Below are 57,554 nucleotides of genomic sequence, written 5' to 3'. Positions count from 1 at the left end.
TGCGGCCGGGTGGGGCACATTGCTGGGGGAAAATGTATTGTCCGTGGAACGATAAAGCCTGCCGTTGCGGTGAGTTTTGCATTAGCTGCATCTGGAGCACACCGCGCAGTGCTTATAACCATGCAAGGCAGATACGTCGTGTCGTCGATAACTGTAGCCAGCAAGGCTCGCCACCTTCCATCAGGCATTAATTTTCAAGGAGCAGAATATGTCAGAATTTAGCTTCACGTTGATTTTCACCCTGCCAGAAAATGGCCAGAATCCAGAGCAATGGGTCGAAGCTTTGGGGGCGCAAGGTTGCGATGACGCGCTGGTTGGCGTGGGTGTCACAGGGCGAATTGCACTGAATTTCATCCGCGAAGCATCGGCTGCGAAACTCGCCGTTGTTTCAGCTATTCAGGATGTAAAACGTATTATTCCAGGCACCACGTTGGTAGAAGTGATGCCAGATCTGGTTGGGCTAACCGATATTGCTGAGCTGCTTGGTTTTTCCCGGCAGTATATTCGCAAAGTGATGGTAAGCCGTGAGGCTTTTCCGCAACCAGTACACGACGGTAAAACCGCTATCTGGCATTTGGAACCGGTGCTGCGTTGGATGCGTGAAGCTGGTGTTTCAAAAGTACCTTTGCCACTGGTGGAACTATCTGCTGTAACCCGGCAATGCAACTTACAACGGGAGCTCGCCGACCTCGATAGAAATATGCAAAAGCAACTTGGCAAGTTGTGACGGCAGAACCTGAGAGGCTGTTCATGCCGTCGTTTGAGGCACAATCATAGATCTATCCAACTGGATACCAGCTTGTCATCCAGAAGCGCGACATTTCCCTGAGCTACATTACGGCCCCGGTGTAGCAAGCAGAAACGGTCCGCCACACGGCGAATGAACGACAAGCGCTGTTCTACCAGCAGTATTGTCAGGCCAAAATCACGACTCAGACGGCGGATAATATTGCCCAGCTCATTGATAAAACGTTGGCCGCTGCCAAAAGTGGGCTCATCAAGAATCAATAGTTTTGGTTCTGTCACCAGGGCTCTTGCCAATGCCAGTTGCTGCTGAAGATCGCTTGTTAGCTCGCCACCGCGCATGTGCCTTAAGCTGTAGAGTTCAGGGAACAGTTCATAGATCATGCCTGGAATGCTATGGGAACCCACACGGGCAGCCAGTAGCGCAATTTGCAGGTTTTCCTCAACGCTTAGTTGGGAGAATATTCGCCGGTCCTGCGCGACATAACTCATTCCCAATGCGGCTCGGCCTTCTATAGGTTGGGTGAGAAGATCCTGTGGTGGGTGACCTGCCTCGAGCCAGGTCATAGTGCCACTTTGTACGGGTAAGTAACCCGTAATGCAGTTTACCAGCGTTGTTTTTCCCATCCCTGGCGCGCCAAAAACACAGGTGCACTCCCCAGGCGCCAACTCAAGATCCAGATTCCACAGTATGTGGCTTTCACCATAAAACTGATTAACAGCACGGAGGCTCAACATCGACATACTCCTTCTGGCAGGGTTAACGACCCAGGCTGCTTCTGCAACACGAAGCAAGAGTTACAAACTTTGCAATTACCTTGCCATTAACCCGTTTACTGCCCAGAACAATGCAACTTTGAGAAAAGCCTCATGAAAATGGTTGAATAAACCTTCGGCTTCTACGACTCGAAAATCAGAATGCACTTTGTCGGTGCCTGGTCTTTGGTGTGTTTGGTGCAACTCCAGACGACTGCTCCATACAAATGCGCAATTCGTGAGCAGGATCATAAGAACTGGCTGGCTTCAGACCAGTCCAAAAAGGGTAAAAATAATGAAGAAAAATATTTTTGGGCCCCGGCACAGAGAATTTATGGTTTTTTGCGGTGTGCGCTGCAAAAGGGCTGAGAGCAGTTATCCACTATTCCTGTGGATAACCATGTGCATTAGAGTTAGAAAACTTGCGGTAAGCGAGAGCGGGCGCGGGTTGCGCATGAATTGGCGCGAAACCACACTTTCCTAAATAACATTTCTAAATCAACTAGTTGAATAAAATCAATCGTTGCAATAAAAGTGCCACGAATGTTCCTTACGCTTTTATGACACAGCTTGACAAATGTTAAAAGGTAAAAAAATCTGGGGATAACCATTTTGGTCAGCTGAAATATCTGTGAGTTGAGTATTTTACCGGCAAACCAGACGTTAAAGAGGGTAAGTATCATAAACTCGGCAGTGAGGAACTGGTTTTTCATCCAGTATTATTTTCTGGCAAAATTTTCTGTGCCGAGTAAAATTATCCTCCGGCCCGCTCGTTTCTTCATCAGGTAGCCTCTTCATGAGTAAAGCGTTCAAATTAAATTCAGCATTCAAACCTTCTGGCGACCAGCCGGAGGCTATTCGCCGCCTTGAAGAGGGGTTACAGGATGGGCTTGCTCATCAGACGTTGCTTGGTGTAACCGGCTCTGGCAAAACATTTACCGTGGCGAATGTGATTGCAGATTTGCAACGCCCCACTATGGTGCTGGCTCCTAATAAAACGCTGGCCGCGCAGTTGTATGGTGAGATGAAAGAGTTCTTTCCGGATAACGCGGTAGAGTTCTTCGTCTCTTATTATGACTACTACCAACCAGAAGCTTACGTCCCAAGTTCCGATACATTTATCGAGAAGGACTCTTCGGTTAACGAGCACATCGAGCAGATGCGTCTGTCTGCGACCAAAGCATTGCTCGAAAGACGAGATGTTATCGTGGTGGCGTCAGTCTCTGCGATTTACGGTCTGGGTGACCCGGACCTTTATCTGAAGATGATGCTGCATCTGACTAAAGGGATGATTATCGATCAGCGATCAATTCTGCGCCGCCTGACGGAGCTGCAATATACTCGTAACGATCAGGCATTCCAGCGCGGCACTTTCCGCGTGCGCGGTGAAGTGGTTGATATCTTCCCGGCTGAATCAGACGATCTCGCCTTACGCGTAGAACTCTTCGATGAAGAAGTAGAACGGCTGTCGCTGTTTGACCCGCTGACCGGTCAAATTGACCAAACTATTCAGCGCTTCACTGTCTATCCCAAATCGCACTACGTCACACCGCGTGAACGTATTCTGCAAGCCATGGAAGAGATCAAAGTTGAGCTGGCAGACCGCCGCAAGGTTCTGTTGGCAAACAATAAACTGCTTGAAGAACAGCGCCTGACGCAACGTACTCAGTTCGACCTAGAGATGATGAATGAACTTGGTTATTGCTCAGGGGTAGAAAACTACTCGCGATTCCTCTCTGGTCGCGGCCCTGGCGAGCCACCTCCTACGCTTTTCGATTACCTGCCAGCAGATGGCTTGCTAATTGTTGATGAATCTCACGTAACAATTCCGCAAATCGGCGGTATGTACAAAGGTGACCGTTCGCGCAAGGAAACACTTGTGGAGTATGGCTTCCGTTTGCCATCAGCACTTGATAACCGCCCGCTGAGATTTGAAGAGTTTGAAGCGCTGGCACCGCAAACCATTTATGTTTCGGCAACGCCGAGCAATTATGAGCTAGAAAAGTCTGGCGGCGATGTTGTTGATCAGGTTGTCAGGCCTACCGGCTTGTTGGACCCGGTTATCGAAGTTCGTCCGGTCGGTACTCAGGTTGACGATCTACTCTCTGAAATTCGCAAGCGCGTTGAAGTTAACGAACGCGTGTTGGTCACGACGCTGACTAAACGCATGGCCGAAGATTTGACGGAATACCTGGAAGAGCATGGTGAGCGGGTGCGTTACCTGCACTCAGATATCGATACCGTTGAGCGTATGGAAATCATCCGTGATTTACGACTTGGCGAGTTCGATGTGCTGGTGGGCATCAACTTGCTTCGTGAAGGGTTGGATATGCCTGAAGTGTCGCTGGTGGCGATTCTGGATGCCGATAAAGAGGGTTTCCTGCGTTCTGAGCGTTCACTGATTCAGACTATTGGCCGTGCGGCACGTAATATCAATGGTAAAGCGATTCTGTATGGCGACAAAATCACACCGTCAATGGCTAAGGCTATCGGTGAAACAGAACGTCGCCGTGAGAAGCAACAGCGCTATAACGAAGAAAACGGTATTACTCCGCAAGGGTTGAATAAAAAGGTTGTGGATATCCTTCAGCTTGGTGAAGGAATGGCGAAAACCAAAGGCCGGATGAAGAGTAAAGCGCGCAGCGTGATTGAAGATGATGAAATCATTCTAACGCCAAAAGCTTTGCAGCAAAAAATTCACCAGTTGGAAGGGAAGATGCTGGAGCATGCGCAAAATCTGGAATTTGAAGAGGCCGCTCAGATCCGTGACCAACTCCATCAGTTGCGGCAATTGTTTATCGCAGCGTCATAAAAAAACGCCTTCGTAAAGAAGGTGTTTTTTTATCCGAGTTGCTGAAGCGCTTTCTCCAGCGCCTGGCGAAGGAGGTGCCGGTCATGGCGGTAACGAATATCGCGAGCTTCCAGCGGTTCCTGAATCACCACACGGTCGGTAATTTCAGACACATCAACCTGCGGGCCAACCACCACCGCATCGATAATACGTTTCCCGACGCGCTGTTCCATGATGTCTAAAGTTTGCCCAAGCGACAAACTGGCTGCGGCGGTGCTCAACTCTTTACCCAAATTACCGATAAAAACCACTGGCGCAGGAGTGCGGCGCAGTGCTTGATCCATATCCTCAAGCAGCAGTATCGGCATCAGGCTGGTGTAAAAACTTCCTGGGCCAATCAGAATCAAATCCGCTTCGGCAATGGCCTGCACCGCTTCGCGAGTAGCGTGCGCCTTGGGATAAAGTGATAACTCCTGTGGCGGTGAGGAAAGCTGGTCAATATCCACCTCACCATAAATAAAATGGCCATCTGCGTCTGTTGCCATCAAATCCACAGGGTGTTCAGACATCGGGATGAGAAATGCATCCACTTTTAGCAGGTTACGAATTAAATTAATGGCTTCTAAAGGCCTCACGCTCAGGTGATCCAATGCCTTTAACATCAAGTTTCCGAGGTTATGCCCGGAAAGTTCACCATTACCGCCAAAACGGTACTCAAACATAGACGAAGCAACGCTTTGTTCAGTAATTAACTGATTTAAACAGTTGCGCATATCACCCCAGGCGATGCCTCCCTCAGAGCGCCTGATACGACCTGTGGAACCGCCGTTATCGGTTGTGGTTACAATGCCGGTTAAGCGTGAACCTAGAGAGGACAGGGATGACATAACCCTGCCCAGACCGTGCCCACCACCAAGGGCGACCACCCGGTCTAAATCCGCAAACGTACGATTGCGCATAACTATTCCTTATGACGAACTATCGAAATAAGGTAGCGCAAAAGAGTGCAGAATACGATTCAGCCTCGGAGGTTAATGATGTATATCAAAGCAAAAGTTCACTTTTCGCGTAGTCTGTGGCGAAATTGAACGATTAGCTCGTTATATATAGATTTATATAGCGAAAGCTGCTATGGCGAATAACTTCCCCACGCGCTACTATCGCTCTAAACACACTAAGCCTATGGACCTAAGTCGAAAGATACGGTGCTTTGGCCGTGACCTTGAGTCACCAGGGTGCAGAAAGAAATGACTGCATCTCCCGAATTTGGAAGGTGTACATGGCTACTCAGCTTACCGATGCATTCGCACGTAAGTTTTTTTACCTGCGTCTGTCTATTACCGATGTCTGCAACTTCCGTTGCAACTATTGCCTGCCTGATGGCTACAAGCCTCATGGCGTGGCAAACAAAAGTTTCCTCAACGTCGATGAAATTCGCCGTGTTACCCGCGCTTTTGCCGCCCTGGGTACTGAGAAAGTTCGCCTGACAGGTGGTGAACCCTCTTTGCGTAAAGACTTCACTGACATAATCGCCGCGGTGCGTGAAAACCCAGGTATTCACCAGATTGCCGTGACAACGAACGGCTATCGCCTTGCGCGTGATGTCCAGCAATGGCGCGATGCAGGGTTGACCGCTGTGAATGTCAGCGTCGATAGCCTCGATGCTCGCCAGTTCCATGCCATTACCGGGCAGGATAAATTCCGCCAGGTAATGGATGGTATTGATGCCGCTTTCAGCGCCGGTTTTGAACGCGTAAAAGTGAACACCGTGTTGATGCGCGATGTTAACCACCACGAACTCGACACCTTCCTTGCGTGGATCAAACCTCGTCCAATCCAGCTGCGTTTTATTGAGCTGATGGAAACCGGCGACGGCGGCGATTTGTTCCGCAAACACCACATTTCTGGCAAAACCATTCGCGACCAGCTTCTGGCTCGCGGCTGGATTCACCAGCTTCGCAGCCGCAGCGACGGCCCGGCACAGGTCTTTTGTCACCCGGATTACGCGGGTGAAATTGGTTTAATCATGCCGTATGAAAAAGACTTCTGTGCCACTTGCAACCGCCTGCGCGTGTCGTCGGTCGGCAATTTGCATCTGTGTTTGTTTGGTGAACAGGGTATTTCATTGCGGGATTTGCTGGCAGATGACGGGCAAATCGACGAGCTTGAGGCGCGCATTGCTGAAGCTTTAACGCACAAGAAACAGACCCATTTCCTGCATGACGGTGATACCGGCATCACTCAAAACCTGTCTTATATCGGCGGCTAAAATTCGCTGTATCCCAATGATTTGGGTATAAAAAGGAAGATAACAATGAGCCAGATAAGTAACGAATTTATCCCGGTACATATTGCCATTCTGACCGTCTCAAGCCGTCGTGGCGAAGAAGACGATACCTCCGGCCATTATCTGCGTGAGGCGGCAACAGATGCGGGCCACCAAGTGGTTGCCAAAGCTATTGTGAAAGAAAACCGTTACGCGATTCGTGCCCAGGTTTCCCAGTGGATTGCTGATGATGAAGTTCAGGTGGTGTTGATTAACGGTGGTACTGGTTTTACCGATGGTGACCAGGCTCCAGAAGCGTTACTACCGCTGTTTGATCGCGAAATCGAAGGTTTTGGTGAAGTATTCCGTATGCTCTCTTTTGAAGAGATCGGCACATCAACGCTGCAATCGCGCGCGCTGGCTGGCATCGCGAACCGTACGCTGATTTTTGCTATGCCAGGTTCAACCAAAGCATGTCATACCGCGTGGGAAAATATCATTCAGCCACAACTGGATGCCCGCGTGCGCCCTTGTAATTTCCACCCACATCTCAAGAAATAAACTATGTCGCAACTGACTCATATTAATGCGCAAGGCGAAGCGCACATGGTTGATGTTTCCGCCAAGGCAGAAACCGTGCGCGAGGCGCGTGCGGAAGCATTTATCACGATGGAAGCTACAACGCTTGCCATGATTATTGAAGGCAGCCATCACAAAGGTGATGTATTTGCCACGGCGCGTATTGCCGGAATTCAGGCTGCAAAGCGCACCTGGGATTTGATTCCGCTCTGCCACCCGCTAATGCTCAGTAAAGTCGAAGTAAATTTAGCCGCTGAGCCTGAACATAACCGCGTGCGCATTGAATCTGTATGCCGTTTGACGGGTAAAACCGGTGTTGAAATGGAAGCCCTGACCGCAGCATCGGTCGCGGCGTTAACCATCTACGATATGTGCAAAGCCGTGCAAAAAGATATGGTGATTGGCCCGGTGCGTTTGCTGGCAAAAAGTGGCGGCAAGTCTGGCGACTTTAAGGTAGAGAGCAATGATTAAGGTCCTGTTTTTTGCCCAAGTGCGTGAATTAGTCGATTGTGACCAACTGCAACTGGATGCCACTTTTAGCGATGTCGAAAAGTTACGCGAGAGCCTTGCAGCCAAAAGCGATCGTTGGGCGTTGGCTCTGGAGTCCGGGAAATTGCTGGCCGCCGTAAACCAGACGCTGGTGAGCTTCGACCATCCAATTACCGACGGTGATGAAGTCGCTTTCTTCCCACCAGTGACCGGAGGTTGAAATGGAAAACACCCGAATCCGCGTAAGCCATGAAAATTTCAACGTTGGTGATGAATATCAGTGGCTCTCGCAGTGTGATGAAGACGGTGCAGTTGTGACCTTTACCGGCAAAGTGCGTAACCACAATCTTGGTGATAGCGTGAGTGCGTTAACCCTCGAACACTATCCGGGCATGACGGAAAAAGCGCTGGCTGAAATTATCGAAGAAGCTCGTCTTCGCTGGCCACTGCAACGAGTAAGTGTGATTCACCGCATCGGTGAATTGTGGCCGGGTGATGAAATCGTTTTTGTCGGGGTCACCGGTGCACACCGTAGTTCGGCATTTGAGTCTGCGCAATTCATCATGGATTATCTGAAAACTCGAGCTCCGTTCTGGAAGCGTGAAGCCACTGCAGAAGGCGACCGTTGGGTCGAATCACGCGAAAGCGATAAGCAGGCGGCCAAACGCTGGTAACAGGCACCTTCGCGCAGTTGTGTTAATCTTAAGGTACAGGCTGGCAAGCCTGAAATTCGGTCAACGTAATTCACTTAAGGAAGCATCATGGATCGATTCCCACGTTCCAATGACACCATCGTGCAGCAGGCCCGTACCGGTTTGCAGGCATATATGGCACAAGTTTACGGCTGGATGACCTGCGGCCTGTTACTGACGGCATTTGTCGCCTGGTATGCTGCGAATACGCCAGCTGTAATGGAATTCGTCTTTTCCAGTAAAATCACTTTCTTCGGACTTATCATCGTGCAGTTGGGTTTAGTATTTGTGCTCTCTGGCATGGTGCATAAGCTCAGCGCGGGTATGGCAACCAGCTTGTTCATGCTCTATTCGGCATTAACGGGCCTGACGCTTTCCAGCATTTTTATCGTCTACACCTACTCGTCCATCGCCAGCACCTTCGTCGTCGCAGGCGGGATGTTCGGGGCCATGAGCCTGTACGGTTATACTACCAAGCGTGATCTCAGCGGTTTTGGCAATATGCTGTTTATGGCGCTGATCGGTATTGTGTTGGCTTCACTGGTGAACATGTGGCTGAAAAGCACGGCGCTGATGTGGGCTGTAACATATATCGGCGTGATTGTGTTTGTGGGTCTGACAGCCTATGACACCCAGAAGCTGAAAAACATCGGTGAGCAGATTGATACCCGTGATACGCAAACCATGCGCAAATATTCCATTCTTGGCGCATTGACCTTGTATCTCGACTTCATCAACTTGTTCTTGATGTTGTTGCGTATTTTCGGCAACCGCCGTTAATTTCGATTTATATAGGGTGGATTAGCGTAAGCGACATCCACCCTGATTGTTACGAACTCTCCTGAATATTCTTCTCGTTCTTCACTCGCATCTTCTTCGCCCGACTCTCAAGCCCTAAATAGCAAATAATCGCCAGCAGCAGTGGGGCGATAAAATAGAGCATTCGATAGGCAATCAGGGCGGCGATGATAGTACCGTTGCTAATATGCTCCCCTGCCAGTAGTGCGATAAACACCGCCTCTAGTACGCCGATCCCGGCAGGAATATGCACAATCACCCCGGCAATACTGCTGACCAAAAGCACGCCTAATACGAAGAAGTAATTCACATCCTGACCCAGCAACAGCCAGATAATCGCGCCCATAACCATCCAGTTGGCGCCAGAAATTGCCAATTGCAACAGAGCAAACTTAAACGATGGTAGCACCAGGCGCTGGCCTTTTATCGTCATATGGCGATGTTTAGCAAAGGCGCAGAACCACAGATACACCGCGATAATTGCCAGTAGAACGGCACCTAAAATCCGCAGTGTCGTCTCATCGATGTACCAGTGCTCCGGCAGTTGCACCACGCCGACGGTAAAAATCATACCTGCCAGCAGAATATAGCCGAGCCAGTTAGTGGAAATACTTAACGAAAAAATACGTGTGATAGTGGCACTGGGCAGGCCAAGCCGAGAATAGAGCCGATAGCGCATGCCAATGCCGCCAACCCAGGTACTTAGCGTTAAGTTAAAGGCATAACAGATAAACGACACTAACATCACCTGGCGCTTTGCCAGTTTGTGCCCGCAATATGATCGTGCCAATAAATCGTAACAGCCATAAATCAGGTAGCTCAAAATAACCAGGCCGACCGCGCTAAACAGTGCGAGGCGGTTGTAGTTGCGGATAACCTTCCACACCTCCTCCCAGTCCACCTTCGTTGCATACACCGTCAGCAACACGATCACAGCGATGAAAAACAGCCAGGTGAGTATCTTCTTTGCTTTGCGCCATTTTGGATGCGAGTGCGACATCAGTATTTCACCCCCGGATTATCTGTCTCAACCCGATCCTGCGTTTCCATATGCGGCTGCGCGGGCGGCATCACTTGCGCAAGTTTTGGTGTATGCGCAGGCAACCAGCCGACCATCGCGGGGAAGTGGCGTAAGAAGTGGAACGCCAGCACGCTCTTACCCAAATTCCACCAGGTGCGTTTTGGCAGCATCGACTCAACAACCGGGTGACAATCTTTGCCAATCAACCCGGTTAGATTGGCACGCAGAGTGTCATTGAATGTGCGGTCGTGAATAATCAAATTCGCTTCAAGATTTAGCGACAAACTCAGCGGGTCAAGATTGCTGGAGCCGACAGTTGCCCAATGGTCATCCATGATGGCGACTTTGCCGTGCAGTGGGCGGCGGTGATATTCATAGATTTTCACTCCGGAACGCACTAAGTAGTTGTACAGCAGGCGTGCACCGACTTTGACAATCGGCATATCAGGCTCGCCCTGCACAATCAATTTCACGGATACACCACGGCGAGATGCAGTACGCATTGCATGAAGCAGCCTGTAGCCAGGGAAGAAATAGGCATTGGCAATAATCACTTCTCGCCTCGCTTTACTGAGCATTTTCAGGTAATAACGTTCGATATCATCGCGGTGCTGATTGTTGTCACGCCAGACAAACAGCGCTTGCGCTTCACCGGGCGTCAGGTTTTCTTGCGCCGGATTACGGCGGCGTCGCCACCAATGGCGTTTATCGTCGTGGCCGGGCAGGTTAGAAATCACGTACTGGTAAATATCATCCACCACCGGACCTTCAACTTTGACCGAATAATCTTGCTTCGCCTCAGGGCCGTAATCACTCATCTGTTCCGCGGAATAGTTAATACCGCCGACAAATGCAACGATGCCATCCACCACCACGATTTTGCGGTGCATACGGCGGAACAAATTAGTACGCATGCCAAACACCAACGGGCGCGGATCGTAATAGCGGAACATCACTCCGGCGGTTGTCAGTTGGTTGACAAAATCATCGCTTAAATCTGGTGAACCATAGCCATCAAGCAAGACTTCGACACTCACACCGCGACGGGCAGCATTAAGCAAAACTTCATGTAATTGCTTTCCGACATCATCTTCAAACCAGATGAATGTCTCGAGAATCACTTTGCTGCGGGCATTTTCGATGGCTTTAAATACCGCCGGGAAAAACTGGTCACCGTTTTCGAGTAATGTAATTCGGTTCCCGTCACGCCAATTATTTTTCATATATGAATCTCCACGGCTAATGGCGCATGGTCGGAGAGATGCCGCCACTGCCGCAATGGCAGCGCTGTTGGTGCACTCGCGGACGCATTTTTTACATAAATTCTATCGAGGCGAAGCAGCGGAAAGCGGGCAGGGAAGGTGCGTGCCGGGCGGCCAGATGCGCGAGTAAATACTTCATCTAATCCGGTTTGCTTTAATTGCCGGTTAGCGCGTTGCTGCCAGTCGTTAAAGTCCCCAGCCACTATGACTGGTTCACCTTCAGGAAGCTCATTTACCAGTTGGCAGAGCAGATTGAGCTGAGCCTTACGATGAGCGTCATGCAAACCAAGATGCACACAAATGACATGCGCACGAATATTGGCTCCCGGTAGGTTTATCTGGCAGTGCAGCATGCCGCGTTTTTCGTGGCCTTCTACCGAGATATCGCGATTTTCAAAATGACTAATAGGAAAGCGAGACAAGACGGCATTGCCGTGATGACCTTCGGGATAAACCGCGTTGCGGCCGTAGGCAAAATCGCTCCACATTGTATCGGCCAGATATTCGTAGTGGCTGGTTTCCGGCCAGTTATCAACGCGCACGGAGTGGGCTTCATGAGCACCCATCACCTCCTGCAAACAGACAATGTCAGCAGAAACTGCACGTACTGCATCACGCAACTCAGGCAAAATGAAACGCCGGTTGAGTGCGGTAAAACCTTTGTGTGTATTAATTGTGAGCACTTTAAAGGATAAGTGCTGAGTCTTATTACTCATGCTTCTCCCGGCATTGTTAACATCCTGATGAAAATAAAGTGTAGTCTCTGTCACAAATAGGTGCCGGGTTACAGAATTTTCCGCATACTGCGGTACTCTGAATGACAAGAAATAGCGGCCAGGAGAGAAATAATGAAATGGCAACAACGCGTACAAGTGACAACAGGCCTAAGTTGCTGGCAGATAATGCTGCATCTTTCTGTGCTTTGTTTACTGCTCGTTGGCTGGAAAACTGCCTCCCTCATACCGGTCGGCATTGGCTTATGTTTGCTCTATGCAGCAACAGTAATTTTAATGTTCGCCCTGCAGCGTGTGCGTAGCGGGCGGTTACGTGACATTGGTGATTTTCTTGAAGAGCTGACTACCACCTGGTATTTCGGCAATGCGATGATTGTGCTGTGGCTGTTGTCACGCGTGGTCGAAAACAAATTCCTGCTGGCGGGCGCAGGCCTGGCAATGATTGCCGGGCCGATTATTTATTCACTGCTGGTTAAAGATATGCCCAAAGTTATTCGAGTTGCAGGAAGGCGGTAATGCAGTGAGTCCCCAGTCACTTACTTGAGTAAGTGACTGGGGTGAGCAAGGATACCAACGCACAGGCAACTTGAAGTACGTCGGGCATCAGGCGATTTTGCGCCGAAACATCCAATACGCCGCTGAACCCGTTGTGACCGCTATCACCAATAGTGGCCACACACTTCCCCACACAATGTCAAAATTCGCGTTCTTCAAATAAATCTGTTTAGTGATATCGGTGAAATGCCGTATCGGATTTACCCATGTCAGATTCTGCAACCACACTGGCATATTCTCGACGGGCGACACATAACCCGACAGTAAAATCGCCGGCATCATAAAGACAAATACCCCGATAAACGCCTGCTGCTGTGTTGAACACAGAGACGAGATAAGCAAACCAAACCCCACCAGCGACAAACCGTATATCAGCATCGTGAAGTAAAACAGCAGTAGCGAGCCGGAAAACGGAATGTGATAACCCCATATCCCAACACCCAGCACGATGGTTGCCTGGCCAAGCGCTACAATTTGCGCAGGCACCGCTTTGCCGACAAAAATTTGCCAGGTTGCGAGTGGGGAAACCAGAAGTTGATCAAGCGTGCCTTGTTCACGCTCACGCGCTACGGAAAGCGAGGTCACAATCATCACGCCGATGGTGGTTATCATTGCAATCAGCGACGGCACCACGAACCATTTGTAATCCAGATTTGGGTTGTACCAGTTGCGGACCACCAGTTCGCTGTTATTCGGTTTTGGCTGCCCGGATACCAGTTCCTGCTGGTAATTCTTGACGATCTGTTGCAGATAATTTGCCGCAATCTGTGCGCTATTGGAGTTACGCCCATCGAGAATAATTTGCAGTTTGGCTTGCTGCTGGCTGGCAATATCTCGTGAAAACTCGGCCGGGAAGCGAATCAAAAGCAGTGCCTTTTGGTTATCAATTGTCGGCTGGATCTCCTGCGGGCTTTTTAGCAGCAGGACATGACTAAACGCTTTAGCGCGCGCGAAGCGCTGAGTCAGTTCAACGGAGTGGCTGCCGTTATCTTCGTTATAAATGGCAATGGTCGCATTCGTGACTTCAAGCGTGGCGGCAAACGGAAACAGAACTACCTGCAACACCACAGGCAGAATTAAAATCGCGCGCGTTTGCGGTTCGCGCAGCAGGGATTGCAGTTCTTTGCGGATCAGTGTCCAGAGTCGATAAAACATGTCGTTCCCCATTAACAGGCTATTTTTTTGCCATTTTGGGTTTGGGCAGTGCTCGGAATCCTCACGTACTTCATGTACGCCCGGTTCCTCCGCGCTGCTCGCGCCCAAACTGACTGCAACAATTACGCCTTTAGCCAGTTGTGTCTAATCAAGACGACGTTTGGTTTTCAGTGCCGTCAGGCCGATAAACATCACCGCTGAGCCAATTAAAAACAGCACGTTGATGATTAACACGGTTGTGATATTCCCCGCCAGAAACAGGCTTTGCAGCGTACTGACGAAATAGCGCGCCGGAATGATATAGGTCACCGCGCGGATAATCGCGGGCATGCTGTCAATCTGGAAGATAAAACCCGACAGCATAATCGACGGCAGAAACGCGGCGTTTAGCGCCACCTGGGCTGCGTTAAATTGGTTGCGGGTGATAGTGGAAATCAGTAGCCCCATACCGAGTGTGCTGAGTAAAAACAGGCTGGTGATAAAGAACAAAATCAGCAGCGAACCGCGATAAGGCACGCCAAGAATAAACACCGACACCAACATGCACAGCAACATTGCCAGCATACCCAGCACGTAATAAGGCAGCAGTTTGCACAGCAGTAGTTCAGTGCGTGTCACCTGGGTGGAGAGTAGCGCTTCCATGGTGCCGCGTTCCCATTCGCGCGCGACGACCAGTGAGGTCAGGATCGCACCAATCACCGTCATGATGATGGTAATAGCTCCCGGAATAATAAAATGCTGGCTAATGGCCGCCGGGTTAAACCAATAACGTAGTTGCACGTCAATTAACGGCTCAAACTTTTCACCCCGGTCTTCTGCGCGCTGTTGTTGCCAGATTTGCCAAATCCCCTCCATGTAACCCTGCACGAAGTTGGCGGTATTGGGTTCGCTGCCATCGGTTATCACCTGCACCGGTGCGGTGGCCCCGGTTCGTGCCATATTTTGTGCAAAATCAGTAGGGATAACGACCAGCCCGCGAATTTTCCCCGCCTGCATCAGTTGAATCAGGTGCTGGCGGTTATCGCTGATGGTCGGGTCGATGTAGGGGGAGGCTGTAATGGTATGGGCGAAATCCAGAGCTTCCTCGCTTTGCTGCTCCAGCAGCACGCCAACGCGTAGACGGCTGGAGTCGAGGTTGATGCCATAGCCAAAGATAAACAGCAGCAACAGTGGGATCACCACCGCAATCAACCAACTGCTTGGGTCGCGCACGATCTGGCGTGTTTCTTTCACGCACAGAGCACGTACGCGCAGCCAGGAAACGGCTTGGTTATGTTCGCGCATTTTCGTGCTCCTTATCCCACTGATGGATAAGCGTAATAAATGCCTGCTCCATAGTCGGGTCAGTTTGCTCGTCGTCGGCGGCTTGTTCTTTCAGGTCATCCGGCGTGCCGCTGGCTATTAACTTACCGCGATAAACCAGCCCGATGCGGTCACAGTATTCGGCTTCATCCATAAAGTGCGTGGTCACCATAACGGTCACGCCTTTCTCCACCATGCTATTGATATGCAGCCAGAACTCACGGCGGGTGATCGGGTCAACGCCCGATGTTGGTTCATCAAGAAACAAAATATCTGGCTCGTGCATCAGCGAACAGGCCAGCGCCAGGCGCTGCTTAAAGCCCAGGGGGAGTGCATCTGTTGAGCTGTTCATGATTGGTTTTAGGCTGAAAGCTTCACTCATACGGTTAATTTTCTCCTCCTGAGCTTTGCCGCGCAGACCATAGACGCCGGAGAAAAATCGCAGGTTTTGTTCCACGGTAAGGTTGCCGTATAACGAAAATTTCTGCGCCATATAACCAAGATGCTGGCGAGCTTTTCCTGAGCTGGTTTTCAAGTCCATATCCAGCACCAGAGCTTTGCCGGAGGTGGGTACCAGCAGGCCGCACATCATTTTAAAAGTGGTGGATTTCCCGGCACCATTTGGCCCTAACAGACCAAAAATCTCCCCGCGCTGGACGGTAAAATCAACGTTATCGGTGGCTGCAAAATCACCGAATTTTTTGGTTAGTGATTCGGCTTTGATAACGGTTTCCCCTGGCTTCCCTTCTACAGTGTGCAGAATTTTCCCCAGTGGAGATTCCTGGGTTGCCGCGCCGCCTAGCAGGTCGATAAACGCATCTTCAAAGCGTGGTTCGGTTTGTGAAATATTTTCTGGCGACACATTCAGCGCCTGGGTGAGTTCTTCAACAGAGGCGTCTTTGGCGAGTATCAGGCGCACCGAACGGCCCTGAATCACACCGTCGCTGACCTGCGGCAATTTCAGCGCACGTTGCAGCAACTTGCGGTTGTTCTCATCACTATGAGTTACCAGCAGTGAGCGCCCAGCCATTTGCTGCGTCAGTTCTTTAGGGGCACCGTGATACAACAGTTCGCCTTCGTTCATCAGTAGCACGTCGCGGCATTGTTCGGCTTCGTCGAGGTACGAGGTACTCCAAAGAATCAGCATGCCGTCGCCTGCCAGTTCATGCACCATTTGCCACAATTCACGGCGCGAAATCGGATCGACGCCAACGCCGGGTTCATCAAGCAATAGCACTTTTGGCTGGCCGACAAGTGTGCAGGCGAGACCGAGTTTCTGCTTCATCCCACCGGAGAGTTTCCCGGCAAGGCGGGTGGTAAACGGGCCGAGCGCGGTAAATTCCAGCAGCCGCTTAAAAGTTTTTTCGCGTTCCTCCCCGGTTACACCACGTAAATCGGCGTACAGCGTCAGGTTTTCCATCACGGTTAAATCTTCATACAGGCCAAACTTTTGCGGCATGTATCCCAGAACCGCATGTAACGCGCGGTCATCTTCGATGGGATCAAGCCCGATGACGCTGGCATTCCCTTCGCTTGGTTTTAACAGCCCCGCAAGCATGCGCATCAGCGTGGTTTTCCCCGCGCCATCCGGACCGACCAACCCTGTCACTGAACCGGTATGAATCTCACACTCAAGACGTGCCACAGCCGGTTTTTCCTGGCCGGGGAACTGCTTCATTAGCCCTTGCAGGCGAATGATACCGTCCTGGCTACTCATGCGCTTTCTCGTCATTGAATTTCACGGTGACCGGCATTCCCTGGCGCAGCGCGTCGTCGGCATCGGTGACGATAATTCGCAGGCGATAAACCAGGTCGGTGCGTAAGTCAGGTGTTTCGACCGTTTTCGGGGTGAACTCTGCGGTTGGGGAGACAAAGCCAATCTTGCCGTGATACGGCTTATCCGGACGACCATCGGTGTAAACCAGCAGTTCTGTGCCTGGTTTTGCCTGATTCAGACTCACCTCGTTGACGTAAGCCCGTACCCAAACCGGGCGGGTGAGGGAGAGGGTAAACACGGTACTTCCGGCGTTCAACATGGTGCCAGGTTCAACCGCGCGGGTCAGCAGCGTGCCGTCAGACGGCGCGATCAGCGTGGTGTCTTGTAAATCCAGTTGCGCCTGAGCAAGCTGAGCTTTCGCCTGTTGCAAGCTGGCTTGTGCCTGGGCAATTTCCTGTGGGCGGTTACCGGTACGATACTGGCTTAACTTATCGCGCGCGGCTTTCAGCGTCGCTTTCGCCTGGTCGCTCGATGAGCGGGCATTTTCCAGTTCGTTGGCAGAAATCACGCGGCGTGCCCACAAACCTTGCTGGCGCTGATAAAAGTTCTGCGCGTAATCAAAAGCGGCCTGGGCCTGGTTTACCTGCGCCGCGGCCTGCGCGATTTCTTCGTCACGGTAACCGGCGATGATCAAATCAAATTTTGCCTGCGCTGCTGAGGCATTTGCCTGTGCCTGAAGAAGCGCATTTTGATACGGCCCTTGATCCAACTCGCCCAGCGTTTCCCCCGCTTTGATTGCATCACCTTCGTCAACCTGTAACGCCGCAAGACGCCCGCCGACGCGGAAGCTCAAATTAACGGTGCGAATATCCACGTTTCCATACAATGTCAGGCCCTGGTCTTGCTGGCTTTTGTACCAGTACCAACCGCCAAGTCCCGCCGCGATAAGCGCCACCAGCGCCACGATAATTATCGGCTTTTTACTTTTCATTGCTGGCATTTCCTCGTTCCATTGATAACCCCTGCAAAATGAAATCGATATGGCTGCGTACCACATCGCTGATTTGTTTCACATTCTCTTTATCAAACGTCGGCCACCCGGCGCGCAAAAGAATGGTTTCTCGCCCGAGTCGAAAAGCCAGTATTTGTCCAAGCAGCGCATGGGTATGGAGAATTGTTTCGGTATCATCCGGATGGCGTCCGGTATATCGCCCGACCAGGCATGTCAGATGCGTATGCATCGGCGCAATCACTTGATCGTGAATCAGTTGGTAAGCGGGAGTTGGCGAGAGCTGTTCGCGGGAAATAAACTTGCTGAGGTTCAGCGTTTCATCGGCGGTCAGCAGGACTATCATGTGTTCACAAGCGGTATGAATGAGCTCGCGAATTTGTGATTTATCGGGTTGTGGTTGGGTCAGAATCGCCTCGGCTCGTTCGACATGAGGCTTGAAATTTTGCGTGATAAAGTCGGCTATCCATTGCGCGGATGCCATATACAACTCTTCTTTTGAACCAAAATAGTAGGTGATGGCAGCAATGTTTTGCCCGGCAAGGGCGGCAATATCACGAGTGGTGGCATGTAGACCATACTCACCAAACTGGGCGATAGCGGAAGCAATCAGCGTATTTTTTGCCTGTTCACCGCGGGAAGTTGCAGGCGTCGGTGTTGCATTCATACCGACCTCTTAAAAAAGTTAATCAATCGATTGATTAAGAGTAGGCGCCTGAAACCCAGGTGTCCAGTTCCCAACAATTATCTTGTGATTGCGTCGAAAAATAGAATTTGTGCGCAGAGTCACAAAACCTGTTACACTGCGCGGCTTACGGCACCGTGGTTTGTGCCCCTCTCTCGCGCCAGAATGACTGGCGTCATATGAACCCCTGGAAACTACACCGCACCTCGCGGTCAGGGCGATTCTGGAGTACCTATGTCTTTTGATTCTCTCGGCCTGAACGCCGATATTCTGCGTGCAGTGGAAGAGCAGGGCTATCGTGAGCCTACCCCTATTCAACGCCAGGCGATCCCGGTCGTCTTAGCAGGTCGTGACCTGATGGCTAGTGCCCAAACCGGTACTGGCAAAACAGCAGGCTTTACCTTGCCGCTCTTGCAGCGCCTGGTAGACAAACAACCGCATGCCAAAGGTCGTCGCCCGGTTCGTGCGCTCATCCTGACACCAACTCGTGAGCTTGCCGCTCAGATTGGCGAAAATGTGCGTGATTACAGCAAGTATTTAGATATCCGTTCGCTGGTGGTTTTCGGCGGCGTGAGCATTAACCCGCAGATGATGAAACTGCGCAGCGGTGTAGATGTACTGGTGGCGACACCTGGTCGTCTGTTAGATCTGGAACACCAGAACGCTGTGAAACTCGATCAGGTAGAAATCCTGGTGCTGGATGAAGCTGACCGTATGCTGGATATGGGCTTTATCCACGATATCCGTCGTGTGCTGGCAAAATTGCCTGCGCGTCGCCAGAACCTGCTGTTCTCTGCGACCTTCTCCGACGACATTAAAGGTCTGGCTGAGAAGTTGCTGCACAACCCGGAAGAAGTTTCCGTGGCGCGCCGCAACACCGCTTCCGAACAAGTGACTCAACACGTTCATTTCGTAGATAAGAAACGTAAAAGAGAACTGCTGTCACAGATGATTGGTGAAGGTAACTGGCAGCAAGTGCTGGTATTTACTCGTACCAAGCATGGCGCCAACCACCTGGCAGAACAGTTGGGTAAAGACGGCATCACTGCTGCGGCTATCCACGGTAACAAGAGCCAGGGCGCGCGTACTCGTGCATTGGCTGACTTCAAAAACGGTGGCATTCGTGTGCTGGTGGCAACTGACATTGCTGCGCGTGGTCTTGATATCGAAGAACTGCCACATGTTGTGAACTACGAACTGCCAAACGTGCCGGAAGATTACGTGCACCGTATTGGCCGTACTGGCCGTGCAGCAGCAACTGGCGAAGCGTTGTCTTTAGTTTGTGTTGATGAACACAAACTGTTGCGCGACATCGAACGTGTGCTCAAGCGTGAAGTTCCGCGTATGGCGATTCCTGGTTATGAAGTCGACCCGTCGATTCCTGCCGAACCTATCGTGAACGGTCGCCAGCAGCAGCGTGGCGGCGGTCGTGGCAACGTCGGTGGTCAGGGCCAGGGTCAACGTCGTGGTGGCAATGGCGGTGCATCATCCGATCGCAGCAGCGCTCCGCGTCGTCCATCACGCCCACAGGGTGATGGTGCCGCTAAACCAGCTGGTAGCAATGCCCGTCGCCGCCCAGCTCGTAAGCCTGCATCAGCATAATTAATTAGGCTTTGCCAACTCAAACAGAGGCGCTAACATAGCGCCTCTTTTTTTACCGGAAAAACGCTATGCGTGTACTGCTCGCGCCGATGGAAGGGGTTCTCGACTCACTGGTTCGTGAACTGCTGACAGAGGTCAATGACTACGACTTGTGTATCACCGAGTTCTTGCGCGTGGTCGACCAGCTTTTGCCGGCAAAATCCTTCCATAAACTTTGCCCTGAACTTCATCAGGCGAGTCGTACATCTTCCGGTACGTTAGTTCGTATTCAACTCCTGGGGCAACATCCGCAATGGCTGGCTGAAAACGCTGCGCGTGCGGTGGAGCTGGGTTCCTGGGGCGTTGATCTTAACTGCGGTTGTCCATCCAAACTGGTGAATGGCAGTGGCGGCGGCGCTACACTGCTCAAAGACCCCGACCTGATTTACCGTGGTGCAAAAGCGATGCGTGAAGCCGTGCCTGCGCACTTACCCGTCACCGTTAAAATTCGACTCGGTTGGGACAGCGATGCACGGCAGTTTGAAATTGCTGATGCGGTGCAGCAGGCGGGTGCCACCGAACTTGTCGTTCATGGGCGCACCAAAGAAGATGGCTACAAAGCCGAACGTATTAACTGGGCGGCGATTGGTGAAATCCGCAGGCGGTTATCGATCCCGGTGATTGCCAATGGCGAAATCTGGGACTGGCAAAGTGCACAAGATTGCATGGCGGCAACGGGCTGTGATGCCGTGATGATTGGCCGCGGTGCGCTGAATATTCCCAATTTAAGCCGAGTGATCAAATACAACGAGCCACGTATGCCATGGCCGGAAGTAGTAAAACTTCTGCAAAAATATAGCCAGCTGGAAAAACAGGGCGATACCGGTATGTATCACGTTGCGCGTATCAAACAGTGGCTGGGTTACTTGCGTAAAGAATATGTTGAAGCAACGGACTTGTTTACTGAGATTCGTACACTCAAGCATTCTGCGGACATCGCCCGGGTGATTTGTAACCCGGCACGCTAAGCCGCGATCTTCGTCACGATTTTCAATTCATTCATTTGAGTGATATTTCGAAGCTGATAGAGTGTCGTTGTTGGATTGTTACTGCTGCGGCAGGCAAAACCTGATTTTCTGGCTCCTGCCGGATGTCAGGTTTTTTTGTTTCTGGGGTACTGATGAAAATCGCCAAAATACTCAATAACAATGTCGTGGTGATTCTTGACGAACACGGACGTGAACAAGTGGTTATGGGGCGGGGCCTGGGTTTTCAGAAGCATATTGGCGACACTCTGGAAAACGACAAGATCGAGAAAGTGTTTGCCCTGAAAAGCGATGAACTGGTAGCGCGTTTAGGAGAGCTGTTAAGCCAAATCCCGCTGGAAGTAATGACGACCTGCGATCGTATTATCGAGTTTTCGCGCCAGAAATTGGGCAAGTTACAAGATAGCCTCTATATCACGCTGACCGACCACTGCCATTTTGCCATTGAGCGGCATAAGAAAGGGGTGACAATCCGTAACGTGCTGCTTTGGGAAATTAAGCGCCTTTACCCCAAAGAGTTTCTGCTGGGTCAGGAAGCCGTAGAGCTGATTGGAAAACGGCTTAATGTGCAGCTCGCTGAAGATGAGGCCGGGTTTATCGCGCTGCATCTGGTCACTGCGCAGCTAAACGGCGAAATGCCGGAAGTGATGCATATTACGCGGGTCATGCAGGAGATTTTGCAAATCGTAAAGTATCAGCTACGGTTTGAGTATGACGAAGATAGTTTGAGTTATCAGCGCTTTGTGACGCATCTTAAGTTTTTCGCCCAGCGGATGCTAAGTCGCAACGTGGTGGCAGATGATGACTTAACGCTCCATGCGGCGGTGAAAGATAATTATCCCCACGCCTGGCGCTGCGCTGAAAAAATTAGCCGTCATCTGGTGACTGAATATCAGCGCGAATTGACGACGGAAGAAATTATGTTTCTCGCAATTCACATTGAGCGAGTGCGTAAAGAGAGTCTTAAAGCTTCATAAAGGCGCGTCGTAGACGTGCGATAAAAACGGATTGTTACTGCTGCGGCAGGCAAAACCTGAGTACTGGCTTCCCTTGACGGGAGGCTGGTCTCAGGTTTTTTTTTACTCAAGACACACGTGCCGAAAGGTGAAAGGAAAGCATTATGGGATATCAAGAGGTTGCCAGAGACATTCTGACCCATGTTGGTGGGCGCGAGAATATAGCAAGCCTGGTGCATTGCGCTACACGGCTGCGTTTTAAGTTAAAAGACCAGAAAAAAGCCGCTGCTGAGGCCCTTAAAAAAAATCCTGGTGTGATTATGGTGGTGGAAAGCGGCGGTCAGTTCCAGGTGGTGATTGGTAACCACGTCCATGATGTTTACAACGCTGTATGTGCTGAAGCGGGGATTACAGAAGATACGGCCCAACAAGAACAGGTATCGGGCGAAAAAGTGAGTCTGCTCAGCCGGTTGATTGATATTGTCTCGGCAGTTTTCACCCCATTTATTGGCGTGATGGCGGCCTCCGGTATTCTCAAAGGCTTACTGGCTATGGCGGTTGTGTTCGGCTGGTTGGCGACCGATAGCGGTACTTACAAGCTGTGGTTTGCGGCAAGTGACGCACTGTTTTATTTCTTCCCGCTGGTCCTCGGTTATACCGCAGGCAAGAAATTTGGCGGAAATCCATTTATTACCATGGCCATTGGTGGCGCGTTAACCCACCCGGTGGTGATGCAGGCATTAGATGCGGGCGCTGCCACTGAATATTTTCTCGGCATACCTATTACTTTCATTAACTACAGCTCATCGGTTATCCCCATTATTTTTGCAGCATGGGTAAGTTGTTGGGTGGAAAAACAGGGCAACAAACTGCTGCCTTCTGCGGTGCGTAATTTCTTTACCCCACTGTTTTGCCTCGCGATTACCGTACCATTGACTTTCCTGTTGATTGGCCCGGCGGCAACCTGGCTTAGCCAGATGCTGGCGCATGGATATCAGGCTATTTACGCCTTTGCTCCCTGGCTTGCTGGTGCCGTGATGGGGGCTATCTGGCAGGTGTGCGTTATCTTTGGCCTGCACTGGGGCATGGTGCCGCTGATGATTAACAATTTATCGGTATTTGGGCACGACACACTGTTGCCGCTGCTGCTGCCGGCGATTATGGGGCAGGTTGGCGCCTGTCTCGGTGTCTTCCTGCGAACCCGTGATACCCGCCTGAAAATGCTGGCGGGTTCAGCGGTGAGTGCCGGGATATTTGGTATCACTGAACCCGCAGTTTATGGCGTCACACTGCCGAATCGTCGTCCGTTTATTTTCGGCTGTGCAGCAGGGGCTTTTGGTGGTGCCATCGTTGGACTCAGCCACAGTAACGTCTACTCATTTGGCTTTGCCAATATCTTCACCATCGCGCAAATGATTCCGCCAGGCGGGATTGATGCCAGCGTGTGGGGTGCGGTTATTGGGATGTTTGTGGCTTTGGTGCTGGCTTGCGGGCTGACCTATGTTGCGGGATTACCGCGCAGCGAAACCACACAGAAGGTGGCGACGAGCACGAGTGAGAACGACATTCTTGCACCAATGAGCGGCACCGTTCTGGCGATGGACCAGGTCCCTGATTCCACCTTCGCCAGTGGTTTACTCGGTGAGGGGGCGGCAATCATCCCACTCACTGGCAAAGTTATCGCACCTTTCTATGGCGAGGTAGCCTCGTTATTCCAGACACGCCATGCCATTGGTTTACTTAGCAATAGCGGTATTGAAGTTCTCATTCACATTGGTATTGATACGGTAAAACTGAACGGCCAGCACTTCACTACCCATGTGAAAGTGGGGGACAAAATTAAGCCAGGCGACCTGCTCATTGAATTCGACAGGCAGGCCATCCTGGATGCCGGATACGATCTGGCGACGCCAGTGATTATCAGTAATAGCGATGAATACACAGCAGTGACACGTTTGACCAATAACCATTCGATTGATTCGGGCATGCCGTTCCTGACGGTTCAACATTAAGGAGAAGTAGATGAAAGCATTTCCTGAGAAATTTTTGTGGGGCGGCGCGATTGCCGCCAATCAGGTAGAAGGCGCGTGGCAGGAAGACGGGAAGGGGATTTCAACGTCCGACGTTCAGCCGCATGGCGTATTTGGTGATGTTGCCGAACGTAAACCTGGGGATTTTGGCATTAAAGACATCGCCATTGATTTCTACCACCGCTATCCAGAGGATATCGCGCTGTTTGCGGAAATGGGCTTTAGCTGCCTGCGAGTCTCCATTGCCTGGACGCGTATTTTCCCACAAGGGGACGAAACTCAGCCAAATGAAGCGGGCCTTGCCTATTACGACCGTTTGTTTGATGAATTGGCGCAACATAACATTACGCCAATGGTGACGCTGTCCCACTACGAAATGCCGTGGGGACTGGTGAAAAATTATGGCGGTTGGGGCAACCGTGAAGTCATCACCTTCTTTGAACGTTACGCCCGCACCGTGTTCACGCGCTATAAAAACAAAGTGAAGCTGTGGCTGACGTTTAACGAAATCAACATGTCGCTGCATGCGCCAATGACTGGCGTTGGGCTAAATGAGAGCAGCAGTAAGGCTGATATTTATCAGGCGATTCACCATCAACTGGTCGCCAGTGCGTTGGCCGTAAAAGCCTGCCACGAAATCATTCCAGATGCGCGTATCGGTAACATGCTACTTGGTGGCCTGGTTTATCCGCTGAGCTGCAAGCCAGAAGATGTGCTCGAAACCATGCAGGAAAACCGCAACTGGTTGTTCTTTGGTGATGTGCAGTGCCGGGGTGAATATCCAGGCTATATGCTGCGTTACTTCCGCGACAACGGCATTAAGCTTGAGATCTCAGATAGCGACCGCGAAGCGCTGAAAACCACAATCGACTTTATTTCGTTTAGCTATTACATGACGGGTTGCGTCACTTCTGATGAAGCTCTCAATGAGAAGGCGCGTGGCAATATCCTCAATATGGTGCCCAACCCGCACCTGCCGAGTTCTGAGTGGGGTTGGCAAATTGACCCAGTTGGCCTGCGTATCTTGCTCAACAAGCTGTGGGATCGTTATCAGAAACCCCTGTTTATTGTTGAAAACGGCCTTGGTGCTAAAGACAAGCTCGAAGCCGATGGCACGGTACATGATGACTACCGCATCAGCTACCTCAACGACCACCTGGTGCAGGTGCGCGAAGCGATTGAAGATGGTGTTGAAGTGCTGGGCTACACCTGCTGGGGGCCAATTGATCTGGTGAGTGCATCGAAAGCAGAGTTATCTAAGCGCTACGGCTTTATCTATGTCGATCGCGATGACAAGGGCAACGGCACCCTTGAGCGCCGCCGTAAGAAAAGCTTCAATTGGTATAAAGAAGTGATTGCCAGTAATGGGGCGAGTCTGAAGTCGGTCGAATAAACTTGCGCCATCCGACATTTGGCGGATGGCGCTTTATTTTAAATAAACTTAACCCACCAACCGCTTAATAAACCCACGAACCCACATCAGCGCCGCGTCACTGTTATGGCGCTGATGCCATAGCAATGACACATCAAACGGGACCATCTCCAGCGGAACAGGGCTGCTACGTAATCCCCATGTTTTCTGCCAACTTTCACAAAGCCCCTGCGGCACGGTCGCAAGGACGGGCATCATGCTTAACAAACCCGGCAATGCGGAGAAGTGTGGCGTGGTGTAGCTAATCTCACGTTTTAGACCCTGCCTGGCTAACAATGTGTCGATGTGGCTGCTGGAGGCTTCACGGTAGCTCACCAGGACATGTTGCTGCGCGGCATATGTTTCAGCACTTAGTGGCGCCTCGAGCTGTAGCTGAGTGGGATTCCAGAGAGTGACAAACTCCATTGCACTCAACTGTTCACGCTCCATCCAGCGCGCGGACTGATTCGCCACGCTGATGATCATATCCAGCTCGCCACCTTCCAGACGTTGTGAATCAGTGAAAGGATCGCTTGCCACCACATTAAGGCGTACACCGGGAGCCTCTTCACGCAATGCAGGAAGAAGTTGCGGCATTAACCACATCTCTACCCAGTCTGTCATGCCGATGGTGACTGTTGCTTTTGCATTTGCAGGATTGAACTGTGCCTGCTGGAACAGTGCGCTTTGCAATTGTTCAAGCAGCGGCATCAGTTCGCTATGCAGTTCAGTCGCCCGTGCGGTAGGTTGCATACGGTGCCCGCTACGAATAAATAGTGGGTCGTCGAACATCTCACGTAGGCGAGCAAGCGAGCCGCTCACCGCAGGCTGCCCCAGATGTAGCTTGTCAGCCGCCAAAGAGACGCTTTGTTCGCGAAATAACACCGCAAAGGCAATCAGCAGATTGAGGTCAATTTTGCGAAAATCACTTTCTTTGATAGTCATTATTTCTCCAATCAATTGGAGTGATAATAATGCTTCGTCACCAGGGTTCGCAAGTGCAGGGGGATTTAAATCGAAGGAGGGTAAAAACAAAGGGGTGCCACCAGAGTGGCACCCGCAGATATCAGAAAATCATTTTAAACACGCCAGTCACGACCAGTAAGCCAATAATAAAGATAATCAAAACTGCCCATAGAATAATTTTCATCAATGCTTCCTATTTTATGACTCGTGTTTAAAGAGTATAGGCAAGGATAAGCACAAACGCGGGGAGTTGCCTCCCCGAAAGCGGAAACTAAGATAAATTGAAGGTTGTTAGATTAGGGGTTTACGTGCGGCGAGCAGGAAAATCATCGGGCGCTCTTTTTCTTCATCAAGTGCCGGGTTTTGCGCGATCTGCTCAGCACCAGGGCCCCATTCATCAAGTTTCTCGATGACAAATCCGCTGGTGATAAGGGCGTTTATCCAGCTTGAAAGCTTGCGATGCTGCTTTTTAACACCGTCGGCAAACCAGTTACTTATGCGCTCGCCTTCTTGCTGATAGTGATTCACCGGCCAGGATTTCTGCCCGTTCTGGTCAGACAGCCAGCCCTGCTGTAGCGGTGCGGTATAAATCGGATGTTCTGCAGAGAACACCAGCATGCCGCCAGGTACCAGCGTCTGATAAAGCGTGGCAAAAAGCGCGGGAATATTTTCCAGATAATGCAGTGCCAGTGAGCTGTAGAACAGATCAACGCTTTGCGCTTCAAGTTGCAACTGCTCGAGATCTTCACGGCGATATTCAATACCTGCGCCGGTTGTCATCTCTTGCGCCTTTTCCAGCATTTTCACTGATACATCGAGCCCGAGTACATTCGCTGCTCCCTGGTCACGGGCGTAGCGGCAAAACCAGCCATAGCCGCAGCCTAAATCCACGACTGTTTTTCCCTTGAGCGGAGGAAGCAGCTTTTGCATGCTTGACCATTCCGGTGCGCCATCCAGCCCTTTAATTGAGCGGTCGAGCGTGGCGTATCCTTCAAAAAATGCGGGGTTATCATAGATATTTTGTGTCATTGCAACTCCTGTTCGCAAAACCATAATTGGCAGGTTGCCTGCACGTAGAAACCAGCATGAACAACCTGATAGTGAGACGCTGAACTATCCAAAGTATACCTATAGAAAAGTCACCAACCTGGATGTGATTTCATTCTTGATGTGAATATAACCAGAAAAGCAAAGCTGCCGCGCTAATTCCCGCACCTAACGCGCATACTGCCCCCCAACCCCAAAGTGAGTAGAACTGGGTTGAGGCAATGGCTCCCAGTGCGCTGCCCAACGAATAAAAGCACATATAGGCCCCGACCAGGCTGCTGTGTGCATTAGGTCTTGCAGAAAATATAAGGCTCTGGTTTGTCACGTGGACTGCTTGTACGGCGAAATCCAGAACGATGACGCCGATAATTAGCAGTACAAGGGATGTTTCGGCGAATGCGATGGGTAACCAGGAAAGGAGTAATAGGGCTAGTGATAAGCCTGTAGTACGTTGCCCCATGCCCCGATCGGCCCACTTCCCGGCTTTTAACGCAGCTAATGCCCCCGCAATACCTGCCAGACCAAACATCCCTATCTGTGTATGTGAGAGCGATTGCGCGCTTAACGGTAAGACCATGGATGTCCACAATACGCTGAAAGCGGCAAAAATAAGCAGGGCAAATATCCCTCTGGCTCTTAACGTTGGTTCGGATATAAATAGCATGAGTACTGACTTCAAAAGTACCCAATAAGAACTCTTCATCAGGGGCTGTGGGGAGGAGGGGATTGCTTTGTAAAGTACGCCAGCCATCATTAGCATGAGGCAGGCAGAGCTGAGATACACGCCACGCCACCCCGCAAGATCAGCGATAACACCTGATGTAAAACGAGCCAGGAGAATGCCCAGTACCACGCCACTTGTCACAGTACCGATGGCTTTTCCTCTCTGGTGCGCCGCCGCCAGCGAAGCCGTATAGGCCACCATTATCTGAACGACCACTGCCATAATCCCGACAAAAACCATCGCTCCAAGAAATGTTGCCCAGTTCTGAGAGAAACCAGCAATAAACAATGCTGTCGCTAAAAGCATGAGTTGGGTAATAACGAGATATTTACGATTAACGATATCGCCAAGGGGAACGATAAAAAGCAGGCCTGCCCCATATCCAACCTGAGTCATTGTCACAACCATACCGATCGCAGCTGACTGTACGTTGAGGCTTTTTGCCATAGATTCGAGAAGAGGCTGCGCGAAATAAACATTCGCGACGGCAAGTGCAGACGTCAATGAAAAGAGAAGGGTGAGACCTGGTGTTAACAAAGGGGCAGCCTGTGTCTGGTTTTGATTGTTATCTTCTGTTTGTGTAACAACATAGGTGGCTGCTCTTACTTCTTTAACGACTGGTTTCATATTCATCATTAATTTCCAGTGGTATTGTGGTTGCTTTTAGCAACCAGATTAATCGTTTTTATCAGTGGTGGTTTTTTTTTGCAACCAGTTTATTTTGCGATTATGCTCTCGATAGATAAGTACGCAGATTAAAAGGAAGCTCAGATGGCTAAACAGGAATCACTCACAGGTAGCGAATGCCCTGTCGCAAGGACTTTAGAGGCGATTGGCGAGCGATGGTGTTTGATGATAATTCGTGAAGCATTTGACGATGTTCGCCGTTTCAGCGAGTTTCAGAAAAACCTGGGACTGGCCAAAAATATTCTGGCTGCGCGGTTGAAGCATTTGGTCGAACTTGGGGTGCTAGAGATATGTCCAGCCTCAGACGGGAGTGCTTACAAAGAATATGTACTCACAGAGTGCGGCCGTTCCGTCTTTCCTATCGTTATTGCTATGCGCCAGTGGGGTGAGCGTTACATGTTCAAAAATGGAGAGACGCACTCTGTGTTGCTGGATAACGAGCTTGAACAAACCATTTTGCCTCTAGAAGTGCGTTCAACTCAGGGTAAAAAACTCGAGCCTGGAGACTGCCACAGACGCCTTATGGTCAAAGCAGAGGACAGTGCCTGAATGGAATGTAGTAATCATGGTTATATTTAGCATGGTAATAATAATTATCATGAATTAATTTCAAGTTGTAACCCTTATTTACCCCATGTGTATTGCCACTGTGACCTAAACTTTTTAGTCCCGGAATGCGTAACTTGAGCCCTTTCTATTACTCTGTGGCTAATTATGACTTCCTCACGTTTCCCTCTCGCGGCAGCTGGTGTCGCGTTCATGATCGTTTTGTCTGGCTGTGCGCCAATGCACAATGACGATGCGCCTCTGGCTCAAAAAACACCTCCACAGCAGCTTGACACCAAACTTCCGCCTGAGCTGGCTCACGGCTGGCCGGGTAGTGATTGGTGGCGGGGTTACCACGATAGTCAAATAGACAGGCTTGTAGAACGCGCACTCAAAGACTCACCGGATCTCGCCGTTGTGCAACAACGCATTAAGCTTGCCCAGGCTCAGACGCAAATGCAGGAGGCAAGCGACGGGCCGCAGATGGATTTCTCGGCCAATATTGAGCGCCAGAAAATGTCCCAGGAGGGGATTATGGGGCCGTTTGCCCTGACAGACCCGGCAGCGGGCACTACTGGCCCGTACTACACCAACGGTACTTTTGGACTGACCGCCAGTTGGGATCTGGATTTATGGGGTAAGAACCGCTCGGAAGTTGAAGCTAAAGTGGGTGTCATGAGGGCGAAACAGGCCGAAATGGCCCAGGCGAAACAGGTTATTTCGACAAATGTGGTGCGTTTATATTGGGATATGCAGACTCTGCTGGCACTAAAAGATGTGAAACAGCAAACACTGGCGGCTCAGAAAAGTATCGTTGATGTTGAGCTTAAGCTGTACGACGAGGGGATAAATTCATCGGTTGATGGCGTGGAAAACAATATCGATTTCGTGAAAACCCAGCAGCAAATCGATGATATCGACGGGCGTATCAATATGGCTAAAGCGCAACTCGCCGCCATTACTGGCGACGCTCATGCAGCCGAAAATATTAAACCTGCACCGCTGCCTGAAGTGAAAAGCCGTATGCCAGACCAAATAGGTTACGAACTGCTGGCTCGCCGTCCCGATCTCCAGGAAGCACACTGGTATATCGAATCTTCATTGAGCAGTGTTGAGGCTGCCAAAGCAGCATTTTATCCAGACGTTAACCTGGGCGCCTTCCTGCAAAACGATGCGTTGCATTTAAGTGATTTGTTCCGTGGTTCCGCTCAGCAAATGGGTGTGATCGGGGGCTTCACGCTGCCTATCTTTGATAGTGGTCGACTCAATGCCAACCTCGATATCGTGCGAGCAGAAAGTAATTTGTCAGTTGCCAGCTATAACAAAGCCGTGGTTGGAGCGGTAAATGATGTGACGAAAGCGGCCAGCCAGCTAAATGCGGTTGCCGCGGAAAATGAGCATCAACTCACTATTTTGAAAGGTACGCAAAAACTGAAAACTCTCGCCAGGGCGCGTTATAAAGCGGGTCTTATTTCGAGTGCCAGAATGAGTGCCGCAACACTGCCAGATTTGTCAGAACAGGCAAAAGCTATTGAGCTCCACGGTCAGTGGCTGAACGCTGATGTGCAGTTAGTCTCTGCATTAGGCGGTGGTTACCGAGCGGGAACTGCGTAGCGGACACATCTTTTTCGCCACCTTCTATAATTACCTACAGGTCAAAAAGTAGTCTGGAGGTGGTGATGTCTGAGGCTAATAAAGTCGTTATCGTCACGGCGTCGGATTCAGGAATTGGCAAGAAATGTGCCCTGCTTCTCGCGCAGCAGGGCTATGACGTGGGTATCACCTGGCACTCCGATGAACAGGGCGCGCAAGAAACGGCAGACCAGGTAAGAGGTTTTGGGCGACGAGCCGAAACTGTGCAGCTTGATTTAGCCAATCTCCCGGACGGAGCGGCAGGCATTGATGAACTGATTAGCCGTTTCGGGCGTGTTGATGCGCTGGTGAATAATGCGGGGGCAATGAGCAAAAATCCTTTCCTTGATGTCACACTCGAAGAGTGGCGTAAACTTTTTACTGTCGATGTGGACGGCGCATTTCTCTGCTCACAAAAAGTGGCTCGCGCGATGGTTTCGCAAGGTGAGGGCGGGCGAATCGTGAATATCACGTCTGTTCACGAGCACACGCCGCTTCCTGAAGCATGTGCTTATACTGCGGCAAAACACGCATTGGGTGGATTAACTAAATCAATGGCCATGGAGCTTGTGCACCATAAAATCCTGGTCAATGCCGTCGCTCCTGGGGCTGTCGCCACGCCGATGAACGACATGAAAGAAGGTGACGGTGCGGGGAGCAAAATCCCTGAAATCCCACTAGGGAGAGCGGGCGATACCGAGGAAATAGCCAGCCTGGTCGCGTGGCTTTGTTCAGAAAGCGCCAGCTATACCACCGGGCAATCGTTTATCGTCGACGGTGGTTTTATGTTTGCCAACCCACATTTCAAACCGAAAGATTAGTCTTGCTCCCGGCTCTCGCGGTGTTTAAACCACAATCGCACCAGCCACACTAAGGCGACCACGCCGAGCAACCAAATCCAGTGCTTGATATGTTGGTCCAGGTTGTGCAGCCACGGGCCAACAACCTCACCGCCCACATAACCTAGCGTGGTGAAAAGCGTTGCCCAAATTAATGCGCCAATGATGTTAAGAGGCAGGAATATTTTCGGGGGCAGGCGGCTGGCTCCGATTAAAATCGGCCCAATCACGCGAAAACCGTACATAAAGCGCGAACCTATCACAAACCAGTAAGGGTGGCGGTTTATCAGCTTCTTAGCCTTAGTGATCTTCCTTTGATGCTTTTTAAAACGCTCCGAAATTGAACCACCAAAACGCCTGCCAACCAGATACAGCAGTTGATCGCCAATCATGCCCCCAAGCGCCACAGACAGCACCACCAGCGGGAATTTGAGCAGCCCCTGGTGTGCCACCACGCCGCCCAGCAGCGTAATTGTTTCCCCTTCCGCCATGCTACCCACAACCAGTGCGGCGTAGCCGTAATGCTCAATCAGATTATTAATATCCACGATGTATGATGTAACTCCTTGTTCTTCTACAACATCAGTATAGCGGTTGTTACGACGCTTCTGGGGGTTGTCTTCCTTACTGCTGCTCAGGTCGGAAATTCACCGGCTTTTGTTTAAGCCAACGCTCGCCTAAAGAAAGCATCAGTATCAATACAAACCCTGTTCCGCTGAATAAATACAGTGAAAACACCACGCCAAAGTACTGAGCACCGTAACCCGCGCCTATGGAAACCAATGCGGTTACCATTATCTGTAACCGATAACTTTTTGCCATTGCAGCTGAGATATGAAGCTCATCAAACTTCTTCAGGATGGTATAAATCGCCAGTGAAAACACCACGTTTGAGAATAAGTGAGCCATAAAAATAAACGCCAGCGCCAGATATTTTGACGGTGAAAAAGGGACTAACCCGTAGCAGGTAATAAAGGCGAAAAGACAACTGACCATCAACAGATTGCTGTTGCTGTTTTTCTCAAATTTCTCAGGATTTAAGGTTAAAGGCCCTGCTAACTGCCCGAGACTGCGGGCGAAAAGTAGTGCAAGTGCCATGTTTTGCGCCTCAGACCCTGAAAATGTTGGGGGAACCAGTGCGGGTAGAAGTGCCATGGCAGGGGCTGCAGTTAACGCCAGCAGTGGCAAAAGTAAAATTCCACGCCGCTGTGCGCCTGACAATGTTCGCCAACTAATGCGTGCTTGCGAGGGTGAAACTTGAATGAAGTTTTTCGTGAAACGTGACCGCGAAAATCTCAGCAAAATGAGTGCGATGACAAAGCTTGAAGCATCGAGAACCAGTAATGACATTACGCTGATATGCCCCAACAGCAGCAGACCCAGACAAACGCCAAAAATCACATAACAGGCGAAAATGATGGTTTCGAGCGTAGTGGCAACCGGCAGTTCTTTCTCGCTCAGTCCCGTTTTGAAAATCTTACTCATTGCCGGGAATGTCATACCGATAGTGAAGGCTGAAGCAGTCTGGGCAATGAGAAATAGCGGAATAGAACCCGTCATCACGGCGCTAAATGGTGCAAGAAGACCCAACATCCCTAAACATTCTCCCACTATCAGAATCTGGTAGGGGTTTGTTCTCTGGCAGTAACGCTCGCCTATTTTGCTGCCAATTAAACCTGGAACGGTTGAAAGAACGTAGGCGAGGGCGAGTGAGGTTGTAGGCGCTGACAGGCGAATGAGTTCACTGAAAATGACAATGTAAGTTATGCCATTTCCAATAGATGAAACAACGAAAGAGAGCCCAAGAAGTCGCAGCCACGGCTTTTCAGCCAGGGCCTGGCATAGTGCTTTTAGCATGATGGTTTCCGTAATAATCCAATAAGTACACATTTCTCAACAGTGTTGAGAAATAACAAAGTCATCGTGTCGATACAGGCTTATTGGCTACGGAATTACATTGGGGAGTTGTCCTGATAAAGCACTATTGGGCGGTGTTAATTAAATATGACGCTTTTGCCGTTTCGTCAACGTGGCGGCATAAATTCTGCTATTTGCGGCATGCAGATAATTTCGGGTGATTAAAAAACAATCAAGCCGCTGTGCATTATACTTTGAATGTGCTCAATCGGTTTTTTTGGCATGTCAGGAGGCGTTATGAGTCATGTCTGGGGGCTTTTTTCCCATCCTAATCGTGAAATGCAGGACATAAAACGCGAGAACGAAACGGTAACACATCACTACACTCACCATGTATTAATCATGGCGGCCATTCCGGTTATCTGTGCTTTTATTGGCACAACCCAAATTGGCTGGAATTTTGGTGATGGCACCTTCGTTCAATTGTCGATGTTTACCGGATTCTATTTAGGCGTACTGTTTTATGCACTGATGTTGGCTGGTGTCGCCGTCATGGGGCGGGTCATCTGGTGGATGGCGCGTAACTACCCGCATCGCCCGTCGCTTGCTCGTTGCATGGTGTTTGCCGGTTACGTAGCAACTCCGCTGTTTATCAGTGGCTTAGTCGCATTGTATCCATTGGTGTGGTTATGCGTGCTGGTTGGGGCCACAGCCCTTATTTATACCGGATACCTGTTGTACGTAGGTGTACCTGAGTTCCTTGGTATTAACAAAGAAGAGGGGATGAGCTTTTCCAGCTCAACACTCGCAATTGGCGTGCTGGTCCTTGAGGTATTGTTAGCCCTGAGCGTTATTCTTTGGGGTTATGGTTACCGTCTATTTTGATACTTATTTACGAATCAATAGTGGCAGTTTTCAGGGGCGTCAGCGTATTATGCTGGCGCCTCATCTATTCATACGAATAGTGAATAGATTTGATGGGCCATTACATATATCTAATGGCTTTCCTGTTGCAGGAAGGTGGTAAAAAAGCGAAGCCCAATGAGCTTGGTCAACTAAGTGATTTTGGTGAGTGAAACTAGCCAACACACCTGCAATTTGAAAGACGAAGGGTATACCTGAATACTTACAGAAGTGTCACCATGTCGACAAAAATCCGTCTATCGTTGCTCAGCCTTGCGCTGATGATTGCCGTACCATTCGCTTCCCAGGCCGCGAATAAAACCACCGTACAACAGGTCAGTACCGGGCAAGAGATCGCCTCTGGCAGTGCCATGATCGTCGATCTGCAAACCAATAAAGTTCTCTATTCCAGCCATCCTGATCTGGTACGCCCGATTGCCTCAATTACCAAATTGATGACAGCAATGGTGGTGCTTGATGCGAAGTTACCGATGGATGAAGTACTGAGTGTCGATATTAGCCAAACGCCGGAAATGAAAGGAATTTATTCCCGCGTGCGCCTGAATAGTAAAATTGACCGTAAAGACATGATGCTATTAGCATTAATGTCTTCAGAAAACCGTGCGGCAGCGAGCCTTGCGCACCATTATCCTGGTGGCTATAACGCATTTATTCGCGCCATGAATGCTAAAGCGAAATCCCTCGGTATGACTCATACACGTTATGTTGAGCCGACAGGGCTTTCGATTCACAACGTTTCTACGGCACGTGACTTGTCTAAGCTGCTGATTGCCTCCAAGCAATATCCGATGCTCGGCCAGTTGAGCACCACCAAAGAAGATATGGCTACTTTCAGTAATCCGCCGTACACGCTGCCATTCCGTAATACCAACCATTTGGTTTACAACAATAAATGGAATATCCAGCTGACTAAAACCGGCTTTACTAACAATGCGGGACATTGTTTAGTGATGCGCACCATGATTAACAATCGCCCGGTGGCGCTGGTGGTACTGGATGCGTTCGGGAAATATACCCATTTTGCGGATGCAAACCGTCTGCGTTCTTTCCTGGAAACCGGCAAGGTGACCCCAGTTCCAGGCTCGGCATTAGCGTATAAAAAGCAAAAAGCTGCGCAGATGGCGAGTAATAGTACTCAGGGCAACGCGCTCGACGACTAATATTATTGAACAATCCCCTAAATTCGAGTTGCAGACTGGAGTTTGAAGGGGATTACGGCAGCGTCCAATCGCCTTCATTGAGCGGACGCTGCATAATTATCGTATCCCGCCACCCGCCAAGCTTAAACCCCACACTACGTAATTGACCGACCACTTCGAAACCGAGTTGACTGTGCAAGCGACATGAACCGGTATTGTTCTCGCCATCGCCAATGACCGCTACCATTTGCCTCCATGGCCCGTTTTCACAACGCTCTATAAGATGGCTTAACAGTTCGCGCCCAATACCTTGTCCGGTCATGCTGGCGTCGATATACACCGAATCCTCGATTGTGAAACGATACGCCGGGCGAGGGCGATAAACGGTTGCGTAGCAATAACCCACCACAATTCCGCTATACAGTGCGACCAGCCAGGGGAGTTCCTGCTTGCGTATGGCTTGTAAACGTTCTGCCATTTGGCTGAGCGTGGGAGGTGATTCCTCAAAAGATCCCCTGCCGTGCAGGACGTGCCATTCATAAATGGCAGTGATTGAGGGAATATCATCGCTTGTGGCATCACGAACCTGTATCCGAGCGGACGGCATTGTTTCAAGGACTGACATTTCTCGCTCCTGTACGTAAAAAATCAAAGTGGCGTGAGGTCACACCACTTGTTGCATTTTAATTTAGTACGAAAAATAAGCGAAAAATAGCCCGGGTTCTGGCAGTTGACAGTTCTACTTAATGGGGATCGTGGTGATGCGTATGGCTACAAGCCTGCTCTTCCCACCATTTGTGCTTCGTAGTTTTTCCAATCCCTGGGTTCATGCTATTAGTCGGGTCATTCGCCTTATAAAATTGTTTTAAGCTTTCTGGTGCTTCATACAAATGTCCGACATTATGTTCTGCCGGATATTGCGCCCCACGAGTACGCAATAATTCAAGCATTTGCTCTTTCAACGCATGGACATCAACCCCTTTCTTAACAATGTAATCCTGATGGAAAACATGGCACATAAAGTGGCCGTAATAGAGGCTGTGGCTGATTTGGCTGCTGATTTCTGGTGGTAATTGCTCGAACCACTGCTGGTCATTACGACGCAGGGCAATATCGAGCGCCAGAATATCCTCCACTTCGTTGGCATGTACGGCGTGATAACGCACTGCCGCACCGGCCGCTGCAAAACGGTGTAAAAAGGCTTTCGCCCCTTCGGTTGGTGTACAAACGAAAAAGCCACCTTCTGCCAGCTGGAAATAGCTCTCAAGCCAGTTACGGGCCTCACTAATCCCTTCGCCAGACATTTTCAACAGCAGATGGTGTTCGTATTTACCACGCCATTCTTTCATACGTGGTGGTAAGTGGCCTGGGCTCCAGCCGCTCAGGCGTTGTAATACGCGATCGGTGAAGTGGGGTTTTACAAACGGGACTTTTTCAATCCACGCATCGGTACGGCCTTTCAGGGTAAAGAACAGCGGCATTTTATCGGTGCCGAGTTTGTCGATCATCATGAAGGTGTCTTTGCCATACACTTCGGCAATATCGTAAATATCGCGGTGCATGTATTCGCCCGCCACCGGCAGGTTTTCAAAATTCGCCAGGATATGGCGGCGGATTTCGGTAAGCACTTCCGGTTTATTGGTGCCGATGTAGAACACTTCGTTTTGTTTTTCTGCCACAAAAGTGTCGAGGCGCACGGCGAATACCGCAAGCTTTCCGGCGCAGCCAGAGGCTTCAAACAGGCGGCTTGGGTCGGCGTTAAAGCGCGATGGGGTATCAGCATCTACATCACGTACACGCTCAGCGTAATCCTTATCGGAGGCCTGACGCTGGTCATGGAGCACATTTTCAGGTTTCACGCGCTCGTCATCGAGCTTGCCAAGGATCTGTTCCGGCGTCACACCCAGATCGATACCCAGATGGTTCACCAACGTTAATTTTCCTTGCTCATCAATGCGGGCGTATAGCGCCATTTCGGTATATGCCGGGCCACGTTTGACCAGAGAACCACCGGAATTATTACAAATCCCACCAATCACCGATGCGCCAATGCACGATGAGCCAATCACCGAATGAGGCTCACGACCCAATGGTTTTAGGGCTTTTTCCAGTTGATACAGGGTGCTTCCAGGGAAGGCCAACACCTGTTTTCCGCCATCTAACAGCTGCAATTTATCCAGACGTAGGGTGCTGATAATGACAATTTCACGGTCGTAATCGTTGCCATTTGGCGTTGAGCCTTCCGTCAGACCGGTATTTGCGGCCTGCATCAGAATAATTTTGTCGGTGCTGACGCATGCGCTCAAAACACGCCATAACTCTAGTAACGTCCCGGGGAAAACGACCGCTAGCGCATCGCCCTGGCCGGAACGAAAACCTTTACGGTAACGCGCGGTTTTAGCCGCATCGGTTAAGACATGTTGGCTGCCAACCAGACGGTTTAGTTCAGTAATAAATGGGTTAGACATTGATCCACTCCTTGGGAAAATAGTGACGTCTTCAAGCATAGCTCGCAAATTGGTAATGAATCGTCTGAAACGCTCGGAAAATCAGCATTTAACACCGAGGCGACTCTTCTTACAGCAGTAACCTTGTGGCACACTGCACGTCTTATCACTTCGTGCGGCCCTATGTGGCGGCTTGAGCAAGAGAGTAATGTCGATGAAATGGCTCTGTTCTGTAAGTATTGCAGTTAGCCTTGCGCTGCAACCCGCGCTGGCTAACGAAATGTTTGGCCCTCACCCGTTAACACCGGAAGCGCGTGACGCATTCGTCACTGATTTGCTGAAGAAAATGACCACCGATGAGAAAATCGGCCAGTTGCGCTTAATCAGTGTTGGACCAGATAACCCGAAAGAAGCCATTCGCGAGATGATCAAGGATGGGCAAGTCGGGGCGATATTCAATACCGTGACTCGTCATGACATTCGTACTATGCAAGACCAGGTGATGGATCTTAGCCGCCTGAAAATTCCATTATTCTTTGCTTACGATGTGGTCCACGGTCAACGTACGGTGTTCCCAATCAGCCTCGGTTTAGCCTCTTCGTTCAATCTGGACGCCGTGAAAACGGTGGGCCGCGTGTCTGCTTATGAAGCAGCAGACGATGGCCTGAACATGACATGGGCACCTATGGTGGATGTGTCGCGCGATCCACGTTGGGGCCGCGTCTCCGAAGGTTTTGGTGAGGATACTTATTTAACGTCAATTATGGGTCGTACCATGGTTGAAGCGATGCAGGGTAAAAGCCCGGCAGACCGTTACTCAGTCATGACCAGCGTGAAGCATTTCGCGGCATATGGCGCAGTGGAAGGCGGCAAAGAGTACAACACCGTTGATATGAGCCCGCAGCGCTTGTTCAACGATTATATGCCGCCATACAAAGCCGCACTGGATGCTGGCAGCGGTGGTGTGATGGTGGCACTCAACTCCCTTAACGGCACTCCGGCATCTTCCGACTCGTGGCTGCTTAAAGATCTTCTACGTGATGAGTGGAAATTTAAAGGCATTACCATTTCAGACCACGGCGCCATTAAAGAGCTGATTAAACACGGTGTGGCGAGCGATCCGAAAGATGCGGTGCGCGTAGCATTGAACTCTGGCATCAACATGAGTATGAGCGATGAGTACTACAGCAAATATTTACCTGAGCTGGTGAAAAGTGGTGCGGTACCCATGGCTGAACTCGATGATGCCGCGCGCCATGTGCTCAACGTGAAATACGATATGGGCTTGTTTAATGACCCGTACAGCCACTTAGGGCCGAAAGAATCCGACCCGCAAGATACCAACGCTGAAAGCCGTCTGCACCGTAAAGAAGCTCGCGAAGTGGCACGTGAAAGCATGGTGTTGCTGAAAAACCGCCTCGATGTATTGCCACTGAAAAAATCTGGCACTATCGCCGTGGTTGGCCCGCTGGCTGATAGCAAACGTGACATGATGGGGAGTTGGTCAGCTGCTGGTGTAGCCGATCAAACCATCACCGTACTTCAGGGCATCAAAAGTGCTGTAGGTGACAAAGCCAAAATCGTGGTTGCCAAAGGTGCTAACGTCACTGATGAAAAAGGCATCGTTGATTTCCTCAACCAGTACGAGCCAGCCGTTACGGTTGATACCCGTTCTGCACAGGCGATGATCGATGAAGCGGTTAATACTGCGAAATCTGCTGATGTTGTTGTTGCTGTTGTTGGTGAAGCGCAGGGCATGGCGCACGAAGCCTCAAGCCGTACCGATCTGGTGCTGCCACAAAGTCAGCGTGATTTAATTGCTGCGTTGAAAGCGACCGGTAAACCGTTGGTGCTGGTGCTGATGAATGGCCGTCCACTGGCGCTGGTCAAAGAAGAGCAACAGGCTGATGCGCTGCTGGAAGCCTGGTATAGCGGCACTGAAGGCGGTAATGCGGTGGCCGACATCCTGTTTGGCGATTACAACCCGTCAGGCAAATTGCCGATGTCCTTCCCACGTTCTGTTGGGCAGATTCCAACGTACTACAGCCACCTGAACACTGGCCGCCCGTACAACCCGGAAAAACCAAACAAATATACATCTCGCTACTTTGATGAAGCCAACGGCCCACTGTATCCGTTCGGTTACGGTCTGAGTTACACCACCTTTACCGTGTCTGACGTGAAAATGTCTGCACCAACTATGAAAGCAGACGGCAAAGTTGAGGCTTCTGTTGAGGTGAAAAACAGCGGTGATCGCGAAGGTGAAACGGTGGTGCAGATGTATTTGCAGGATGTCACCGCATCGATGAGCCGCCCGGTCAAGGAGCTGAAAGGCTTTAAGAAAGTCTCACTCAAACCTGGTGAAGCGCAGACTGTGACTTTCCCGATTGACGTAGAAGCATTGAAATTCTGGAATGCACAGATGAAACATGTTGCCGAGCCTGGCAAGTTTAATGTGTTTATTGGCCTGGATTCCGCTCGCGTGAAGCAGGGTGAGTTTGAGCTGAAGTAATTCTCTGGTCACACCTCCCATAAAGAGCCGGTTTTCCGGCTCTTTTTTTATTCTGCCCACCTCGTTCCACCAACCTGCCAATTCTCGACTAAACTTTTGCGACTCCATGATTTTTAAGCAAAGAAAAACAGTGAGGAAGCACATGAACGTATCAGCGCGTTGGAGCATGGCGGGGTTAGTCTTGCTGGCCGCAGGAGCACAAGCTGCGGAACCGGTGAAAGTGGGTTCAAAAATTGATACCGAAGGCTCACTGCTCGGCAATATCATTTTGCAGGTACTGGACAGCCAAGGCGTCAAAACCGTGAATAAAGTGCAGCTAGGCACTACGCCGGTTGTCCGTGGGGCGATTACTGCGGGTGAGCTGGATATTTACCCGGAATATACCGGTAACGGGGCATTTTTCTTTAAAGATGAAAAAGATGCAGCCTGGAAAAACGCCCAGCAGGGTTATGAGAAAGTCAAAAAGCTCGATGCTGAAAAAAATCATCTGGTGTGGCTAACGCCTGCGCCGGCCAACAATACCTGGACCATCGCGGTGCGCAAAGATCTGGCCGAAAAAAACAAACTCACCTCGCTTGATGATCTCAGCGCTTATTTGAAAAAAGGCGGTGAATTCAAACTTGCGGCTTCCGCTGAATTTATCGAACGATCCGATGCGCTTCCGGCCTTTGAAAAAGCGTATGGTTTTAAACTCGAACAGCCACAGTTGCTGTCTCTAGCCGGTGGTGATACCGCTGTTACGATCAAAGCTGCTGCTCAGCAAACCTCAGGTGTGAATGCGGCAATGGCCTATGGCACAGACGGCCCGGTGGCAGCACTGGGTTTGCAAACGTTAAGCGACCCGAAAGGCGTGCAGCCGATTTATGCTCCAACGCCGGTGGTGCGTGAAAGTGTGCTCAAGGCTTATCCTCAAATGGGCGAGTGGTTAAAACCGGTGTTTGCCTCCCTTGATGAGAAAACCCTGCAGCAGCTTAATGCCAGCATTGCAGTTGAAGGTCTGGATGCTAAAAAAGTGGCTGCTGATTACCTGAAGCAAAAAGGCTTCGTGAAGTAGGTCGCTGATCTTCTGGTGGATGCCGCGTACGCTAATCCACACTAAAGGTTGAAGTAGGTCGGATAAGCGCAGGCGTCATCCGGCAAGACAACAATTACAGGATGTCTGTTTGCTCAAAATTCACAATCGCGTCCTGTTACTGCTGGTGGTTTTACTGGTGGTAGCAGGCGCAGTTTTGCCATTTATCAACTTTGCACCCAACCGCCTGGTTTCCGGGGAGTCTATCGCGCTTAGCCGGCTTCCTGAACATGTTGGTCTGATTCTCTCTCTTCCAGTACTTATTCTGGCGTGCCTGACTCTGGCACCTTCCCGGCGACTGTCATTGATACTGACGTTTATTACGGGCGAGCTGTTGTTTATCGCCATGTTGTGGATGATGGGGCACACCGCTTCACAATTCGCTGCGCAAGGGAGCACGCTTGCGCGAACGTCTCCTGGTAGCGGATTATGGCTATCTTTAACTCTGTGCCTGCTACTTTGTGCCGATACCATCAACCGCCTGACACCCAATGCGCTCTGGCGTTTACTGCTCAATATGCAGGTCTGGCTCATACCGATAGCTCTGCTGTGGAGCGGCTTTTTTTCCGACCTTTCACTGCTTAAAGAGTATGCCAACCGGCAGGATGTGTTTGATGACGCGTTGACTCGCCATCTTGCTTTGCTGCTGGGCACGTTGTTCCCAGCGCTGTTAATCGGTGTGCCGTTGGGCGTGTTTTGCTATTCCCGTCCGGCCTGGCAGTCTTCGGTGTTCTCGGTGCTCAATGTCATTCAAACTGTGCCCTCGGTGGCACTGTTCGGGCTATTAATTGCGCCTCTGGCGGGACTGGTGAAGTTAGTTCCGTGGCTCGGCTCGCTAGGAGTAAGCGGGATTGGTGTGGCTCCGGCACTCATCGCGCTGGTGTTATACGCTTTGCTGCCATTGGTGCGCGGTGTTGTCGCAGGTTTGCAGCACGTTCCACGCAATATTATTGAAAGTGCCGAGGGTATGGGGATGTCGCGCTGGCAGATTTTCTGGCAGGCCGAAGTGCCGCTTGCATTGCCAGTCTTGCTACGCAGTCTACGCGTAGTTTGCGTGCAAACCATTGGTATGACGGTGATTGCAGCTTTGATTGGTGCTGGTGGCTTTGGGGCGATTATCTTCCAGGGCTTACTCAGTAGTGCGTTGGATTTAGTCTTGCTCGGTGTGATCCCGGTTATTGCACTGGCAGTTATTCTCGACGCGCTTTTTAAACTGTTTATCTCATTACTTGAGGAAAAACAGCCATGATCGAATTTGAAAATGTCAGCAAGTTCTTCCAGGGTGAAGCCGCTGTAAGTGACTTGACGCTTAACATCAAGGAAGGCGAATTTACGGTACTGATTGGCACTTCCGGTTCCGGGAAATCCACCACGCTGAAAATGATTAACCGCCTGGTAGAACATGATACCGGGCGCATTCGCTTCGCCGGAGAAGAGATCCGCAATTTTGACCCTAAAGCGCTACGCCGCCGTATGGGGTACGCGATTCAATCTATTGGGTTGTTCCCTCACTGGAGCGTTGCGCAGAACATTGCCACCGTTCCGCAACTGCTCAAATGGCCGAAAGCACGTATCAGTTCGCGTATTGACGAATTGCTTGCTTTGCTCGGTCTGGAAGCTGAGCAATTTCGTGACCGTTACCCACATCAACTTTCAGGCGGACAACAACAACGTGTGGGAGTCGCGCGGGCGCTGGCGGCCGACCCGGAAGTGCTACTGATGGATGAACCGTTTGGGGCGTTAGACCCGGTAACACGCGGCGCGCTTCAGCAAGAGATTATTCGCATCCACCAACTGCTTGGACGCACCATTGTGCTGGTTACGCATGATATCGACGAAGCACTGACGCTTGCTGACCGCATTGTGTTAATGGATGGGGGAAAGGTGATTCAGCAAGGTACGCCGCTGGAGTTGTTAACTCACCCGGCGACAGATTTTGTACGCGACTTCTTTGGTCGCAGCGAGTCAGGTGTGCGCTTGTTATCGTTGCGCCAGGTTGCAGATCGCGTACGAACACAGGAACGTTTAGAGGGCGAACCGATCAGTGAAACGATCACTCTGCGTGAGGCACTATCGCTGTTTGTTGACCGCCAGTGCCAACAGTTGCCGGTAGTAAATCAGCAAGGCGAACCCTGTGGCGTACTGCATTTTAGTGATTTAGTGCGCGGTGAAGAGCTACGAGGTGAAAATGCGCCTGTTACGTGATCCGTTACTGTGGTTGATTGCTCTCTTTATCGCACTGCTGGTGGTGATGCCATACAGTAGCTCATTGTTCAGTTGGCTGTTTCCAGAGCTGGAAAGGCCGCTTTATCAACAAGATAGTTTTATTGCGCTGGCGTTAAAGCACTTCATGCTGGTTGGGGTTTCAAGCGTAGTGGCGATTGTTATTGGTATGGGGCTTGGCATTGCAGTGACGCGGCCTGCGGGGCTGGAGTTTCGATCGCTGGTTGAAACCATCGCCGCCGCCGGGCAAACATTTCCGCCCGTAGCGGTATTGGCGATAGCCGTGCCGGTGATGGGGTTTGGCCAGCAGCCTGCGATTATCGCCCTGGTGCTATACGGCTTGCTACCTATTTTACAAGGAACACTGGCTGGAATTGGTTCAGTGCCGGAAGCAACTAAAGAGATTGCGTTGGGCGCCGGGATGAGCCGCTGGCAGATGTTGAGAAAAGTTGAGTTGCCACTGGCAGCACCGGTGATTCTGGCAGGGATTCGCACTTCGGTGATTATTAATATCGGGACTGCGGCGATTGCATCAACCGTTGGTGCCAGCACTTTAGGCTCGCCGATAATCATTGGCTTGAGCGGTTTTAACACCGCCTATGTGATTCAGGGGGCTGTGCTGGTCGCGATGGCGGCAATTGTTATTGACCGCCTGTTTGAACGTCTTTTGCGCTACATCACGCGTTATGAAGGATGACGATATAACCCATCAGCATCACGCCGCCAATTCCGCCGATAGCCATTACCAGCATGCCGCCCACCAAGGCTATTTTACTTAGTTTCATCTTTATGTCCGCTCCATACGTTACGCAGGCGATTATAAGATGAAGCGGGCTTGTTAATGAACTATTAACTTTGCCTTATGCGTGTTCGGTCGACTGCCCGTTGCTCATCAGTGGGAAAATTTGCAGTCCTGCACAGCGCCAAAGCTCCAGTTGGTCGAGCTGATGGGTGGTCGGTGTGTCGCCACACCACACCAGCAATGTCTGATGAGCAAAAAGCTCAGGTCGCAGTTGATGGAGCGGATGGGCCAGAACATCAATACGCCAACCTTGCTGGATTGCCATCCATGCAGCCATCCACAAGCGCGTGGTATCCGGCGTGTCCCAACCCACCAGTAACGCATCTTTTCCGCTGCGTTTACGCGCCGAGGCGAGGCACAGCGCAATGTAGTTGATCAGCGCGCCGTCCAGTAGGCTAAGCAGGGTGTTCAATGTGACTTGATGGCATTGCAGGCGGCGGCGAAGGGGAGTGTAAAGCTGGTGAACGAGGGTTTCTGCGGGATAATCACGGCCAATGTCAGCCATCCAGGTACGTAATCGGTTCGGGCTGCCGCTTTGCAAATGGTGGAGCAGCAGTTCCTGGCGCTCACGCCAGCCGCTTTCCAGATCCTGAAGCTCGCAGCCCAATAAGGCTTTCACCTTGCCGACCTGAACACCGTTTTCAATCCAGCGTTTGATTTCACGGATACGTTCGATGTCATCATCGTCAAACAAGCGATGCCCGCCATCCGTGCGCTGAGGTTTTAATAACCCATAACGTCGTTGCCAGGCACGCAACGTCACGGGGTTAATATCGCAAAGCACAGCCACTTCACCGATGGTATAAAGCGCCATGTTATCCCCACAATCTGCTCGGGAAGCCCCCGTATAAATGTAGTCAGTGGCGATAATTTTGGTGAACTATTTATACCCTTCATACTTCAAGCTGCATCTTTGTTGGCTGCGTTCACTCGCCCGAATCACTTACTGATGTAAGCTCATCGGGACTCGTTTTCTTGCCGCCGCGATGCAACTCGAATTATTTTGGGTATATACCCTTCATACTTCAAACCGCATCTTTGCTGACTGCGTTCACTTGCCCGAATCACTTACTGATGTAAGCTCATCGGGACTCGTTTTCTTGCCGCCGCGATGCAACTCGAATTATTTTGGGTATATACCCTTCATACTTCAAACCGCATCTTTGCTGACTGCGTTCACTTGCCCGAATCACTTACTGATGTAAGCTCATCGGGACTCGTTTTCTTGCCGCCTTGATGCAACTCGAATTATTTTGGGCATATACCCTTCATACTTCAAGCCGCATCTTTGCTGACTGCGTTCACTCGCCCGAATCACTTACTGATGTAAGCTCATCGGGACTCGTTTTCTTGCCGCCGCGATGCAACTCGAATTATCTAAGCTATAGATCTGTCGTTAAGACATTGGATCAGAATTAGTCGTCGAAATACCAGTAGCCCTGATTAACCAGCTCAGTCAGTACGTTAACAAATTCCGGGTTCTCTAACGCGTCGCCCAGTTCTGTTTGACCAAGGGTGGTGTAACGGCACAATGCGTCCGCTGCTGCCGGAACAGGCGCTTCCATTGCTTCGCTATTGACGAAGAACTCACCGTCAACATTCAGCACGCGTAAACCGCTCAGACGTGTCAGGTTTTCGCCACCCATTAACGCATCAAGGATTTCATCTTGCTGATATGGCGGCTCTGCGGGGGCGACATCCAGTTCGTGGCGCGGTGTGGTAACAAAGCGGCCGAACCACTGCTTGAAATCTTCCGGCTGGCTGATGACTTCCATCATCATGTCACGCAGGCGATTAAGTTCGTAGCCTTCAACTTTGCCAGGATGTTTGCGAACGGTTAAGTCAGGATCGCTGTAGTGCTCGCCACCCAGATCGTTTTCCAACGCGTAATCAGCAAAACTACTGATCAAATCACGGCCATTTGGCCCACGGAAACCGACGGAGTAGTTGAGTGCAGTTTCGTGAGTGAAGCCATCATGTGGGAAGCCCGGTGGAATATACAGAATATCGCCACGTTCCAGGTCTTGATCAATGATTGGCTCGAACGGATCAACATGCAACAACGCAGGATGTGGGCAGAACTGGCGCATTGGCAGTTTGTCACCCACGCGCCAGCGACGGCTACCCATTCCCTGAATAATAAACACATCGTATTGATCGATATGGGGTCCAACACCGCCGCCAGGTACGGAGAAAGAGATCATCAGATCGTCTAAACGCCAGTCTGGCAATACGCGGAACGGGCGCACCAGTTCAGCAGAGGGTGCATGCCAGTGGTTAACGGCTTGCGCCAGCAATGACCAACCAGTATCACCGAGGTTGTCAAAATGCTCGAAAGGACCGTTGGCGGCCTGCCATTGACCATTAGTATGGCTGACCAGTCGGCTATCCACCTCTGCTTCCATGGCAAGACCGGCTAATTCATCCGGAGTAATCGGATCGACAAAATCAGGAAACGCATTTTTTAAGATGACCGGCTTTTTTTGCCAGTATTTTTCTAAGAATTCAGGCCAGTCTAAATTAAGTTGATAATCCATTTTTTGATACCAGTGGAGGATAAACGGGCTCGATTATAGAGAAGGTACGCCGCAGGCCGCCTTGTCATGAGTCAAGGCTTGCTCACAGTGGTTGCGAAAAAACAATACAGCCTGGCTTTAAAAAGTGGGACAATAGTGGCTGTTTATACAGTAAAAGTGGTTTTTATGGCCTTGTCCTCCGCTCAAAAAGAGCAAATCGCCGCCTGGTATAAGGCGCTACAGCAGCAGATCCCAGACTTTATTCCGCGCTCTCCGCAACGGCAAATGATTGCCGAAGTGGCGAAAACGCTCGCGGGTGAAGCGGGGCGTCATCTGGCGATTGAGGCTCCAACAGGCGTGGGAAAAACGCTTTCATACCTGATCCCCGGTATCGCTATTGCACGCGGCGAGCAAAAAACGCTGGTAGTCAGCACCGCGAACGTTGCTCTTCAGGATCAAATCTTCAGCAAAGATTTGCCGCTGTTGCGCAAAATTATTCCCGACCTGAGATTTACCGCAGCATTTGGTCGTGGGCGTTACGTTTGCCCGCGCAACCTTGCAGCCCTTGCGACGGACAATGCCTCTCAGGGCGATCTGCTGGCATTTCTCGAAGATGAAATGGCGCCAACCAGCAAAGATGAACAGCAGCGTTGCGTAAAACTGAAGACCGATCTAGATGCCTACAAATGGGATGGGTTACGTGACCACACTTCGCAAAATATTGATGATGATCTCTGGCGACGCCTGAGCACTGATAAAGCAAGCTGCCTGGGGCGTAATTGTCACTGGTATCGTGAATGTCCGTTCTTTGTGGCGCGACGTGAAATAGACGATGCTGAAGTGGTGGTCGCCAACCACGCTCTGGTCATGGCCGCGATGGAAAGTGACGCGGTTCTACCGGAAGCAAAAAACCTGTTGCTGATTTTAGATGAAGGCCACCATCTGCCGGATGTGGCTCGCGATGCGCTGGAAATGAGCGCCGAGGTCACCCCCGGTTACAGCCGCTTGCAGTTTGATCTGTTCACCAAACTGGTCGAAACCTGCATGGCTCAGTTCCGCCCGAAAAGCCCGCCACCACTGACGAATCCTGAACGCCTGACCAATCATTGCGATGAAATTCATGAACTGCTGAGTTCGTTTAGCAACATCGTTTCGTTGTGGTTACCCGGCGAGCATGAAGCTGAACATCGCTTTGAAATGGGCATTCTGCCCGAAGAAATCATGGTGATTTGCAAGCGACTGGCGAAGCTGATGGAAGGATTGCGCAGTCTGTCTGAGGCCTTGCTTAACGATCTCGGTGAAAAAACCGGAACACACGATATTGTACGTTTGCACCGCTCACTTTTGCACATGAACCGTGCGTTAGGCTATTTCGAAACGCAGAGCAAACTGTGGCGGCTTTCAGCAATGGAGCAGGCATCGGGAGCGCCTGTGTCGAAATGGGTGACGCGTGAAATCCGCGAAGGGCAGCCGCATCTGTATTTCCATTGTGTGGGAATTCGTGTGTGCGATCAGTTAGAAAAACTGGTCTGGCGCAACGTTCCGCATGTGATTGTGACTTCCGCAACGTTGCGCTCGCTGAATAAATTCGACCGTCTGCAAGAGATGAGTGGGTTGGATGAAGATGCGGGTGACAGATTTATTGCGCTGGACTCGCCATTTAACCATGTCGAGCAAGGGAAACTGGTGATTCCGCAGTTAACGGTTGAGCCGACCATGGAAAACGAAGCTCGACATCTGGCTGAAATGGCGGCATTTTTCCGTGCTGAACTGGCAAAAGGTGAGCATAAAGGCATGCTGGTGCTATTTGCCAGCAACCGTGCAATGCAGGTATTCCTGACGCATGTCACCGATTTGCGCCTGACATTACTGGTGCAAGGGGATATGCCACGTTACAGGCTGGTGGAGCTGCACCGTAAACGCGTTGAGCAGGGCGAAACCAGCGTGCTGGTTGGTTTACAATCTTTTGCTGAAGGGCTTGATTTAAAAGGTGATTTACTCAGTCAGGTACATATCCATAAAATCGCTTTCCCGCCTATCGACAGCCCTGTGGTGCTGACTGAGGGTGAATGGTTAAAAACCCTGAAACGCTATCCTTTTGAAGTGCAGAGCTTACCCAGTGCATCATTTAATCTTATTCAACAAGTTGGGCGTTTAATTCGTAGTCATGGCTGTTATGGTGAGGTCGTGATTTATGACCGCCGCCTGTTGACCAAAAATTATGGTCAACGTTTACTGGGTGCGTTACCGGTGTTTCCAATCAGCCAACCCGAGGCGCCAGCAGCTAAACTGATTGATACCACGCCGAAAAAGACGGTACGGCGCAAACGTGTGAGCAAGAAATAGAAAGGAGAATCTGAGTGGATTACCGTAAGATCATTAAAGAAGTCGGGCGCGGTAAGAACCATGCTCGCGATCTGGATTTTGACACCGCTCGTGGCTTATATGCCCACATGCTCAGAGGTGAAGTACCAGAACTGGAGTTGGGTGGGGTACTGATTGCATTGCGAATCAAAGGGGAAGGCGAGGCGGAAATGCTCGGTTTCTATGACGCGATGAAGCACCACATGATTTCTCTTACGCCTCCAGCCAACAAACCGATGCCAATTGTTATCCCCTCTTACAATGGTGCTCGCAAACAAGCGAACCTCACGCCATTGCTAGCTATCTTGCTTAATCGCCTTGGATTTCCGGTGGTCGTGCATGGGGTTAGTCACGATCCAACGCGTGTATTAACGGAAACCATTTTTACACTGATGGGCATTGAACCAACGTTACATGCGGGTCAGGCGCAAGCCAAACTGGAATCCCATCACCCGGTTTATATTCCTGTCAGTGCGCTTTGCCCTCCGATGGAAGATCAGCTCGCAATGCGCTGGCGTATGGGGGTTCGTAACAGCGCGCATACACTTGCCAAACTGGCGACCCCATTTGAAGAAGATGCCGCATTGCGTCTTGCCAGTGTTTCCCATCCTGAATATGTCCCGAAAGTCGCAAAATTCTTTGCCGATATTGGCGGCCGTGGCTTGCTGATGCATGGAACCGAAGGGGAAGTGTACGCGAACCCGCAACGTTGCCCGCAGATTACACATATCGACAGCTTCGGCTCGCGTGTAGTGAGTGAGCGCCAGACGGAAGTCAGCGACGAGGAAGTGGTTCTGCCTGTTGGAAAAGATCCGGAAGTGACCGCCCGCTGGATTGAGCGTTGCGTTGCAGGTGTTGAACCCGTACCGCAGTCATTAAAAACACAGATGGCATGTTGTCTTGTCGCAACAGGTGAAGCTTTGACATATGAGGAAGGTTTAGCCCGCGTTAATCAGGTCTTCTGATTAACGGCAATTTGACGGAAAAATGACAAAAAAAGCCCGCGATAAATGGTCGCGGGCAACAAGGGTTATAACAGAGTCAAACAGGGTGGAGCAGAGCTCCAAAATGAGGGTGTATCAGGTATTGCTCGGGCTACACAAAATAATTCAAGTTGCAATCAATGCGTCTGCAACTTGAAGTATGACGTGTAACTACTTGTAGATAACCGCAGTGCCGCTCATCTTGCCGTTAGTGTTAGCTGAAGTGATGGAATACGCACTTGCACCAGCTTCTTGTGCTTTTGCAGCCAGTTTGGCTTCCAGTCCATCCAGAGTTGTTGCACCAACCGCTGAAACCACACCCACTTTATTTAAGTTCTGAGCTTCAGATGGGTTGATGGATTGTGCAGCGAAAGCACCGAAAGAAAGAGTAGAAAGGGCGATGGCTGCTACAGCATATTTGATGGTTTTCATAATTAATTCTCGCAGGTTATTCTGTTTAAGGTGACGTTGTTCCGTCGATGTGATTATGGTCACACTTTTAAGCAGAATAATAAATCGAATAGAATTGACCACCTTATTCAAAATTTTTGAAGCTAATGTAACTCATTGAAATGAGTGATGATTAGCGTGCGAATTATCATCCGTATTTTTGTGACACAGATCCCGCTTCGCTTTTCGCATCTTTTGCTACTTTTTTTCATAAGATAGAACAGGTCTGGCCTGCAATCGCTTGCGCGTTCTTTTTACGAATGAAGAAATAAAAAACGGCCCGAAAGCCGTTTTTTATTTAGGGTTTACATTAATCCCAGAAGTTTAGGAATAAACAGGGAAATTTCCGGGATGTAGGTAATCATCATTAATGAGACGAATAGGGCTGCGTAGAAGGGTAACAGTGGTTTGATAAGGTTCTGAATTTTAACTCCAGTGATGGAGCAGCCAACAAACAGCGCACTACCCACCGGCGGCGTCAACAGGCCGACACAAAGGTTTGCCACCATCATGATACCGAAATGAACCGGGTCCATACCCAACTCCTGGGCAATCGGCAGGAAGATTGGTGTGAAAATCAATACCGCGGGAGTCATGTCCATAAAGATGCCGACAATCAGCAGGACGATGTTGATAAGCAGCAGAATAATCAGTGGATTATCTGAAATGCCCATTAACGTGTCGCTAATCATGTACGGAATATCGGCGTTGGTCATTGCCCAGGACATGCCAACGGAAAAGCCAATCAGTAACAGTACAATTGATGTCGTGACGACGGAATCAAGGATGAGTTTTGGTAAGTCGCGCCATTTCACTTCACGGTAAATAAGAACCGAAAGCACAAAGGTGTAAACCACAGCGATTGCCGATGCTTCTGTTGCAGTAAATACCCCGCCCAGAATCCCACCCATGACGATAATCACCAGCAATAAACTTGGCAGCGCATCAAGAAACGCTTTTGCCGCCATCGCGCAGGTAGGGCGTGCTGATACAGGGTAACCGCGTCGTTTGGAAATAATCCAGCAGACCAGCATGATCGACAGGCCCATTAATATGCCAGGCAAATAACCGGCCATAAACAGCGAAGCGACCGATACGCCACCTGCAGTGAGTGAAAAAACGATCAGAACGTTAGACGGTGGGATCAGTAGCCCGGTAATGCAGGATGACACGTTAACCGCAGTCGAGAATGCCGGATCGTAACCCTCTTTGTTTTGAATTGGCGAAAGCGTGCCGCCAACGGCAGCAGCTGCTGCAACAGCTGAACCGGAAATAGAACCAAACATCATGTTTGCCAGTACGTTAACGTGGCCCAATGAACCCGGAATACGACCAACCATAATCTGCGCCAGATTAATTAAGCGTATAGCTATTCCCCCGCTGTTCATCAGGGTTCCGGCAAAGATAAAGAATGGAATGGCCAGCAACGCGAAGTTATCCAGTCCGTTCGCCAGACGCTGGGAAACGGTGATGATAGCGACATCCCATGGGAACATGATTAGCATTGAGCTGACAGTGGCAATCCCAATTGCAAATGAGATAGGAACCCCGATAAACACCAGAACGAAGAAGGCGCCAAATAAGGTGAGGGCGATATACGTTTCCATTATTGACCCTCTTTGCTGATTAATGACTGAGCGTCAGTCAGGATAAAATAGAGTGAATAAAACATCATGATTGCTCCACTTAACGGCAGCACGATATAGACATATCCCATCGGGATTTGTAGTGCCGCAGAGAGCTGTGCAGTGGCTAATGTTTTTTCAATAAGCTTCAACCCTCCATTGACGATAACCATCCCTGAAAACAGAAGAATCAATGCATTGATGAGAATGCCAAGCAGTGGCTTTTTGTTGTCCGGCAACATCATGGCAAGGAAATCAATCGAAAGGTGACGTTGTGCACCTACCGTATATGATGCGCCCAATAGACCGACCCATATCATCAGAAAACGCGCCAGTTCATCTGTGAGTGTGCTGGGTTGGTTGAGTACATAGCGGCTGAAAACTTGCCACACCACGCACAGAACCAGAGCGATCATCACCAACACCGAAAAAGTGGCAATAGTCCGGTCTACCGCAAGCTTTATGGGCTTAAGTATCATGTTTACATACCTGAGAAAATTAACTGTTCCTGAGCGGGTGAAATTGCTTCACCCGCAGATACCTACTCTACAACGCCAAAATCATGGAGCAGCGTTTTCGAATTTAGCCAGCAAAGCTGCCTGTTTTGGATCTTTAGCGAAGTCGTCATAAAGCGGTTTTACTGCAGCACGGAATGGAGCTTTATCAACGCTCACGATAGTTGCACCCATTGCTTTTGCCTGGGCACGCGAATCGGCATCGACTTTTTCCCACAGTTTCTGCTGGTAGGCTTCGGAGTTTTTCGCGGCGCTAATCAAGATTTGTTGCTGCTCGGGCGAGAGTTTGGCCCAGGTTTTAGTCGAGATAACAAGGAAGTCAGGAATGGAGGTGTGTTCATCTTCAGAGAACACTTTGGCAATTTCAATATGACGAGTCTGAACCCATGACGGTACGTTATTTTCTGCGCCATCTACCACGCCTTGCTGCATGGCGGTATAGACTTCACCAAATGAAATAGGTGTTGGCGAGCCGCCCATCAGTTCAACCATTTTGAGTGTAGTGGGGCTTGCCTGGACACGAATTTTAAGCCCTTTTAAATCTTCAGGTTTGGTAATAGGTTTTTTTGCATAGAAACTACGAGTGCCTGCAACATAAGCGGAAATAGCAAAGAAACCTTTATCTTTTGTTGAATCCATAATTTCTTTACCTACTTCACCAAATACCACGCGATTAAAATGGGCCTGGTCTTTAAATAAGTAAGGTAAATTATAAATAGCGTAAGTATTGTCGAAAGATTCTAAATCACTGGCAGAACCTTTGGTCATATCCAGTGCGCCATTTTGCAAAAGTTCCAGGGTTTCTCTGGCACTTCCCATCTGGCTGCTCGGATAAATACGAATACGCATATTACCGTCGGAAAGTTGTTGTACCTCTTTGGCAAGTTCTTCAAAAGCCTGGTGTACCACATGGCTGCGTTCCAGGTTGTGAGCCAGTTTTAAGGTTATCTTATCTGCAGCATTTGCGCCTGTAGCACACAGTATGATGAGTGAAGCGCAAAGTAATTGGCGAGGTAGAGTGAAAAGGTTCATGGATTTTGCTCCCTGCAAAATGTTAAGAAACGAGTAGAGTCAAATATTGCTGTATAACAGCTTATGATATTTGTCCGATAACCATAATGTTCCTACCTCACATTTTTTATTTAACCGGGGCGGCTTTATTGTTTTTTGTGTCCTCGCTCACTTTATTTTTTTTATTTTAGAAGTGATTTCAATTTCACAAGCGAATTTACATGATTATTAGAGGTGGAAATGGAAGGAATAATCGATTGAATAGCTCGGAATTACTACGTTTATTAATTGTGGAAATAATTACAATTTATAAGAAATAATAAAATAACGGTCTCCAAAAAGGAAACCGTTATCATTGATACCCCGGGAGTCAACCTGTTGGGGCTATTTATAAATAGTTGCGCTACCAAACATCTTGTTTTGGCCGCTAGCTGAGTTAACAACAAAGCCTTTTGCCCCTTCTTCTTTCGCTTTTTCTCCAAGCTTGGTTTGTAGATCGTCAAGATTGCTTGCACCGGTGACAGTGACTGTTCCTGCGGGGCGGAGTTGACCGGTGTTTCCCGCAGACAATTCCTGGGCTGCCATGGTTGCGAATGGTAATGCCGCAAGGGTGACAACCGCAGAAAAATACAGAAATTTTTTCATAATCACATCCTCATCGCTTTTGGGGGCCGATTAAAAAACCATCAGCACTAAAAGTGTAGGTGTTATGTGATAAACAATAGCCGCAAAAAACTGATGGACTTGTGCTTATTTTTTGAACGACAAAACTTGACGAAATACTTACAGATCAGTGAGATACAGGCTTATGATTTTGCTGATTTTATCGTGCGTCAGGGCGAATCATATCGAAGCGGTAAGTCTCATCTATCGTGTAATAAGCTGATGGCCCGCCCGCTCGCAGTACCGGTTTTGCCAGCGCCGTCTGGTAAATGCCATCTTTTAGCAGTGATTCATCAATATGAACCGCGACCACTTCACCTAGCACCAGCCAGGTATCAATCGCCGTACCGTCGGCAGCCGTGAGCTGAATGCACTGCGACAAACGGCATTCAAAGTTGACCGGGCTTTCCGCAACGAGGCTTGCTTTGACTTTACGCCCTGTAACGGCGGTTAACCCTGCGCGGAGAAACTCATCCTCACCGTGAGGTATTGAGGCTGAAGTTTCATTCATCTGTTCAGCCAGTTCACGGGTGGTGAGATTCCAGACGAACTCTTTAGTCTCAACAATGTTGCGTACGCTGTCTTTCCAGCCGCTACTGGCGAAACCGATAATCGGTGGGCGATAATTAAAACAGTTAAAGAAACTGTAGGGTGCCAGATTGCGTACGCCCTGCTGGTTATATGAAGCAATCCAGCCGATAGGGCGTGGGCCGATAATGGCGTTAAGCGGATCATGTGGCAAACCGTGCCCATCGGCAGGTTCGTAGTAATAGCGTTTAGACATAGCGCACCTTATGTTGATTTATCTCAGGCGAAAATCACGCGGCGTATTTACCCCGCAGGGTTCACAGAGTATCTTACGCGCCCACACAAGGAGAAGCCGCAATGAAAACCCCTGACACCACTAAACCGGGTCTGCACCCTCGCAACCGCCATCGTAACCGTTATGATTTCCCTGCTCTGACGCAAAGCAGCCCGGAATTGAGCGCATTTTTACGACCTGGCCCGCATGGCGATACCACGGTTGATTTTGCCGATCCTATGGCGGTGAAAGCGCTGAATAGGGCGCTGCTTGCGCACTTCTATGGCGTAAAAGAGTGGAGTATTCCAGATGGTTTTCTTTGCCCACCGGTACCGGGCCGTGCTGATTACATTCACCATCTGGCCGATTTATTGGCTGAAGGTAACGGCGGTGTGGTGCCATCTCAGGCTTCGGTGTTGGATGTAGGCGTTGGTGCGAACTGTATTTATCCACTGATTGGCCAGCACGAATACGGCTGGCGCTTTACCGGCACCGATGTGGACCCTGAAGCAATGCGCAGCGCCACGGCGATTATCGATGCTAATCCAGGGCTCTCTCGTCTGATTCGGCTGCGTCGTCAGAAAACGCCAACCGCGATTCTGCCTGGTGTGATTCATAAAAATGAGATGTTTGATGCCACACTTTGCAACCCTCCGTTCCACGACTCTGCACAGGCTGCACGCAGCGGTAGTGAACGTAAACGCGTAAACCTCGGCCAGGATAAAAATGGTGCGTTGAACTTTGGTGGTCGTGAACAAGAGTTGTGGTGTGAAGGTGGCGAAGTTGCCTTTGTCACTCAGATGGTTAATGAAAGCAAAGAGTTTGGCCGTCAGGTGCAATGGTTTACCTCATTAGTTTCTCGTGGTGAGAATTTGCCTCTGATTTACCGCGCATTGCAGGAAGCTGGCGTTGAGAAAGTCGTGAAGAAAGAGATGGCCCAGGGTCAGAAGCAGAGCCGCTTCATCGCCTGGACCTTTATGAATGACGCACAACGCGCTCGTTGGGCCGCTACGCGTTACAAATAGTCAGATAGTGGGATTGGCAGGTGGCAGTGCCCCCGCTGCTGCCTGTGACTCCTGAAGCGCCTGAGTGGTATCGCTGCCGGGCTGCATAACCTGCACGGTTTGTACCGGCGGGCGAATCCCCGCCGCGTCAAAGTGTTTCTTCACCATCCCATCTAATGCAAATCGCACCGACCACTGTTTTAAAGGTTGGGTGGTGAATGATACGCGCACGGTAAAGGCCTGGTTGGTTAGGCCGACAATCCCGGCAAAGGACGGTTCACCAATCACTAGCCTACGAATGTCATCCTGTTCCATCAGTTCATCTACAGCCTCTCTCAGAATACGATTGGCCTTATCAACATCCTCCTGCCGATCCACGTCGTAATTGGCGACAAACGAACCAATGCCTCGTACAAAGTTGGCAAAGGTAGTGATCGATGACCACGGAATGATGTGATAAGCACCGGTATCCTGGCGCACACCTACTGAACGAATGGACATGCGTTCAACGGAACCGGTAATTGGCCCGATGGTGACTAAATCACCGGTATTCATCCCATTTTCAAACTGAATAAAGACGCCGGTAATAATATCTTTCACCAGGGTTTGCGCGCCGAAACTAATG

The 57,554-nt window shown here is 50.2% G+C and carries 56 protein-coding genes and 1 riboswitch (2 of these 57 running past the window's edge); of the genes, 28 read left to right on the top strand and 28 right to left on the bottom strand.

Going from position 1 to position 57,554, the window contains the following annotated elements; genetic code table 11:
• Together IX31_RS22270 and IX31_RS06895 are read left to right on the top strand one after the other, a co-directional pair.
• Positions 1-191 carry the 3' portion of a hypothetical protein gene (locus IX31_RS22270; protein ID WP_072009414.1) on the top strand. The gene continues 73 nt to the left of window position 1, outside the view, so the window shows 191 of its 264 coding nt (coding positions 74-264); the start codon falls outside the window, past its left edge; the stop codon is at positions 189-191.
• A 17-nt stretch (positions 192-208) separates the two neighbouring features.
• A complete protein-coding gene (locus tag IX31_RS06895) occupies positions 209-727 on the top strand; it encodes a helix-turn-helix transcriptional regulator (protein ID WP_034456558.1) in 519 nt (172 codons plus the stop codon).
• Between the two features lie 44 nt (positions 728-771).
• On the opposite strand, the gene IX31_RS06890 is transcribed toward IX31_RS06895, so the two are convergent.
• Positions 772-1,482 (bottom strand): ABC transporter ATP-binding protein, encoded by a 711-nt coding sequence (locus IX31_RS06890; RefSeq protein WP_034456556.1) that lies wholly within the window; start codon positions 1,480-1,482, stop codon positions 772-774.
• 814 nt (positions 1,483-2,296) lie between these two features.
• Here IX31_RS06890 and uvrB point away from each other — a divergent pair.
• The gene (gene uvrB / locus IX31_RS06875; protein WP_034456550.1) at positions 2,297-4,312 is read left to right on the top strand and encodes an excinuclease ABC subunit UvrB; all 2,016 of its coding nucleotides are present in this window, start codon (positions 2,297-2,299) and stop codon (positions 4,310-4,312) included.
• A 29-nt stretch (positions 4,313-4,341) separates the two neighbouring features.
• Here the strand turns inward: uvrB and yvcK are convergent, their stop codons facing one another.
• On the bottom strand, positions 4,342-5,250 hold the full coding sequence (yvcK, locus tag IX31_RS06870) for a uridine diphosphate-N-acetylglucosamine-binding protein YvcK (protein WP_034456548.1): 909 nt from the start codon (positions 5,248-5,250) through the stop codon (positions 4,342-4,344).
• A gap of 199 nt (positions 5,251-5,449) precedes the next feature.
• A riboswitch (molybdenum cofactor riboswitch) is annotated at positions 5,450-5,583 on the top strand.
• Between yvcK and moaA the strand changes: the two genes are divergently transcribed.
• The 6 genes from moaA (at position 5,571) to IX31_RS06840 (ending at position 9,097) form a co-directional block, all read left to right on the top strand.
• Positions 5,571-6,560 (top strand): GTP 3',8-cyclase MoaA, encoded by a 990-nt coding sequence (gene moaA, locus IX31_RS06865; protein WP_034456546.1) that lies wholly within the window; start codon positions 5,571-5,573, stop codon positions 6,558-6,560. It overlaps the preceding riboswitch by 13 nt.
• 45 nt (positions 6,561-6,605) lie before the next feature.
• Positions 6,606-7,118: a molybdenum cofactor biosynthesis protein B gene (gene moaB / locus IX31_RS06860; RefSeq protein WP_034456545.1), complete on the top strand. Its 513-nt coding sequence runs from the start codon at positions 6,606-6,608 to the stop codon at positions 7,116-7,118.
• 3 nt (positions 7,119-7,121) lie between these two features.
• Positions 7,122-7,607: a cyclic pyranopterin monophosphate synthase MoaC gene (gene moaC / locus IX31_RS06855; RefSeq protein ID WP_034456542.1), complete on the top strand. Its 486-nt coding sequence runs from the start codon at positions 7,122-7,124 to the stop codon at positions 7,605-7,607.
• A complete protein-coding gene (moaD, locus tag IX31_RS06850; protein WP_034456540.1) occupies positions 7,600-7,845 on the top strand; it encodes a molybdopterin synthase sulfur carrier subunit in 246 nt (81 codons plus the stop codon). The genes moaC and moaD overlap by 8 nt, the downstream gene beginning before the upstream one ends.
• Before the next feature lies 1 nt (position 7,846).
• Positions 7,847-8,299: a molybdopterin synthase catalytic subunit MoaE gene (gene moaE, locus IX31_RS06845; protein WP_034456538.1), complete on the top strand. Its 453-nt coding sequence runs from the start codon at positions 7,847-7,849 to the stop codon at positions 8,297-8,299.
• Between the two features lie 87 nt (positions 8,300-8,386).
• Entirely contained in the window at positions 8,387-9,097 is a 711-nt protein-coding gene (locus tag IX31_RS06840; protein WP_034456535.1) for a Bax inhibitor-1/YccA family protein, read from the top strand.
• Between the two features lie 49 nt (positions 9,098-9,146).
• Here the strand turns inward: IX31_RS06840 and IX31_RS06835 are convergent, their stop codons facing one another.
• The 3 genes from IX31_RS06835 to IX31_RS06825 are packed head-to-tail and all read right to left on the bottom strand — an operon-like array spanning position 9,147 to position 12,114.
• Positions 9,147-10,115 (bottom strand): lysylphosphatidylglycerol synthase domain-containing protein, encoded by a 969-nt coding sequence (locus IX31_RS06835; protein ID WP_034456533.1) that lies wholly within the window; start codon positions 10,113-10,115, stop codon positions 9,147-9,149.
• Positions 10,115-11,359 (bottom strand): cardiolipin synthase ClsB, encoded by a 1,245-nt coding sequence (gene clsB / locus IX31_RS06830; protein ID WP_034456531.1) that lies wholly within the window; start codon positions 11,357-11,359, stop codon positions 10,115-10,117. Before clsB ends, IX31_RS06835 begins: the two co-directional genes overlap by 1 nt.
• Complete coding sequence (locus tag IX31_RS06825) at positions 11,356-12,114, bottom strand: endonuclease/exonuclease/phosphatase family protein (protein WP_034456530.1); 759 nt, start codon at positions 12,112-12,114, stop codon at positions 11,356-11,358. The genes clsB and IX31_RS06825 overlap by 4 nt, the downstream gene beginning before the upstream one ends.
• Before the next feature lie 132 nt (positions 12,115-12,246).
• Between IX31_RS06825 and IX31_RS06820 the strand changes: the two genes are divergently transcribed.
• Complete coding sequence (locus IX31_RS06820) at positions 12,247-12,648, top strand: YbhQ family protein (protein WP_034456528.1); 402 nt, start codon at positions 12,247-12,249, stop codon at positions 12,646-12,648.
• Positions 12,649-12,735: 87 nt separating this feature from the next.
• Here IX31_RS06820 and IX31_RS06815 read toward each other — a convergent pair whose 3' ends face one another.
• The 5 genes from IX31_RS06815 to cecR form a co-directional block, all read right to left on the bottom strand.
• Complete coding sequence (locus tag IX31_RS06815; RefSeq protein ID WP_034457228.1) at positions 12,736-13,842, bottom strand: ABC transporter permease; 1,107 nt, start codon at positions 13,840-13,842, stop codon at positions 12,736-12,738.
• A gap of 144 nt (positions 13,843-13,986) precedes the next feature.
• On the bottom strand, positions 13,987-15,126 hold the full coding sequence (locus tag IX31_RS06810) for an ABC transporter permease (RefSeq protein WP_034456525.1): 1,140 nt from the start codon (positions 15,124-15,126) through the stop codon (positions 13,987-13,989).
• Positions 15,113-16,861, bottom strand: a complete 1,749-nt coding sequence (locus IX31_RS06805; RefSeq protein WP_034456523.1) for an ATP-binding cassette domain-containing protein — start codon at positions 16,859-16,861, stop codon at positions 15,113-15,115. The genes IX31_RS06810 and IX31_RS06805 overlap by 14 nt, the downstream gene beginning before the upstream one ends.
• Positions 16,854-17,852 carry a secretion protein HlyD gene (hlyD, locus tag IX31_RS06800; RefSeq protein ID WP_034457225.1) on the bottom strand — a complete coding sequence of 333 codons (999 nt, stop codon included), beginning with the start codon at positions 17,850-17,852 and terminating at the stop codon, positions 16,854-16,856. Before hlyD ends, IX31_RS06805 begins: the two co-directional genes overlap by 8 nt.
• Complete coding sequence (cecR, locus tag IX31_RS06795; RefSeq protein ID WP_034456521.1) at positions 17,842-18,537, bottom strand: transcriptional regulator CecR; 696 nt, start codon at positions 18,535-18,537, stop codon at positions 17,842-17,844. The genes hlyD and cecR overlap by 11 nt, the downstream gene beginning before the upstream one ends.
• 252 nt (positions 18,538-18,789) lie before the next feature.
• Between cecR and rhlE the strand changes: the two genes are divergently transcribed.
• The 5 genes from rhlE (at position 18,790) to IX31_RS06770 (ending at position 25,561) form a co-directional block, all read left to right on the top strand.
• Positions 18,790-20,157, top strand: coding sequence for an ATP-dependent RNA helicase RhlE (gene rhlE, locus IX31_RS06790; protein ID WP_034456518.1), 1,368 nt, complete (start codon positions 18,790-18,792; stop codon positions 20,155-20,157).
• A 68-nt stretch (positions 20,158-20,225) separates the two neighbouring features.
• Positions 20,226-21,164 carry a tRNA dihydrouridine(16) synthase DusC gene (dusC, locus tag IX31_RS06785; RefSeq protein WP_034456516.1) on the top strand — a complete coding sequence of 313 codons (939 nt, stop codon included), beginning with the start codon at positions 20,226-20,228 and terminating at the stop codon, positions 21,162-21,164.
• A gap of 152 nt (positions 21,165-21,316) precedes the next feature.
• A complete protein-coding gene (gene licT, locus IX31_RS06780) occupies positions 21,317-22,159 on the top strand; it encodes a BglG family transcription antiterminator LicT (RefSeq protein ID WP_034457223.1) in 843 nt (280 codons plus the stop codon).
• Positions 22,160-22,302: 143 nt separating this feature from the next.
• The gene (bglF, locus tag IX31_RS06775; protein WP_034456514.1) at positions 22,303-24,150 is read left to right on the top strand and encodes a PTS beta-glucoside transporter subunit IIABC; all 1,848 of its coding nucleotides are present in this window, start codon (positions 22,303-22,305) and stop codon (positions 24,148-24,150) included.
• 10 nt (positions 24,151-24,160) lie between these two features.
• Positions 24,161-25,561 (top strand): glycoside hydrolase family 1 protein, encoded by a 1,401-nt coding sequence (locus IX31_RS06770; protein WP_034456513.1) that lies wholly within the window; start codon positions 24,161-24,163, stop codon positions 25,559-25,561.
• 48 nt (positions 25,562-25,609) lie between these two features.
• On the opposite strand, the gene IX31_RS06765 is transcribed toward IX31_RS06770, so the two are convergent.
• From IX31_RS06765 to IX31_RS06755, 4 genes are all read right to left on the bottom strand, one after another.
• Positions 25,610-26,524, bottom strand: a complete 915-nt coding sequence (locus IX31_RS06765) for a LysR family transcriptional regulator (protein ID WP_034456512.1) — start codon at positions 26,522-26,524, stop codon at positions 25,610-25,612.
• A gap of 121 nt (positions 26,525-26,645) precedes the next feature.
• Positions 26,646-26,729 (bottom strand): small membrane protein YohP, encoded by an 84-nt coding sequence (yohP, locus tag IX31_RS22265; RefSeq protein WP_072009412.1) that lies wholly within the window; start codon positions 26,727-26,729, stop codon positions 26,646-26,648.
• A gap of 107 nt (positions 26,730-26,836) precedes the next feature.
• Positions 26,837-27,574, bottom strand: coding sequence for a class I SAM-dependent methyltransferase (locus IX31_RS06760; RefSeq protein WP_034456511.1), 738 nt, complete (start codon positions 27,572-27,574; stop codon positions 26,837-26,839).
• A 130-nt stretch (positions 27,575-27,704) separates the two neighbouring features.
• Positions 27,705-28,853, bottom strand: coding sequence for an MFS transporter (locus IX31_RS06755; RefSeq protein ID WP_034457221.1), 1,149 nt, complete (start codon positions 28,851-28,853; stop codon positions 27,705-27,707).
• 234 nt (positions 28,854-29,087) lie between these two features.
• On the opposite strand from IX31_RS06755, the gene IX31_RS06750 reads away from it, so the two are divergent.
• From IX31_RS06750 to IX31_RS06740, 3 genes are all read left to right on the top strand, one after another.
• Entirely contained in the window at positions 29,088-29,552 is a 465-nt protein-coding gene (locus IX31_RS06750) for a winged helix-turn-helix transcriptional regulator (protein ID WP_034456510.1), read from the top strand.
• 165 nt (positions 29,553-29,717) lie between these two features.
• A complete protein-coding gene (mdtQ, locus tag IX31_RS06745) occupies positions 29,718-31,163 on the top strand; it encodes a multidrug resistance outer membrane protein MdtQ (RefSeq protein ID WP_034456508.1) in 1,446 nt (481 codons plus the stop codon).
• A gap of 65 nt (positions 31,164-31,228) precedes the next feature.
• Positions 31,229-32,002, top strand: a complete 774-nt coding sequence (locus IX31_RS06740) for an SDR family oxidoreductase (protein WP_034456507.1) — start codon at positions 31,229-31,231, stop codon at positions 32,000-32,002.
• Here IX31_RS06740 and IX31_RS06735 read toward each other — a convergent pair.
• The gene (locus IX31_RS06735; RefSeq protein WP_034456505.1) at positions 31,999-32,568 is read right to left on the bottom strand and encodes a DedA family protein; all 570 of its coding nucleotides are present in this window, start codon (positions 32,566-32,568) and stop codon (positions 31,999-32,001) included. The genes IX31_RS06740 and IX31_RS06735 overlap by 4 nt on opposite strands.
• A gap of 76 nt (positions 32,569-32,644) precedes the next feature.
• Positions 32,645-33,877, bottom strand: coding sequence for an MFS transporter (locus tag IX31_RS06730; RefSeq protein WP_051880567.1), 1,233 nt, complete (start codon positions 33,875-33,877; stop codon positions 32,645-32,647).
• A gap of 297 nt (positions 33,878-34,174) precedes the next feature.
• Here IX31_RS06730 and IX31_RS06725 point away from each other — a divergent pair, with 297 nt between their 5' ends.
• A complete protein-coding gene (locus tag IX31_RS06725; protein WP_034456503.1) occupies positions 34,175-34,762 on the top strand; it encodes a Yip1 family protein in 588 nt (195 codons plus the stop codon).
• A 257-nt stretch (positions 34,763-35,019) separates the two neighbouring features.
• Positions 35,020-35,961: a D-alanyl-D-alanine endopeptidase gene (gene pbpG / locus IX31_RS06720; RefSeq protein WP_034456501.1), complete on the top strand. Its 942-nt coding sequence runs from the start codon at positions 35,020-35,022 to the stop codon at positions 35,959-35,961.
• Positions 35,962-36,013: 52 nt separating this feature from the next.
• On the opposite strand, the gene IX31_RS06715 is transcribed toward pbpG, so the two are convergent.
• Both IX31_RS06715 and dld read right to left on the bottom strand, forming a co-directional pair.
• Entirely contained in the window at positions 36,014-36,565 is a 552-nt protein-coding gene (locus IX31_RS06715; protein WP_034456499.1) for a GNAT family N-acetyltransferase, read from the bottom strand.
• A gap of 118 nt (positions 36,566-36,683) precedes the next feature.
• Positions 36,684-38,408, bottom strand: coding sequence for a D-lactate dehydrogenase (gene dld, locus IX31_RS06710; protein ID WP_034456497.1), 1,725 nt, complete (start codon positions 38,406-38,408; stop codon positions 36,684-36,686).
• A 193-nt stretch (positions 38,409-38,601) separates the two neighbouring features.
• Here dld and bglX point away from each other — a divergent pair, with 193 nt between their 5' ends.
• The 5 genes from bglX (at position 38,602) to IX31_RS06685 (ending at position 44,891) form a co-directional block, all read left to right on the top strand.
• On the top strand, positions 38,602-40,899 hold the full coding sequence (gene bglX / locus IX31_RS06705; protein WP_034457217.1) for a beta-glucosidase BglX: 2,298 nt from the start codon (positions 38,602-38,604) through the stop codon (positions 40,897-40,899).
• A gap of 142 nt (positions 40,900-41,041) precedes the next feature.
• Positions 41,042-41,953: a glycine betaine ABC transporter substrate-binding protein OsmF gene (gene osmF, locus IX31_RS06700; protein WP_034456496.1), complete on the top strand. Its 912-nt coding sequence runs from the start codon at positions 41,042-41,044 to the stop codon at positions 41,951-41,953.
• Between the two features lie 109 nt (positions 41,954-42,062).
• Complete coding sequence (locus IX31_RS06695; RefSeq protein WP_034456494.1) at positions 42,063-43,220, top strand: ABC transporter permease; 1,158 nt, start codon at positions 42,063-42,065, stop codon at positions 43,218-43,220.
• Complete coding sequence (locus IX31_RS06690; protein WP_034456492.1) at positions 43,217-44,176, top strand: ABC transporter ATP-binding protein; 960 nt, start codon at positions 43,217-43,219, stop codon at positions 44,174-44,176. Before IX31_RS06695 ends, IX31_RS06690 begins: the two co-directional genes overlap by 4 nt.
• Positions 44,160-44,891: an ABC transporter permease gene (locus IX31_RS06685; RefSeq protein WP_034456490.1), complete on the top strand. Its 732-nt coding sequence runs from the start codon at positions 44,160-44,162 to the stop codon at positions 44,889-44,891. Before IX31_RS06690 ends, IX31_RS06685 begins: the two co-directional genes overlap by 17 nt.
• Here the strand turns inward: IX31_RS06685 and IX31_RS23580 are convergent.
• The 3 genes from IX31_RS23580 to IX31_RS06670 form a co-directional block, all read right to left on the bottom strand.
• Positions 44,872-44,979, bottom strand: coding sequence for a membrane protein (locus IX31_RS23580; RefSeq protein ID WP_034456488.1), 108 nt, complete (start codon positions 44,977-44,979; stop codon positions 44,872-44,874). The genes IX31_RS06685 and IX31_RS23580 overlap by 20 nt on opposite strands.
• Before the next feature lie 75 nt (positions 44,980-45,054).
• Positions 45,055-45,810 (bottom strand): MerR family transcriptional regulator, encoded by a 756-nt coding sequence (locus IX31_RS06675; RefSeq protein WP_034456486.1) that lies wholly within the window; start codon positions 45,808-45,810, stop codon positions 45,055-45,057.
• Between the two features lie 601 nt (positions 45,811-46,411).
• The gene (locus IX31_RS06670; RefSeq protein ID WP_034456485.1) at positions 46,412-47,533 is read right to left on the bottom strand and encodes a ribosomal protein uL16 3-hydroxylase; all 1,122 of its coding nucleotides are present in this window, start codon (positions 47,531-47,533) and stop codon (positions 46,412-46,414) included.
• A gap of 165 nt (positions 47,534-47,698) precedes the next feature.
• Here IX31_RS06670 and dinG point away from each other — a divergent pair, with 165 nt between their 5' ends.
• Together dinG and ybiB are read left to right on the top strand one after the other, a co-directional pair.
• Positions 47,699-49,858, top strand: a complete 2,160-nt coding sequence (dinG, locus tag IX31_RS06665; protein WP_034457215.1) for an ATP-dependent DNA helicase DinG — start codon at positions 47,699-47,701, stop codon at positions 49,856-49,858.
• Between the two features lie 14 nt (positions 49,859-49,872).
• A complete protein-coding gene (gene ybiB, locus IX31_RS06660) occupies positions 49,873-50,841 on the top strand; it encodes a DNA-binding protein YbiB (protein ID WP_034456484.1) in 969 nt (322 codons plus the stop codon).
• A gap of 189 nt (positions 50,842-51,030) precedes the next feature.
• Here the strand turns inward: ybiB and ybiJ are convergent, their stop codons facing one another.
• From ybiJ to IX31_RS06630, 6 genes are all read right to left on the bottom strand, one after another.
• Positions 51,031-51,291 carry a DUF1471 family protein YbiJ gene (gene ybiJ, locus IX31_RS06655; protein WP_034456483.1) on the bottom strand — a complete coding sequence of 87 codons (261 nt, stop codon included), beginning with the start codon at positions 51,289-51,291 and terminating at the stop codon, positions 51,031-51,033.
• Positions 51,292-51,614: 323 nt separating this feature from the next.
• On the bottom strand, positions 51,615-52,916 hold the full coding sequence (locus IX31_RS06650) for a TRAP transporter large permease (RefSeq protein ID WP_034456482.1): 1,302 nt from the start codon (positions 52,914-52,916) through the stop codon (positions 51,615-51,617).
• Entirely contained in the window at positions 52,916-53,413 is a 498-nt protein-coding gene (locus IX31_RS06645; protein WP_034456481.1) for a TRAP transporter small permease, read from the bottom strand. The genes IX31_RS06650 and IX31_RS06645 overlap by 1 nt, the downstream gene beginning before the upstream one ends.
• A gap of 81 nt (positions 53,414-53,494) precedes the next feature.
• Complete coding sequence (locus IX31_RS06640; RefSeq protein ID WP_034456480.1) at positions 53,495-54,481, bottom strand: TRAP transporter substrate-binding protein; 987 nt, start codon at positions 54,479-54,481, stop codon at positions 53,495-53,497.
• A 363-nt stretch (positions 54,482-54,844) separates the two neighbouring features.
• The gene (mcbA, locus tag IX31_RS06635) at positions 54,845-55,105 is read right to left on the bottom strand and encodes a DUF1471 family periplasmic protein McbA (RefSeq protein WP_034456479.1); all 261 of its coding nucleotides are present in this window, start codon (positions 55,103-55,105) and stop codon (positions 54,845-54,847) included.
• Between the two features lie 178 nt (positions 55,106-55,283).
• Positions 55,284-55,907: a flavin reductase family protein gene (locus IX31_RS06630; RefSeq protein ID WP_034456478.1), complete on the bottom strand. Its 624-nt coding sequence runs from the start codon at positions 55,905-55,907 to the stop codon at positions 55,284-55,286.
• Between the two features lie 101 nt (positions 55,908-56,008).
• On the opposite strand from IX31_RS06630, the gene rlmF reads away from it, so the two are divergent.
• Entirely contained in the window at positions 56,009-56,950 is a 942-nt protein-coding gene (gene rlmF / locus IX31_RS06625) for a 23S rRNA (adenine(1618)-N(6))-methyltransferase RlmF (protein WP_034456477.1), read from the top strand.
• Here rlmF and ybiO read toward each other — a convergent pair whose 3' ends face one another.
• On the bottom strand, positions 56,951-57,554 hold the 3' portion of the coding sequence (gene ybiO / locus IX31_RS06620; RefSeq protein ID WP_034456476.1) for a mechanosensitive channel protein. The gene runs 1,652 nt beyond the window's last position; the window shows 604 of its 2,256 coding nt (coding positions 1,653-2,256); the start codon falls outside the window, past its right edge — the gene reads right to left on this strand; it ends in the stop codon at positions 56,951-56,953. It abuts the gene before it with no gap.

Source organism: Buttiauxella noackiae (genome assembly GCF_000737905.1).
Lineage (GTDB): Bacteria > Pseudomonadota > Gammaproteobacteria > Enterobacterales > Enterobacteriaceae > Buttiauxella > Buttiauxella noackiae.
The sequence above is the reverse complement of the archived record's forward strand: the minus strand, read 5'-3'. Positions and strand labels throughout refer to the sequence as shown.

Bases quoted from the DNA above. Each gene is read 5' to 3' on its own strand.
- IX31_RS06895 (WP_034456558.1), top strand. From the start codon at position 209: ATGTCAGAATTTAGCTTCACGTTGATTTTCACCCTGCCAGAAAATGGC.
- IX31_RS06890 (WP_034456556.1), bottom strand. From the start codon at position 1,482: ATGTTGAGCCTCCGTGCTGTTAATCAGTTTTATGGTGAAAGCCACATA.
- uvrB (WP_034456550.1), top strand. From the start codon at position 2,297: ATGAGTAAAGCGTTCAAATTAAATTCAGCATTCAAACCTTCTGGCGAC.
- yvcK (WP_034456548.1), bottom strand. From the start codon at position 5,250: ATGCGCAATCGTACGTTTGCGGATTTAGACCGGGTGGTCGCCCTTGGT.
- moaA (WP_034456546.1), top strand. From the start codon at position 5,571: ATGGCTACTCAGCTTACCGATGCATTCGCACGTAAGTTTTTTTACCTG.
- moaB (WP_034456545.1), top strand. From the start codon at position 6,606: ATGAGCCAGATAAGTAACGAATTTATCCCGGTACATATTGCCATTCTG.
- moaC (WP_034456542.1), top strand. From the start codon at position 7,122: ATGTCGCAACTGACTCATATTAATGCGCAAGGCGAAGCGCACATGGTT.
- moaD (WP_034456540.1), top strand. From the start codon at position 7,600: ATGATTAAGGTCCTGTTTTTTGCCCAAGTGCGTGAATTAGTCGATTGT.
- moaE (WP_034456538.1), top strand. From the start codon at position 7,847: ATGGAAAACACCCGAATCCGCGTAAGCCATGAAAATTTCAACGTTGGT.
- IX31_RS06840 (WP_034456535.1), top strand. From the start codon at position 8,387: ATGGATCGATTCCCACGTTCCAATGACACCATCGTGCAGCAGGCCCGT.
- IX31_RS06835 (WP_034456533.1), bottom strand. From the start codon at position 10,115: ATGTCGCACTCGCATCCAAAATGGCGCAAAGCAAAGAAGATACTCACC.
- clsB (WP_034456531.1), bottom strand. From the start codon at position 11,359: ATGAAAAATAATTGGCGTGACGGGAACCGAATTACATTACTCGAAAAC.
- IX31_RS06825 (WP_034456530.1), bottom strand. From the start codon at position 12,114: ATGAGTAATAAGACTCAGCACTTATCCTTTAAAGTGCTCACAATTAAT.
- IX31_RS06820 (WP_034456528.1), top strand. From the start codon at position 12,247: ATGAAATGGCAACAACGCGTACAAGTGACAACAGGCCTAAGTTGCTGG.
- IX31_RS06815 (WP_034457228.1), bottom strand. From the start codon at position 13,842: ATGTTTTATCGACTCTGGACACTGATCCGCAAAGAACTGCAATCCCTG.
- IX31_RS06810 (WP_034456525.1), bottom strand. From the start codon at position 15,126: ATGCGCGAACATAACCAAGCCGTTTCCTGGCTGCGCGTACGTGCTCTG.
- IX31_RS06805 (WP_034456523.1), bottom strand. From the start codon at position 16,861: ATGAGTAGCCAGGACGGTATCATTCGCCTGCAAGGGCTAATGAAGCAG.
- hlyD (WP_034457225.1), bottom strand. From the start codon at position 17,852: ATGAAAAGTAAAAAGCCGATAATTATCGTGGCGCTGGTGGCGCTTATC.
- cecR (WP_034456521.1), bottom strand. From the start codon at position 18,537: ATGAATGCAACACCGACGCCTGCAACTTCCCGCGGTGAACAGGCAAAA.
- rhlE (WP_034456518.1), top strand. From the start codon at position 18,790: ATGTCTTTTGATTCTCTCGGCCTGAACGCCGATATTCTGCGTGCAGTG.
- dusC (WP_034456516.1), top strand. From the start codon at position 20,226: ATGCGTGTACTGCTCGCGCCGATGGAAGGGGTTCTCGACTCACTGGTT.
- licT (WP_034457223.1), top strand. From the start codon at position 21,317: ATGAAAATCGCCAAAATACTCAATAACAATGTCGTGGTGATTCTTGAC.
- bglF (WP_034456514.1), top strand. From the start codon at position 22,303: ATGGGATATCAAGAGGTTGCCAGAGACATTCTGACCCATGTTGGTGGG.
- IX31_RS06770 (WP_034456513.1), top strand. From the start codon at position 24,161: ATGAAAGCATTTCCTGAGAAATTTTTGTGGGGCGGCGCGATTGCCGCC.
- IX31_RS06765 (WP_034456512.1), bottom strand. From the start codon at position 26,524: ATGACTATCAAAGAAAGTGATTTTCGCAAAATTGACCTCAATCTGCTG.
- yohP (WP_072009412.1), bottom strand. From the start codon at position 26,729: ATGAAAATTATTCTATGGGCAGTTTTGATTATCTTTATTATTGGCTTA.
- IX31_RS06760 (WP_034456511.1), bottom strand. From the start codon at position 27,574: ATGACACAAAATATCTATGATAACCCCGCATTTTTTGAAGGATACGCC.
- IX31_RS06750 (WP_034456510.1), top strand. From the start codon at position 29,088: ATGGCTAAACAGGAATCACTCACAGGTAGCGAATGCCCTGTCGCAAGG.
- mdtQ (WP_034456508.1), top strand. From the start codon at position 29,718: ATGACTTCCTCACGTTTCCCTCTCGCGGCAGCTGGTGTCGCGTTCATG.
- IX31_RS06740 (WP_034456507.1), top strand. From the start codon at position 31,229: ATGTCTGAGGCTAATAAAGTCGTTATCGTCACGGCGTCGGATTCAGGA.
- IX31_RS06730 (WP_051880567.1), bottom strand. From the start codon at position 33,877: ATGCTAAAAGCACTATGCCAGGCCCTGGCTGAAAAGCCGTGGCTGCGA.
- IX31_RS06725 (WP_034456503.1), top strand. From the start codon at position 34,175: ATGAGTCATGTCTGGGGGCTTTTTTCCCATCCTAATCGTGAAATGCAG.
- pbpG (WP_034456501.1), top strand. From the start codon at position 35,020: ATGTCGACAAAAATCCGTCTATCGTTGCTCAGCCTTGCGCTGATGATT.
- IX31_RS06715 (WP_034456499.1), bottom strand. From the start codon at position 36,565: ATGTCAGTCCTTGAAACAATGCCGTCCGCTCGGATACAGGTTCGTGAT.
- dld (WP_034456497.1), bottom strand. From the start codon at position 38,408: ATGTCTAACCCATTTATTACTGAACTAAACCGTCTGGTTGGCAGCCAA.
- bglX (WP_034457217.1), top strand. From the start codon at position 38,602: ATGAAATGGCTCTGTTCTGTAAGTATTGCAGTTAGCCTTGCGCTGCAA.
- osmF (WP_034456496.1), top strand. From the start codon at position 41,042: ATGAACGTATCAGCGCGTTGGAGCATGGCGGGGTTAGTCTTGCTGGCC.
- IX31_RS06690 (WP_034456492.1), top strand. From the start codon at position 43,217: ATGATCGAATTTGAAAATGTCAGCAAGTTCTTCCAGGGTGAAGCCGCT.
- IX31_RS06685 (WP_034456490.1), top strand. From the start codon at position 44,160: ATGCGCCTGTTACGTGATCCGTTACTGTGGTTGATTGCTCTCTTTATC.
- IX31_RS23580 (WP_034456488.1), bottom strand. From the start codon at position 44,979: ATGAAACTAAGTAAAATAGCCTTGGTGGGCGGCATGCTGGTAATGGCT.
- IX31_RS06675 (WP_034456486.1), bottom strand. From the start codon at position 45,810: ATGGCGCTTTATACCATCGGTGAAGTGGCTGTGCTTTGCGATATTAAC.
- IX31_RS06670 (WP_034456485.1), bottom strand. From the start codon at position 47,533: ATGGATTATCAACTTAATTTAGACTGGCCTGAATTCTTAGAAAAATAC.
- dinG (WP_034457215.1), top strand. From the start codon at position 47,699: ATGGCCTTGTCCTCCGCTCAAAAAGAGCAAATCGCCGCCTGGTATAAG.
- ybiJ (WP_034456483.1), bottom strand. From the start codon at position 51,291: ATGAAAACCATCAAATATGCTGTAGCAGCCATCGCCCTTTCTACTCTT.
- IX31_RS06650 (WP_034456482.1), bottom strand. From the start codon at position 52,916: ATGGAAACGTATATCGCCCTCACCTTATTTGGCGCCTTCTTCGTTCTG.
- IX31_RS06645 (WP_034456481.1), bottom strand. From the start codon at position 53,413: ATGATACTTAAGCCCATAAAGCTTGCGGTAGACCGGACTATTGCCACT.
- IX31_RS06640 (WP_034456480.1), bottom strand. From the start codon at position 54,481: ATGAACCTTTTCACTCTACCTCGCCAATTACTTTGCGCTTCACTCATC.
- mcbA (WP_034456479.1), bottom strand. From the start codon at position 55,105: ATGAAAAAATTTCTGTATTTTTCTGCGGTTGTCACCCTTGCGGCATTA.
- IX31_RS06630 (WP_034456478.1), bottom strand. From the start codon at position 55,907: ATGTCTAAACGCTATTACTACGAACCTGCCGATGGGCACGGTTTGCCA.
- rlmF (WP_034456477.1), top strand. From the start codon at position 56,009: ATGAAAACCCCTGACACCACTAAACCGGGTCTGCACCCTCGCAACCGC.